Annotated in this window: 40 protein-coding genes and 1 pseudogene; 16 read left to right on the top strand and 25 right to left on the bottom strand. The window is 45.3% G+C overall.

What is annotated here, in order from left to right:
- The first annotated feature begins 154 nt into the window (after positions 1-154).
- The gene (locus AACQ17_RS14565) at positions 155-334 is read left to right on the top strand and encodes a hypothetical protein (RefSeq protein ID WP_013856153.1); all 180 of its coding nucleotides are present in this window, start codon (positions 155-157) and stop codon (positions 332-334) included.
- 114 nt (positions 335-448) lie between these two features.
- Here AACQ17_RS14565 and recD read toward each other — a convergent pair whose 3' ends face one another.
- The 4 genes from recD to AACQ17_RS14585 form a co-directional block, all read right to left on the bottom strand.
- Positions 449-2,575: an exodeoxyribonuclease V subunit alpha gene (gene recD, locus AACQ17_RS14570; RefSeq protein ID WP_094147726.1), complete on the bottom strand. Its 2,127-nt coding sequence runs from the start codon at positions 2,573-2,575 to the stop codon at positions 449-451.
- Complete coding sequence (recB, locus tag AACQ17_RS14575) at positions 2,572-6,189, bottom strand: exodeoxyribonuclease V subunit beta (RefSeq protein ID WP_094147727.1); 3,618 nt, start codon at positions 6,187-6,189, stop codon at positions 2,572-2,574. The genes recD and recB overlap by 4 nt, the downstream gene beginning before the upstream one ends.
- A 273-nt stretch (positions 6,190-6,462) precedes the next feature.
- A complete protein-coding gene (gene recC / locus AACQ17_RS14580) occupies positions 6,463-9,906 on the bottom strand; it encodes an exodeoxyribonuclease V subunit gamma (RefSeq protein WP_094147728.1) in 3,444 nt (1,147 codons plus the stop codon).
- 98 nt (positions 9,907-10,004) lie between these two features.
- Positions 10,005-11,021: a TDT family transporter gene (locus AACQ17_RS14585; protein ID WP_013856149.1), complete on the bottom strand. Its 1,017-nt coding sequence runs from the start codon at positions 11,019-11,021 to the stop codon at positions 10,005-10,007.
- A gap of 117 nt (positions 11,022-11,138) precedes the next feature.
- On the opposite strand from AACQ17_RS14585, the gene AACQ17_RS14590 reads away from it, so the two are divergent.
- The 3 genes from AACQ17_RS14590 to dapD all read left to right on the top strand — a co-directional run bounded on the left by AACQ17_RS14590 (position 11,139) and on the right by dapD (position 13,704).
- Positions 11,139-12,032, top strand: coding sequence for a LysR family transcriptional regulator (locus tag AACQ17_RS14590; protein ID WP_013856148.1), 894 nt, complete (start codon positions 11,139-11,141; stop codon positions 12,030-12,032).
- A gap of 97 nt (positions 12,033-12,129) precedes the next feature.
- On the top strand, positions 12,130-12,429 hold the full coding sequence (locus AACQ17_RS14595) for a YebG family protein (RefSeq protein ID WP_010318120.1): 300 nt from the start codon (positions 12,130-12,132) through the stop codon (positions 12,427-12,429).
- Between the two features lie 243 nt (positions 12,430-12,672).
- The gene (gene dapD / locus AACQ17_RS14600; RefSeq protein ID WP_094147729.1) at positions 12,673-13,704 is read left to right on the top strand and encodes a 2,3,4,5-tetrahydropyridine-2,6-dicarboxylate N-succinyltransferase; all 1,032 of its coding nucleotides are present in this window, start codon (positions 12,673-12,675) and stop codon (positions 13,702-13,704) included.
- A gap of 119 nt (positions 13,705-13,823) precedes the next feature.
- Here the strand turns inward: dapD and AACQ17_RS14605 are convergent, their stop codons facing one another.
- On the bottom strand, positions 13,824-15,008 hold the full coding sequence (locus AACQ17_RS14605; protein WP_094147730.1) for an NnrS family protein: 1,185 nt from the start codon (positions 15,006-15,008) through the stop codon (positions 13,824-13,826).
- A gap of 179 nt (positions 15,009-15,187) precedes the next feature.
- Positions 15,188-16,321 carry a GNAT family N-acetyltransferase/peptidase C39 family protein gene (locus AACQ17_RS14610; RefSeq protein WP_094147731.1) on the bottom strand — a complete coding sequence of 378 codons (1,134 nt, stop codon included), beginning with the start codon at positions 16,319-16,321 and terminating at the stop codon, positions 15,188-15,190.
- A gap of 70 nt (positions 16,322-16,391) precedes the next feature.
- Between AACQ17_RS14610 and AACQ17_RS14615 the strand changes: the two genes are divergently transcribed.
- The 4 genes from AACQ17_RS14615 to AACQ17_RS14630 all read left to right on the top strand — a co-directional run bounded on the left by AACQ17_RS14615 (position 16,392) and on the right by AACQ17_RS14630 (position 20,568).
- Positions 16,392-17,843 carry a RimK family protein gene (locus AACQ17_RS14615; RefSeq protein ID WP_017046561.1) on the top strand — a complete coding sequence of 484 codons (1,452 nt, stop codon included), beginning with the start codon at positions 16,392-16,394 and terminating at the stop codon, positions 17,841-17,843.
- 66 nt (positions 17,844-17,909) lie between these two features.
- A complete protein-coding gene (locus tag AACQ17_RS14620) occupies positions 17,910-18,851 on the top strand; it encodes a zinc transporter ZntB (RefSeq protein WP_094147732.1) in 942 nt (313 codons plus the stop codon).
- Positions 18,852-18,861: 10 nt separating this feature from the next.
- Positions 18,862-19,413 carry a gamma-glutamylcyclotransferase family protein gene (locus tag AACQ17_RS14625; RefSeq protein WP_026028691.1) on the top strand — a complete coding sequence of 184 codons (552 nt, stop codon included), beginning with the start codon at positions 18,862-18,864 and terminating at the stop codon, positions 19,411-19,413.
- Between the two features lie 156 nt (positions 19,414-19,569).
- Positions 19,570-20,568, top strand: coding sequence for a substrate-binding domain-containing protein (locus tag AACQ17_RS14630; RefSeq protein ID WP_026027964.1), 999 nt, complete (start codon positions 19,570-19,572; stop codon positions 20,566-20,568).
- Between the two features lie 69 nt (positions 20,569-20,637).
- On the opposite strand, the gene galM is transcribed toward AACQ17_RS14630, so the two are convergent.
- The 4 genes and pseudogenes from galM to galE all read right to left on the bottom strand — a co-directional run bounded on the left by galM (position 20,638) and on the right by galE (position 25,163).
- Positions 20,638-21,672 carry a galactose-1-epimerase gene (galM, locus tag AACQ17_RS14635; protein WP_232472867.1) on the bottom strand — a complete coding sequence of 345 codons (1,035 nt, stop codon included), beginning with the start codon at positions 21,670-21,672 and terminating at the stop codon, positions 20,638-20,640.
- 30 nt (positions 21,673-21,702) lie between these two features.
- A pseudogene (gene galK / locus AACQ17_RS14640) lies at positions 21,703-22,854 on the bottom strand (galactokinase); the annotation flags it as partial.
- Between the two features lie 189 nt (positions 22,855-23,043).
- Complete coding sequence (locus AACQ17_RS14645; protein ID WP_094147733.1) at positions 23,044-24,096, bottom strand: UDP-glucose--hexose-1-phosphate uridylyltransferase; 1,053 nt, start codon at positions 24,094-24,096, stop codon at positions 23,044-23,046.
- Between the two features lie 53 nt (positions 24,097-24,149).
- Positions 24,150-25,163: a UDP-glucose 4-epimerase GalE gene (galE, locus tag AACQ17_RS14650; RefSeq protein ID WP_094147734.1), complete on the bottom strand. Its 1,014-nt coding sequence runs from the start codon at positions 25,161-25,163 to the stop codon at positions 24,150-24,152.
- A 259-nt stretch (positions 25,164-25,422) separates the two neighbouring features.
- On the opposite strand from galE, the gene AACQ17_RS14655 reads away from it, so the two are divergent.
- The 5 genes from AACQ17_RS14655 (at position 25,423) to AACQ17_RS14675 (ending at position 31,639) form a co-directional block, all read left to right on the top strand.
- Positions 25,423-26,766 (top strand): MATE family efflux transporter, encoded by a 1,344-nt coding sequence (locus AACQ17_RS14655; protein ID WP_373568410.1) that lies wholly within the window; start codon positions 25,423-25,425, stop codon positions 26,764-26,766.
- Between the two features lie 114 nt (positions 26,767-26,880).
- A complete protein-coding gene (gene chrA, locus AACQ17_RS14660) occupies positions 26,881-28,029 on the top strand; it encodes a chromate efflux transporter (RefSeq protein WP_094147735.1) in 1,149 nt (382 codons plus the stop codon).
- 229 nt (positions 28,030-28,258) lie between these two features.
- Positions 28,259-29,407: an HD-GYP domain-containing protein gene (locus AACQ17_RS14665; RefSeq protein ID WP_088721265.1), complete on the top strand. Its 1,149-nt coding sequence runs from the start codon at positions 28,259-28,261 to the stop codon at positions 29,405-29,407.
- Positions 29,408-29,583: 176 nt separating this feature from the next.
- Positions 29,584-31,272 (top strand): AMP-binding protein, encoded by a 1,689-nt coding sequence (locus AACQ17_RS14670; protein ID WP_017047484.1) that lies wholly within the window; start codon positions 29,584-29,586, stop codon positions 31,270-31,272.
- 154 nt (positions 31,273-31,426) lie between these two features.
- The gene (locus AACQ17_RS14675) at positions 31,427-31,639 is read left to right on the top strand and encodes a VF530 family protein (RefSeq protein ID WP_017046551.1); all 213 of its coding nucleotides are present in this window, start codon (positions 31,427-31,429) and stop codon (positions 31,637-31,639) included.
- Positions 31,640-31,807: 168 nt separating this feature from the next.
- Here the strand turns inward: AACQ17_RS14675 and fusA are convergent, their stop codons facing one another.
- Together fusA and radA are read right to left on the bottom strand one after the other, a co-directional pair.
- Entirely contained in the window at positions 31,808-33,901 is a 2,094-nt protein-coding gene (fusA, locus tag AACQ17_RS14680) for an elongation factor G (RefSeq protein ID WP_017043055.1), read from the bottom strand.
- Between the two features lie 162 nt (positions 33,902-34,063).
- Positions 34,064-35,443, bottom strand: coding sequence for a DNA repair protein RadA (gene radA, locus AACQ17_RS14685; protein WP_013856131.1), 1,380 nt, complete (start codon positions 35,441-35,443; stop codon positions 34,064-34,066).
- Positions 35,444-35,634: 191 nt separating this feature from the next.
- Between radA and AACQ17_RS14690 the strand changes: the two genes are divergently transcribed.
- On the top strand, positions 35,635-37,980 hold the full coding sequence (locus AACQ17_RS14690; RefSeq protein WP_019282345.1) for a PilZ domain-containing protein: 2,346 nt from the start codon (positions 35,635-35,637) through the stop codon (positions 37,978-37,980).
- Between the two features lie 68 nt (positions 37,981-38,048).
- On the opposite strand, the gene serB is transcribed toward AACQ17_RS14690, so the two are convergent.
- Entirely contained in the window at positions 38,049-39,029 is a 981-nt protein-coding gene (gene serB, locus AACQ17_RS14695; RefSeq protein WP_026027962.1) for a phosphoserine phosphatase, read from the bottom strand.
- A gap of 186 nt (positions 39,030-39,215) precedes the next feature.
- Here serB and AACQ17_RS14700 point away from each other — a divergent pair, with 186 nt between their 5' ends.
- The gene (locus tag AACQ17_RS14700; RefSeq protein WP_026027378.1) at positions 39,216-39,833 is read left to right on the top strand and encodes a YtjB family periplasmic protein; all 618 of its coding nucleotides are present in this window, start codon (positions 39,216-39,218) and stop codon (positions 39,831-39,833) included.
- A gap of 59 nt (positions 39,834-39,892) precedes the next feature.
- On the opposite strand, the gene deoD is transcribed toward AACQ17_RS14700, so the two are convergent.
- From deoD to AACQ17_RS14745, 9 genes are all read right to left on the bottom strand, one after another.
- Positions 39,893-40,612 (bottom strand): purine-nucleoside phosphorylase, encoded by a 720-nt coding sequence (gene deoD / locus AACQ17_RS14705; RefSeq protein ID WP_013856127.1) that lies wholly within the window; start codon positions 40,610-40,612, stop codon positions 39,893-39,895.
- Between the two features lie 79 nt (positions 40,613-40,691).
- Entirely contained in the window at positions 40,692-41,915 is a 1,224-nt protein-coding gene (locus AACQ17_RS14710) for a phosphopentomutase (RefSeq protein ID WP_026027379.1), read from the bottom strand.
- Positions 41,916-41,936: 21 nt separating this feature from the next.
- Complete coding sequence (deoA, locus tag AACQ17_RS14715; protein ID WP_017046546.1) at positions 41,937-43,298, bottom strand: thymidine phosphorylase; 1,362 nt, start codon at positions 43,296-43,298, stop codon at positions 41,937-41,939.
- A gap of 95 nt (positions 43,299-43,393) precedes the next feature.
- Entirely contained in the window at positions 43,394-44,170 is a 777-nt protein-coding gene (deoC, locus tag AACQ17_RS14720) for a deoxyribose-phosphate aldolase (RefSeq protein WP_094147773.1), read from the bottom strand.
- A 646-nt stretch (positions 44,171-44,816) separates the two neighbouring features.
- A complete protein-coding gene (locus AACQ17_RS14725; protein ID WP_013856123.1) occupies positions 44,817-46,076 on the bottom strand; it encodes a NupC/NupG family nucleoside CNT transporter in 1,260 nt (419 codons plus the stop codon).
- A gap of 208 nt (positions 46,077-46,284) precedes the next feature.
- Positions 46,285-47,073, bottom strand: coding sequence for a TatD family hydrolase (locus AACQ17_RS14730; protein WP_094147774.1), 789 nt, complete (start codon positions 47,071-47,073; stop codon positions 46,285-46,287).
- The gene (locus AACQ17_RS14735) at positions 47,060-47,197 is read right to left on the bottom strand and encodes a DUF5363 family protein (RefSeq protein WP_013856121.1); all 138 of its coding nucleotides are present in this window, start codon (positions 47,195-47,197) and stop codon (positions 47,060-47,062) included. Before AACQ17_RS14735 ends, AACQ17_RS14730 begins: the two co-directional genes overlap by 14 nt.
- Positions 47,198-47,213: 16 nt before the next feature.
- On the bottom strand, positions 47,214-47,987 hold the full coding sequence (gene yaaA, locus AACQ17_RS14740) for a peroxide stress protein YaaA (RefSeq protein WP_064625852.1): 774 nt from the start codon (positions 47,985-47,987) through the stop codon (positions 47,214-47,216).
- Positions 47,988-48,096: 109 nt separating this feature from the next.
- Positions 48,097-49,521 carry an alanine/glycine:cation symporter family protein gene (locus AACQ17_RS14745; protein WP_013856119.1) on the bottom strand — a complete coding sequence of 475 codons (1,425 nt, stop codon included), beginning with the start codon at positions 49,519-49,521 and terminating at the stop codon, positions 48,097-48,099.
- A 710-nt stretch (positions 49,522-50,231) separates the two neighbouring features.
- On the opposite strand from AACQ17_RS14745, the gene AACQ17_RS14750 reads away from it, so the two are divergent.
- Positions 50,232-50,411 (top strand): DUF3545 family protein, encoded by a 180-nt coding sequence (locus AACQ17_RS14750; protein ID WP_010318284.1) that lies wholly within the window; start codon positions 50,232-50,234, stop codon positions 50,409-50,411.
- A 50-nt stretch (positions 50,412-50,461) separates the two neighbouring features.
- On the opposite strand, the gene AACQ17_RS14755 is transcribed toward AACQ17_RS14750, so the two are convergent.
- From AACQ17_RS14755 to AACQ17_RS14765, 3 genes are all read right to left on the bottom strand, one after another.
- The gene (locus AACQ17_RS14755) at positions 50,462-51,013 is read right to left on the bottom strand and encodes a hemerythrin domain-containing protein (RefSeq protein ID WP_019282350.1); all 552 of its coding nucleotides are present in this window, start codon (positions 51,011-51,013) and stop codon (positions 50,462-50,464) included.
- An 87-nt stretch (positions 51,014-51,100) separates the two neighbouring features.
- Positions 51,101-51,781 carry a uracil-DNA glycosylase gene (gene ung / locus AACQ17_RS14760; RefSeq protein WP_026027958.1) on the bottom strand — a complete coding sequence of 227 codons (681 nt, stop codon included), beginning with the start codon at positions 51,779-51,781 and terminating at the stop codon, positions 51,101-51,103.
- Between the two features lie 89 nt (positions 51,782-51,870).
- The coding region (locus tag AACQ17_RS14765) for an ATP-binding protein (protein WP_141201482.1) at positions 51,871-54,101 on the bottom strand (2,231 nt) is incomplete at its 5' end.

Here is a 54,101-nt window from a genome sequence, read left to right on the forward strand (position 1 = left end):
ACTTAATATTATGTGTAGAATCCGCCGACATCATTAATGATGTACATTTAATGAACAACACAGGAACTTGGCTTTATACCGATTGGTCAGATACCAGTAGGTCGGCTTGCACGGATTGCTTTTACTACGACACGTACTTAAGAGCAAAAATTCTATGAAAACTGTTATTTGTAACTCACTTCAAAGCTTTTGGGATATGGCTGATAACCAATTCCTTGAAGGCCAACATGTGCATTGCGTATTTCCCGTTAACGACAAGCTACGAGTCTTTATACTCAGCTCGCAAGATCGTTATAAAATCAGAAACATCTCTTTTACTCATGCTTTCGCATAGCAACACACCAAATCATTAATTGAGCTTCCCCCAAACAACGGAATGAATTCAACATACCCTGTAAACTTCAAACTGTGTGGGGACTGCTCAAACTCGTTTATTCCAGTTGCTGATTTACACTAGTCTCTTGTCTAATCTCGTAACTAAGCCGCTGGCTCGCTGCGTTTTTATCTTGAGCCCTCGTTTCATCGTTCCCATGTCAGCAAAAAGCATCAACTGCTTCTTGGCGCGCGTAATACCAGTATAGATAAGCTCTCTGGTCAATATCGGGCTAAAATCAGGCGGTAAAATCATCAGTGTTAGATCAAACTCACTGCCTTGTGATTTATGGATGGTCATCGCATAGGCTGTTTCGTGCTCTGGTACGCGGCTTGGTAAAATAGCTTTCACACTACCATCTGGCAGCTCAAAATACACTTTCAAACGCGGTTCTTGCTCGCTCGTATCAAGCATGCATATGCCGATATCACCATTATACAAACCCAGCCCATGATCGTTACGCGCCACCATCACGGGTCGGCCGTGATACCAAATCTCATCTTGAGTCTTGATCAACTTACGTGCGACCAGCGCACGTTCAATACGTTGATTCAAACCACTTACCCCAAAATCCCCTTCACGAATAGCACAAAGCAAACGGCATTGATTAAAGCAATCCAATACGGCTTTGGCTTTTTGGGCTTGAGTTTCCAAAGCGTCAGCACCAGAACTCTCGATGCGCGTGAGATAACGACCATACTCCTTGACTAAGGTTTTCAGCATTAGGTTATAGCTTTCACTACTGAGTGAGTGGTGCGTAATATCAGCATAATTACGTTTTAATACCTCATCCACCATAGCCACTTGCCCAGCATTAATCGCTTTCGCTAATTGACCAATGCCTGATCGGACATCAAAGCGGTAGCTTTTTTGCAGCATGCATAAGCTGTCTGAAATCGGGGTTGTGTTAGGGTGTGAATGAGCAATCAGTGTTTGATAGCCTGTTAACTTAGCTAGGTACTCGCTGTGCGCTCGGCTGTAGCCTAAGGTTAAAAATGAACAAATGTCCCCCAGCACAGCGCCCGCTTCGACTGACGCGAGTTGGTCTTTATCACCTAATAAAATCAAGCGTGCGTGTTTGGGTAATGCCTCGATTAACTTGACCATCATCGGTAAATCGACCATCGATGCTTCATCAACCACCAATATATCTAAATGCAGCGGGTTACGCTGATGGTGACGAAACTCAACACTATTAGGTATGACGCCCAATAAACGGTGAAGTGTGCTCGACTCGGTGGGAATCGCCTCTTTCAACGCCGGCTCAACCGCCAGTTCAGCCACCGCTTTACCGATCGATTCCGTTAAACGTGCCGCAGCTTTACCCGTTGGTGCGACCAATTTAATGGTGGGCGTCTCACCTTGCTGTTGGGCTTGGGTAATCAAAGCGGCTAGTAATTTGGTAACCGTGGTGGTTTTACCGGTTCCCGGCCCGCCAGAAATCACGGCAAAGCGGCGTGTCAGTGCCACTGCCGCTGCGACTTTTTGCCAGTTGATGCAAACGCTTTGCGGGATCAGCGTCTCTAATGCTTCGAGTTCTTTCGCCGTACGTGCTTGGCTAATGACTTGATCAATCTCATTCCAATCAAGTTCATCGGCGTTGACCACATCCAGAAAATCACACACTTGTTGCTGGCGTGCTGATGCATTGGCTGTCTCTGGAAATTGGCGAAGCGCATGGAGCAGAAAGTGGTATTGACGCGCAAACAGCGTATCAAGCAGCAACTTTAGCTTTTGGACATCAGTAGGCTTTAGGCTCATAGGTGTCCCAAAGCTGATTAAACGCTGTGCTAAGGTAACTTCATAATGCCAATAACGGTGTAGGTATAAACGTTGCCCATCAAACATTAAAGGCACCGCTTCCCCTTGTTGTCCGACTAAGTCGGAACGGTTGAGTAGCCAAGGCCAATCAATCGCCAATAGGTGCTGATTGACCGCCAATGCAGCCTCACCAAACAAGCCTAACTTAGCCGTGAGATCAACACCCTGCGCCGTTGAAGCATCCACTAAAGGTAAGCAGATATGTCCCTTGGCCAATTCAGCACTGACCACCGCGGCAATAAATCCGAGCGCTTGGCTATGTTCAGCGCCAAGTTGCTGCTGGCTTTTTTGTTCGATAAAACGCGCGAATTGGTAATCTAACTGACGCATAGCGCCTTTTTCCGCTAACTGCTTAAGCGTTGTCATTAGCGTACTGCTCATAAATCTAACTCCATTTGCCCTGCATCGGTCGCGCGAGTATCTACGGTTTCTCCATCAATCAATCTGTCCATCTCATCAAGCAGTTCAAAGCTCGGTTTGGTTGAGAAAATCCCGTGCTCAGACTCGCCATCCATGCCGCGCAAAAAGAGATAATAGACTCCGCCAAAATGGCGATGGTAGTCATAGTTTGCTAGACGGCTGCGTAAGAATCGATGCAGCGCCAATGCGTAGAGTTGATATTGTAAATCATAGCGATGCTCTGCCATCGCCGCTTTCAAACGCTCGCCATGATAGGCGCTCACATCATCCCCCAAATGATTCGACTTCCAGTCCAGCACGTAGTACTTTCCTTGATGCTCAAACAGCAAATCAATAAAGCCCTTCAGCATGCCTTGCACAGTGTAAAAACCAAGATCTCCAGCTTTGGCCGACAGTGGATCATGGCGTTGAATGACACGGTTCAATGCAGGAGCGCTCAGTACTTCTATCGGTAATAGAAATTCCATTTCAACCAAGCGCTGAGTGGCGGTTTTTTGGTTCAAACGCAACGTTTTGCCATCTAAAGGTGTCTGTAACACGGTATCGACCAGCGTTTGTAACACTGGTAACCATTCAATATCGATTTGTTCTCGCACCAGTAAATCCAGTATCACTTTTTGGTTAGCATCGCTGCTAGCAGGCTCAGTAAACTCTACCTCTTCAAAGAGAGAGTGCAAAAAAGTACCGGGCGTTGCACCGCGTGGAAAAGTGAAAATGGAACGTTCTGGCTCAACCAGTAAAGCTTCAGCTTGCTCATCAGCAGAGTCGATATCAAAGCCTGAGACTTCTAAACTCGCGTCGTGGCTAGTGTGTTTCACACCTTGTTTTACCAACCCAGAATAGCTGGTCATTCGCCAAAAACGGTCAATCTGCGCTTGCAGTGTTTTGGCACTCAATACCGGCGTCTCGACGCTCAACGCTTTAAACGGCTCTGGTTGCTCGGCTGGTGGCTCAGAAACACGAATGTATTGATTAGATTGAGCGTGCAACGCAGCGTTAAGATCAGCAATGCCTGCGGCTTGACCATTTTGCAGCAGATAGCCAATGGCACTTAAATGCACACCGGTTGGCTCTTTGGTGGAGCGGCCATTACGCAGCGGCGCAATGCCGATAAAACAGCCATACACAGCACGAGTCAGCGCTACATAAATCAAGCGCAGATCTTCCGCAAGCCGCTCTTTATCTGCTTGCTTGAGAGAAGCTTCACTGGCGGTAATATCCAGTACAGTTTCCTCATTCACGGCATCATGATATTTGCCTTCACTTGCCTCACGATAGCTGACCACAAACGGCAGAAACACTAAGTCGTATTCCAAACCTTTCGATTTGTGAATAGTGACGATCTGCACTAGGTTGCGTTCGGATTCCAAACGTTGAATTTGATCATCACGGCCCCCTAGGCCATGCTCGGCGTCACTGATAGCTTGTGCCAGCCAACGCAGTAAACCGTGATCGCTATCAATCTCTTGTCGCGCTTGCTGTAGTAGCTCACCGATGTGCATAAAATCGGTCAGTGAGCGCTCACCTTGCGGCTCTTCCAACCAACGTTCAGCGACGTGACGTTTACTCATCACACTGCGCAACATAGGAAGCACGCCGCGCTCAAGCCACAATTGGCGATATTGTTTAAATTCGTTAACCGCGTTTTCCCATACCGATTCGTCGTTGTTTAAATCATCCAAGCTGGCAGCATCTAACGCGAAAAGTGGTGAGGCCAAACAGGCCCGCAAGGCGCGATCATGTTCAGGAGTCAGTACCGCTTGCAATAGACGCTGTACATCTTGTGCTACCTCGCTGCTAAAAACACTATCGCGGTTCGAGAGATAAACACTGGCAATGCCTTGCGTGGCGAGCGCCTCTTTCACCATACGACCTTCATTCCCCGTCCGCACTAAGACCGCGATGTCACCTGCTTGCACGCTCTTTTGCCCTTTAGCAGTATCAAAGTACGCTTGTTGATGCTGCGCGGCGCACAAAATTGTCTGAATTTGGCTAGCGCACGCTTTGGCCATGCATTGCAGGTATTCGCCTTTTGGCAACGGGCTGTCTTGCGTTTCTTGCAGCCAATAGGTGAGCGCTGGTTGCACGGTTCCGTTAAGCCACCATTGACGCTGCTGCGCATTTGGACTGGCTTCAACGGGTAAAAAGGGAATGTCTTGGTCGTAGATAAAAGCACTATCAGGCGTACTAAAAATCTGATTGACGGCATTGACCATATTCGCGCTAGAACGCCAGTTGGTCCCCAAGGTGTAGTGTGCGCTCACCTGTTTACGCGCTTTGATGTAGGTAAAAATGTCTGCACCACGAAACGCGTAAATCGCTTGTTTGGGGTCGCCAATCATAAACAAACCGCATTCAGCCTTAGGCAGATAAATACGGCTAAAAATACTGTATTGCAGTGGATCGGTATCTTGGAATTCATCGATCATCGCAACGGGGTAAAGGCTGCGAATCCGCTCAGTCAGTATGCCCAGCTCATCATTATCTATCGCGGCAGAAAGCTGAGTGAGCAAATCATCAAACGATAACCACTGCTTTTGTGCTTTCGCTTTGGCAAGCATGGCTCGGCAATGAGTAATAGCGTGCGCCAGCAGCGGCGCTTCTAAGCTGATGGGTTGTTGCAAAAAGAGCTCAATGGTCGTGAACAGCGCATGTTGCGGGGGCTGACCTTTTTTCGACTTAGCCTCCAACGCGCTTTGTGCAAACTCTTGTAATTCACTCGGTAGGTTCAATTCATGCTGCGGGTTGCTCGCCCACAACGCTAACCCTTCTAGCCGTTTCAGTAACGCTTTCTTGGTTGCTGCATGCAAATCTGAAGCTTCAATACACGGCGGTAAATCATCGCATGAATCAAGCCACTGCTTTTTTAACGACTCTATGCGTGACAAGCACGATTGATAAAGCGCGCTTAAATCGCCACTCATCGCTTCAACAGAGAGCGTTAGCGCCGAGCCAGTTAAATAGCCACTGATTTTTTCAAGCAGCGCCGCTGGTGATGACCATAAACGGCGCACCTCCGCAGCAAGCTGAATCGACAACGGATAGAACTGACGACGCCAATAATCCGCGACCACTTGCGCTTTTAGATGGCTTTCATCGGTCACAAATTCGTTATTAAAACGGCTGCCCGATTCAAACGCATTTTGGGTGAGCATACGCTGGCAAAAGCCGTGAATGGTATAGACTGCCGCTTCATCCATCTGCCGTTCCGCTTGCAGTAATATTTGCGCCGCTTGCTTGTGATGACTGGTTTGCTCAAGTAGCGGTTTGATAACAGGGTCATCACTGAAACCGCGCGAAAAAGCGATACGCGCCTCATGAATGCGCCGCCGAATACGGTCGCGAAGCTCAGCAGTGGCAGCTTCAGTAAAGGTAACCACTAGAATTTGATCGACCGTCAGTGGCACTTGATGACGTGACTTTGCATCACCATGCCCAAGTAACAGGCGCAAATACAAACCTGCAATGGTGAAGGTTTTACCTGTGCCCGCCGACGCTTCGATAAGCCTTGCACCGTGCAGCGGGAACGTAAGGGTATTTAATGGTGTTGTGACCGTAGCCGGGGTCATACTCATAAACAGTTAGCCTTTGAATACGCAAGCGAATGTGATCGCGCTTGAATAATGGTATGAATAATCAAAATAAGTTTATAAATTAAGACGTTGTGAGATCTTTCTCACGGTTCGCCAAACGGGCAGCCTTTACTATCCGCGCCACGTGTTTCGTAAATCTCACGATGATGCGAACCAACCAAATCATGGTCCCTCTGACCTGTGGCCGTACAGAAAACGCCCTACACAATAATGATTGACTGGCGGCCACTCTACTTTCCAAGCAGTTATCCATCGCTAAACATCCTGCGCCACTTGCACCCACAGTCGTGGCCCTTGCATCACCAACGTGGCCAATAAACGCACCTGCTCAGCTAAGGCTTCATTCCACAGTGGCCAGATCCGCGCGATGTAAACATTGCTTCCTTCACCGTGGCTCATGTAACTTTCATTAAAGCTATCGGCCATTTTCTTGAGCGATTTATCGCGATCATCAACCCATTGACCACGGCTGAAGCCAGCTTCCACACAGGCTAACGCGGTTTTTGGAAAGTAAGCGAGCGGCGCTGTCATACCTTGATAAAACAAACCCACCAGTTCTGCGAGCAACGCTTTGGCTTGTTCGGTATCGGGCATGGGCGGATAAATAAAATGCTGCACACCTTCTTTACGATCGTAGCCCATCAAATGAGTAGGTTGACTTTCGCCCATCGCCGCTAGTGAGAGATGATCAATCCACGCGGCTAAATAGTCCTGCGCGCGAATCGAACCACTGCGGTAGCGCACTAAACCGGATTGATAGCGCTTAGTCAGCCACCCCGTCAGTTGTACGTTTTTGCCTTCACCAAACAATTCAAATCGCAGATCGATCTCTTGGTCATCAAGTGGCGAATGGCATAAGAAAGCGATTCTTTGCGCCAATTCTTGTGCTTGCACGCGATTAGTTTCAAATTCCAAGGATCCAAAAGCACCAATCGGTAACCTTCCTTGCGCGCGCTGCTGGTCGATGAATCTCTCAAGGGCATGCGGTGAATTGGGTTGTTCAAGCAGCAACTCTAGCAGTTCATCGCGTAGCTGGTAGCTCTCCAAGCCATTTAATGCAAAGGGTTCATCATCTTCCATTACTGGTAACGGAGGCTCAAACGTCACTTTAAGGCGACGGTTAAAGAAATATTGCACAGGCAAACGCCAAAACCGTTGCAGCTCAACCAGATCTAAACTGACAGGAAAGCTCGCCCCTTGTAAATAATCGCTCAGGGCGAGATTAAACTCACCACTGGCTCGCCCTTGCCGACTGGCGGCAGGTAGCCACTCTTTGGCATAGCTACCAGTTTTACTCAAAAAAGCATTAGGGCTAAAAGGCACCATGGCGTGAGTGGTCGTTAAAGCACAGGCTAAATTTTTGGCCGATTGATCACTGCCAAGCGCTTCATCCCCGACCAAACAGTAGTTTTGTTGGCAATACTCTAAAAGCTCAGAGACCAACACTGAAGGAACGCGTTCGGTATTATCTTGAATTGAGCGTCCGACGTAGCTGATGTACAAGGTTTGCTGCGCCGAGAGCATCGCTTCTAAGAACAAATAGCGGTCATCGTCACGCCGCGAGCGATCGCCAGCGCGGGTGCGACCGTTCATCAAATCAAACCCTTCGGCTGGCATAGTGCGCGGATAAACGCCATCGTTCATTCCTAGTAAACAAACGGTTTTAAAAGGGATGGAACGCATTGGCATTAAAGTACAGAAATTGACTTGTCCCGCCAGAAAACGCTGGCTGATGCGCGTACCTGACAATTTGTTTTGCAAATATTGAGTAATAATACTTGGCGCAAGTGCTTGCTCATAACCGGCCTCGGCCAGTTGATCTTTTAACTGCGACAAGGTGTCGCGAATCGACTTGAGTGCGAGCTCCCCTTCCAGCTCAACCTTGAAAAAAGCGCCAAGCATCTCACCGAGCAAGCGACGCCACTCGTCCACGCTTTGGGTTTGTGCTAACTGCTCGCGGTAATGGCTCACTTGCTGAATAAAGTGCGCTAATTTACCCGCCAATTCAGCGTTCATGCCTTGCACTTCATTATAAGGCGCGAGCGTCACTTCGCCTTGCGTAAATAAACCCGCTGAGGCAGGCATGGCATAACCAAGTAACATGCGCTCAATCCCGAATTGCCAAGTATTTTGCTCGGTCTGCGGCAACTCAAATTGTTGCGCGGTGCTAGCATTAAGCCCCCAGCGAATGCCTGACTCTTCTACCCACAATTTGGCTTGCGCAAAGTCTTGCTCATTAAGCTCAAACTTTGCCATCATCGCAGGAGTTTCAAGCAGCTCTAATAACTCTGATGCTAGGCAGCGAGAATCGGGCAAATGCACTAATTGCATAAATGCCGCTAAGATCGGGCTCTCTTGATCTGCCGTACGGTCTGAAATGGAGTAAGGAATAAAGCGCTCACCCGGCGCGTTACCAAATACTGCCGCAATGGCTGGGCTGTAGGCATTGATGTCCGCCACCATCACAATAATATCGCGCGGTTTCAGTTCAGGGTCAGCATCAAACATTGCCAACAATTGATCGTGCAACACTTCCACTTCTCGCATCGGGCTATGGCAAGCATGAAGAGTGAGCGATGGATCATCCAAAGCAATCACTTGTTTGTGGTCGCTACTGTCCAGTTGACTATCATCTCGATGCTCTTGCAAATGTAAAATGTCGGCCTGCAACTGATGCAATAAGTTATCGCGTGGCAGATCAATAAAAAATTCGTGCTCTTCATTTTCCGTTTGGGAGAGTAAAAAAAGATTATCGCGCCCAAGTTTTCCCATCGAGGCTAATAACTCATTGCCAACCGCAGCTTCGGTATGCAATTCATCCACGAGGTTAGCTTCAATGTCACCTTTAAGCGGCGAGCGTTGCCCTTCAAACTGAATCTCATCACCTTGTAAGGCGAACGTTTTACGTTGCTGACTGTGCAGTCTGGCGAGCGTTTTTCTATCTCGAAGATCGCCCCAATAATGCTGACAAGGGTTGGTAAACATCAAGTGAACATCAATCTGATCGCCCAACGCTTTGAGTGCATCCATATAACGAGGCGGCAGTGACGAAATACCGAAAATAAACAAACGTTTAGGCAGTTTGGTTAAATCAACCGAGCCACGCGCAAGCTGATCAATAAAGCTTTGATAGAGATTGGCACGATGGTAGTGCGACTGGCCTTGATCTAGCGTGTATTGATATAAGGCTTGCCATAATATCGGCTGCCATGGGTGCTCATCACCAATCTCGCTCACGTCATCGCCCGACTCCCACTTGGCAATCCAGTCGGGGCGGTAGACTAAATAACCATCAAAAATATCGGCAATTTTCTCGGCCAACTGATAGAGCTTGGAATGGTCATCATCCTGTTCAAGATAACGCTGCAAAGGGGCAAAGGGGTCGAGCGTGAGCAAGGTTGGCAACAGATGCATCAGTTTCCACGTCATCGCTTCTTTGTTAAAAGCGCTGCGCTTAGGCACATCAGGTAGCACTTTAGTGAACATGTCCCAGATAAAGGTCGCCGGTAGAGGAAACTCAAGGTTCGCCGCCACACCGAGCTCTTTCGCTAAGGCCATTTTGAGCCATTGCGACATCCCCGGGCTTTGCACCAAGATCTGCTCTTTCTCAAAGGGGTTGGCTAACGGTGCACTTTTGATCAAATGCACGAGTAGGATCTTTAAGGTATCGACTTTATTGGAATGGTAGACAGTAAACAAAATGCACTCACGCTTTTCTTGTCACAATAAGGACTGAGATTAGCATAAGTGCATTCTATACTTGAGAATTTTATGTTTTGAATTGCCTAAACTGCAGGCTATTTCATTTCACAGTTCAATGCGTGTTCATCTTGCTCTTCTAGCTCATTCATGCTGCTGAGTAGCACGCGATGAGGTTGATAGAAATTTAAGTAACGAATAGCAACATAACCCACCACAATAGTTGCCACAATCAACTCTAACCCAGCTAACCAATGCACTTGCTGTACATACTCAGCACTCACCCCAACGGTTTCCATCCAATGTGTGAGTTTAAATAGCGCCGTTGCACCAATCACCATTGGGAAGGTAAACGCTGCGTAGCCTGGGCTAAAAGGCAAGCGTAATAATTTAAAGAAAGCTAAGTAGATAATCGTTGTCATTAACACGGCAATACCAAATAAAATGCCGATAATCACTGGCGATGGGTTAGCCGTGACAGTTAAGTAACCAGCCAATGAGAGGCTCGCTGGCGCCGCCAAAATAGCCATAGTTGGTTTTGCTGCATCTGGAACTTCATGTGTGAACATGAAACGGTAAATCATCATCGGCAGCATCACCGCATAAGCGACTAAACCGAACATCATGGTTGCATTTGCGATTGGTGCAAGTGCTGGGTTTCCAGAAAATGCCACATCGGCCACAATAATACCCACAGGTGGAACGAACCAACTTGGCACCATGTGGTGAAGTTCAAAAGACTGCGCGCGATGGTACAAAAAACTGACCAAGAAGATGATGTGTAAACCCACAGCAAATAGCCATAACGCATCACCAGCCATTGGGTAAAAATGGCCTAATGAATTGGAAACCACCATTGTGCCCATCGCAAAAGTAGGCACAACACTGCCCACAACCGGATGAGCGAGATCTTGGCGTAATAAGTGACCATGAAAGAGAAATTTAAACGCAAGAACCACCAGCAACACGCTGGCAATAACGGCCCCACTTAATTGTCCATAACCTTGTAATGGTGCAAAGTTTTCCCAACTCCAACCCAAGCTTGCGATGCCTAGAGCTAAACCCGCCATAGGGGTTGGCGCACCCATAACTTTCGCTTTTGCTGCTCGAATCATATTGACCTCTCATCAGAACTAACAAAGTAGTTGTTCAATGTCGCTATCATACGCTTGCCTTTTGTTCTGATATATCTAAATATATAGAACACACGTTCAGATTAATTAAACAAATTTATGGCTGCCAATATTTCTCTTAAGCAATTGAAAGTATTCACTTCGATTACGCAACATAAAACCTTGACCCAAGCCGCAGAGGCGCTGTTTTTGTCAAAAGCGGCCGTGAGCATGTCACTGTCTGAACTGGAAAAACAGCTTGGGCATGCGCTGTTCGATAGGGTCAATAACCGTTTAATCCTCAATCAAGAGGGACAAAAACTGTTGCCGCTCGCCGATGAACTGCTAAGCCGTGCGAGCAACATCAACCAACTGTTTGACAGTGAGCAAACCCTCGCAGGCCAATTGCGCATTGGTACCAGTGATACGATTGGCAACCATGTTGCGCCTTATCTACTCAGTCAATTTCGCCAGCAAACCCAACACATCTCGCAAAGTTTGTTTATTTCCAACTCGGCGCTGATTTGCCAAAAGTTGGTCGATTACGAACTGGATCTTGCTTTGATTGAAGGAAAAACACTGCACCCAGAGCTGATTTCAACGCCTTTTTCACACGATGAAATGTGTATTATTTGCGCACCCGAACATCCACTTACAATGATAAATCAGCTCACCCTCAATGATTTCGAACAGAGCCAATGGGTATTGCGCGAAGCGGGTTCTGGCTCACGAGAGTTTTTCTTACGGGCTATCGCACCACGACTTGAGCAGTGGCATGAAGCCTTTGAATTGAATACTACTGAAGCCTTAATCAACAGTGTTTCGGCAGGGTTAGGTTTGGGTTGTTTATCCACCCTTGCTGCGCATTCAGCACTGCAAGATGGCCGAGTTAAAAGACTCGATGTTCCGCTGGACATGAAACGCCGTTTTTGGCTATTGGTGCATAAAGAAAAATACCAAAGCCCACTGCTCAAACACTTTATTGAATTTTGTTATCAATGGAACAAAGAGTAGCCATCCACCTCTCACTTTTTCCTGCTCACCTAGACTTCATGGTTTAAAAACTGTATAAACAGCCAGTAGAATTAATGACTAAGTTAGAGGATTAACCATGGCTGTAATCGTCAAGTACGTGGTGGAACGCAACGGAGAAGAAAAGATGACTTTTACCTCTAAAGCAGACGCTGACGCTTATGACAAAATGCTCGATATGGCAGATGAGCTTTTCGAACTGTTAGGGAAAAGTGAGTTGCTAGAAGATGAAGCCAAGCAAGAAGCTTTGGCGATGTTCTTAGCGCAAAACAAAGAAGAAGTGCTTTACGCACTTGGCGCAAAGCGCAAGCCTGCACCGGCTAAGCCTAAAAAAGCCAAAGCGGTAAAAGACGAAGCACCAGAAGAAGATGCAGCTTAAGGCGATTAAACGCTTAAGATGATAGAACGTGAAAAGACCGCTGCTTCGTCAGCGGTTTTGTATTTCTGTCTAAAGAAATACATCGCTAAAAAGACAAAAGGTATCGTTTTACGGACTTTCTCCCCTTTTGCCCTTTCCTACCCCTGCCTCACTCTTTATGATGCTTGATAAATCGAGTGCGCCGCAATGATGCTCAACCTACGCTGGCGAGCGCATCAATAGTGACAACATGGAGATATCAAGATGGCTTACTTTGCACTTGCCTTTGGCACGGCAACCAAAAACCGTGATGGAAAAATTATTGAAGCGTTTTTTCCAGCGCCAATTCTCAACCCAAGTGACGCGCTAGTGAGCGAGCTTGCTCAAGTCTCTGGTTATGACGAAGGCAACCAGTATATCGACATCTCAACCGAGCAAAGCGCCCAACTCGCCGCGATATTTGCTCAACATGATCAGGCTAACAATGCCAGTTTTGCCGATAAAGCCGCTAACGCCTCACAACCACTGGTGCTGGTTATTTTAGCTTCCGACCAACAGCCTCAATCAGTCGCTGAAGGCTTTTTGAAGCTACAACTGATTTCACACCGTTTAGTGAAACCACACGGTACTGTGCTTGATGGTATTTTTGGCCTGCTGCACAACATCGCATGGACCAATGAAGGTCCTATCGACCTACCTGAACTAGCAGATCGTCAAATTGAAGCTCGCCTTGCAGGCCGAGCTTTAACGGTAGATTGTGTCGATAAATTCCCGAAAATGGTTGATTACATTGTCCCAGCGGGCATCCGTATTGCGGATACCTCGCGCGTTCGCCTTGGCGCGCACGTGGGCGAAGGTACCACTGTGATGCATGAAGGTTTTATCAACTTCAACGCTGGTACAACAGGCGTGAGCATGGTTGAAGGGCGTATTTCTGCTGGTGTGGTTGTTGGTAATGGATCGGACATCGGCGGTGGCGCTTCTATCATGGGTACGCTTTCTGGCGGCGGTAAGGTCGTGGTCTCTATCGGTGAAAACTCACTGCTTGGCGCAAATGCAGGCTTAGGTTTCCCACTCGGCGATCGCTGCACGATAGAATCAGGTTTGTATGTAACTGCTGGCACTAAAGTGCGTATGCTCGATAACCAAGGCCAAGAAGTGGAAATCGTCAAAGCACGTGATTTAGCTGGTGTATCGGATCTACTTTTCCGTCGCAACTCGATCACAGGTCAAATTGAGTGTTTAGCCAATAAATCAGCCGTTGAACTGAACAGCATGCTGCACAGCCATAACTGATCCTGTTTTTCTGATAAAAAGGCTTGGCGATGTGCCAAGCCTTTTTCTTTTGCGCGCTTTCTACTGCTAGGCTACTTTCTACTTTTTATTTTGCTACTTCCACGTTACGAGCCAAACCGTTATCCCGGGTGGCCATCGACTCTCGGCGTAAGTAACATCGTGCCGAATTTCCACACAAACAGAGTAAAAGCCAATATCCAGAGTGCGGCACTGATATTCACCATCAAAAATAGTTGTGCTGGAAAAAACGCCACACCGAGGCTGCGTACCAATGCCGACATCATCAAAGCCGCAAACGCAATACTCATTTTAGGCCCTTGATAAATCGCCCTGCCAGTATGCCCCATGGTCACGCGTGCAATCATCGACAAAATCAAGCCTGAGATGGCTCCAATAGCAAAGAGATGGATCAGGTTATGAGTGACATATACATCATCAATTAACCCGCGCAGTAATAAGCTCAAAGGAATGCAGGCATACGCAGCGTGTAGCGACCAAACCAGAGGCTCACTCAGTGTTAGCCATGGTTTCCAACGCATCCAACGTACCCACTGCGCTAACCCAGCCAGTAACATGATAGGCTGACCAATCTGCACCATCGTCAGCGGGAAGAAACTCAAAATAAACAAGGCCGCAATGGGTGCATTGGCTAACCAATCGAGCCATACCCATGGCTGTGCTTTTTCAAAGTTAAAACGCCTTGCGCTGAAGAAAGGGATCACGCGTGCTCCCATGACTGATAGCAACAATGTGAACCACCACAACATCGCCTGCCATACCGCCGCTGAGCTAAAGGGCGGCATTCCTTTAATGGTGGCATAACTCGCAAAGTTCGCGCCGATCGCTAAAATAAACAGCGGCACAAAAAAGAGATTTTTCCAGCCTTTCGCTTGCACTACTCGGCGGCCAATTTCATAGGCCGAAGCCGCCAAAAAAAGCGCTTCGGCAGAAGAGATGACCCACAAAGGTGTCGGCGTCCACAATAAGATTCGAGGCGCTAGCCACAAGGCGACTAACACGGCTAAGCGATAATGTTTCGTGCCATTAATGCCAGTCCAGTTCTGTACGGCAGTCAATAGAAAACCGACCACAATTGCCATAGCAAAACCAAACAGCATTTCATGTACATGCCACCACAGCGCAGGAACTTGCAATGCCGATGGCTGACCGGTTTGAAACATCCAGACCCATAACGTCACCGCTAAAACGGCATATGCGCTACCGAGTAGGAAAAAGGGACGAAAACCAAGGCGCAACCAAGCGGGTATGCGTTGTTCTACTTTTATATCGGTAATATTGAGCACTGTGACCTCTTACGACGGTGGTGGATATCATGACAGACGACCAACACCACAAGCACAATTCAAGCCAACAAAAATACCCAATAAAAACAATAAAATAAAAAATATCACTCAAAAAAAGAGTCATAACAACTCAATGAAAAACAGTCATTATGACTCAAGGAACTCACTTAAACTCTATCCTAACCAGTGGTTACACCAATAGCAGTGGTTACACGCATAGCACTGCTGTTCGGGCTAATCACCACACAAGCCGTCTGTTTTTGTTTACCAAAACCGATGATTTGTGACAGCGCTTTTTTGCCGACCGGAATGAAGGCAGAAGCCATCGCATCCGCTTCTGTTTCTGCATGTGGATCGTGAATGAAGAAGAATTTATCGCTCATACCACTGAGTACGATCCAATGCGGCTCTTTCTTACCATCGAAACGATAAGTGCTGATGAGTAGCAGCACACATGCTCCTTCCGTCACCCACGCTTCCAGTTGCTCTTGACTCGGTGGTGCATCAATCATCGCCACATCTTGATGAGTAAGCTGCTCACAAAAATCAAGATGAACCAATTCGATAACTTGTTTTTTATTGGCATCTCGCACGCTATCAATAAAAGGCGTGCTTTTGGATTGGCTCCACAGCTCCACATGATAACCGCGTCGACTAGCAGCCAATGCCAACCCTTGCCCGCTGCACCCACCGTGCCCTGCCGCCATAAAAATCGTTGTTGCTTCTCGCCACAGTTGCAGCTCAGCGGTGCGACTCGGCTCAAACGATTTAGACAAGCAAGAAAAGCTCATCAGCAAGCATGCCGCACCGCAAGTAAATGGCGTAGTCTGAACATAAAGTGGCATCGGTAATTGCACCTTAGGCCCTTGTGGCGACAAGCGTTTTTGCATCCGGCGTCCATTACACAAATCATCGTAATAATGGATAAGAAATTTCAGGGTTTTATAGCCCATTTTTTCATATAAATTTATCGCTGCCGTATTGTCTTCACGCACTTCTAATCGTAATGTAGTGGCACCTTGATCAAGAGCAGCACGCTCGCATTGCTCGACCAAATTTTGAGCAATCCTCCGGCCTCTGAAATCAGGTTTTACGGCAATCGAATACAACCTTGATAGCTGTGTACCTTGATGAAATAGTAGCAATGCATATCCAGCCAGCTCTGTGCCGGCATCGGCCACAAACAACACCGCTTGGTTGGAATGTAAAAAACGCTTCATTTGACGTGGAGAGATTTTATCTCCGTCAAACAGCTGTTGTTCTAACGCATTAAGAGCAGTGAGATCAGCACTTTTCGCAAGACGAAAGTCCATACGACGTCCTTAAGTGGTTGGCAAGATTGCGGCTCAATATTATTCCTATTAATTAAGGAAAAGAATAGCAATGGCAAACCTTTTGATCGTGACCGACCAGTCCAGTGACTGGCAACAATATTTCCCCTCAGAGCAAGTGGTAAGTGTAGACCAATACCTCAACAGTAATGGCACCCATACTCATCGCAGCCTGCAAGTGGTCAACCTGTGTCGCGATTATGGCTACATGAGCAGCGGCTATTACTGCTCGCTGATGGCAGAGGCACGCGGCCACCGCGTTATCCCTCGAGTGATGGCAATCAACGACATCAATCAACCCTTTTTACTCTCTTCTGGCTTATTGAAACTCAATAAACTGTGCGCCCAAACCGATTTTATACAGTGCAAAATTTATTTTGGCCGCACCGCAGAAAAAGGCTTGGATAAACTGGCTCGTCGCCTGTTTGAACAGTTTATGGTGCCCGTTATTGAGTTGGAAATGAACCGCGTTCAAGGGCAGTGGCAAATCAGCAAAATTGGCCCTTTCCCATTCCAAGATTTGAACGACCAAGAACAAGATTTCTTCGTCGAATCATTAGAGCTGTTTTCAACCAAAGTTTGGCGTAAACCGAAGCAAGAGAAAAAGTACCGTTACGATATTGCCATGCTGGTGGACGAAGAAGAGAAAATGCCTCCTTCTGATCCCTCAGCATTAAAACGTTTTCGCCGCGCCGCAAACCGTTTAGGGGTTAACCTAGAAACCATTTCACCGGATGACTTATCGCGTTTGGGTGAATTTGATGGCTTGTTTATTCGCGCCACCACCAACATCAGTAATTACACTTACCGCTTTGCAAAAACGGCTGAGAAAATGGGCTTGGTGGTGATGGATGATTCTGAATCGATCATGAAATGCACCAATAAAGTGTTCTTAACTGAGTTGTTGCAACGCAACAAAGTGCCTGCGCCAAAAGGCGTGATTTTGCAAAGTTTTGATGAGCAATGGAAAAGCAATGTCATGCAGGAGTTGAGCTTTCCCATGGTATTAAAAATTCCAGATGGCGCATTTTCACGTGGCGTGGTCAAAGTACGCGACGAGCAAGAGCTGGAACGCGAAGCCGGCGCACTGTTTGAAAAAAGTGCTCTGATTTTGGCACAAGCCTTCATGCCAACTGACTTTGACTGGCGCATCGGTGTAATGAACCGCCAAGCCATCTTCGCCTGCAAATACATGATGAGCCGCGGCCACTGGCAAATTTATCAACACCACAACAGTGGCCGAGTCTCTTCTGGCGGCTTTGAAACCTTGGATTTAAAACAAGTACCTAAAAACGTGGTTGATGTTGCCTTAAAAGCGTCAAACCTTATCGGCAGTGGCCTGTACGGCGTTGACTTGAAAGAGATTGATGGCCAAGTTTACGTAATCGAAGTGAACGATAACCCTAGTATTGATCACCAAGTTGAGGATGCGTTTTTAGGCGATCTTCTTTACGATAGGATCATGACTGAGTTTCTACGCCGTATTCAAATGCGCGGCTTCTGATCTCAATTGGTATAATCTACTGCTCCTCAATGCAGAGTCATTGAGGAGCAAGTGATAAGGATATTCATGGAATTTTTGATCGACCAGTGGCATTTTTCTGCATCCGCTCCGCAGCAAAAACTCAATAGTGCTTCACTGATTGAAGCAGGGAATTGGTATCACTGCCAACGCGATATTCCCGGTTTAAAAGAGTGGTTGCTGCAGTATCAGATCCCCACTTCAATTGTCGACAGCCTCTTAGCAGAGGACACTCGCCCACTGTTTGAGCAATACGATGATGAGAACTTTTTACTGATTTTGCGTGGCGTCAACATGAACGACAACGCCAACCCAGAAGATATGTTGAGCGTTCGCATTCTCTATTTCAATGGCGCGCTGTTTTCAACCCGCAAAATTCCGTCAAAAGCCGTCAATGTAATCCGTGACCTACTGCAGGCCGGGCAAGGCCCGCAAACTCTTTCAGATGTACTCGTGCAGATCATTGATGGTTTAAACAAAAACATCGATAACTACTTAAACAGCATTGAAGCGAAAATCACCCAATACGATAACGAGATTGAACTCAGTGACGAGCTGATGCAGACGCATAAAGCGCTGCTCAAAATCAAACGTTTTATCAAACCTCAGCAATACGCCATCGATGATTTCAGTGATTCCAAAGTCTCGCTGGCAAATGATAAAAACTTGCGTCTGCGCCACAGCGTTAACACCATCACGCGCATTAATGAAACCCTCGATTTTTACCTTGGTGAGCTCGAACTGATCAAAGGGGAATTACGTCAATATCATGCAGAGAAGATGAACCAAAACACCTATTTATTCTCGGTGATTGCGGCGATCTTTCTACCAACAAGCTTTTTAACTGGCTTACTTGGGGTTAATGTCGGCGGTATTCCCGGCACTGAATCCCCCGTTGCTTTTGCTCTCTTTTGCGTCGCACTGGTTGGTATTTTTGGTTTAGAGTTTTGGATTTTGCATCGGTTACGTTTTTTCAACAAGGAGTCGTAATTCACTGATGATGTATATTTTTGGTTATGGCAGCTTGATCAACTCCGCTTCTCGCCAGTTAACAGGGCAAACAGGAAGAGCGATTCCCGTGGTCGCGCATGGTTTAGTTCGTTACTGGGGAAAAATTGATGAGAGCTACATATTGTCACCTTTGGTGGTGAATGAAGGACAAGGGCAAGTCAACGGCGTACTGCTGGAGATCGATGAAACCGCTTTGGCAGAATTTGACCGTCGAGAACGTGGTTATGAGCGAGTGCCCCTCAACGCTAATCAAATCGAGAGTAATGACGCTTTTAACCTTCAATGGCCGATTTGGGTTTATGTCAAAGAGGCACCAGAGCCTCCCTGCGAGCGAAGCCCTATCGTACAAACCTATGTCGATACCGTGCTGGCTGGTTGTTTAGAGTTTTCAGAAACCTTTGCGCGCCATTTTGTTGAGCACACGGTTGGCTGGCAACATCCGCTGATTAACGATCGCCTCGCGCCGAAATACGGTAATTTAGCAGGGGTAGAACCCTGTCATCATGCGATCATTGATGAGCTGATTGCTACGGTCCGTTAGCGCATTAGCTTTTATTCCAATTTTAAACGTTTACATTAATTAGAAGCCTTGATTTACCTATATAGAAAGTCGTAATTATCACATTGATTGCATTGTTCGTTTGCCTTATTTACACCACCATTGTTAAATACAGCGAGCAATAGCAAGAGGTGTAATATGGCTACCATAAAAGATGTAGCTCGCGAAGCCGGTGTGTCAGTGGCAACGGTTTCACGAGTCATCAATAAATCCCCTAAAGCGAGTAAAACATCGATTGAAGCGGTCACCGCCGCAATGAGTTTACTTGGCTATCGGCCTAACGCCGCCGCACGAGCTTTAGTCAGCCAAAGTACCGACACCATAGGCGTGCTAGTCAGTGACGTTTCCGATCCTTTTTTTGGCATGCTCGTGAAAGCGGTCGATAATGTGGCTCATGACAATGGCAAGCATCTGTTGATTGGCAATGGTTATCACCGTGCTGAAGAAGAGCGCCAAGCGATTGAACTGTTGATCAACAGCCGTTGTGACGCTTTGGTGATTCACTCGAAAGGTTTATCGGATCAAGAATTGATCGACTACGCCGCCGAAGTGAAATCGATGGTATTGATCAACCGTCATATCCCGCAACTGGCTAACCGCTGCATCTCATTGGATAACTACAAAGGTGCTTATTTGGCGACTGAGTTTTTGATCCGCCACGGTCATAAAAAAATCGCTTGTATTGGCTCTTCTCATTCGATTGAAGACGCTACAGATCGCGTAGCTGGTTATCAAGCCGCGTTGAAAGATCACGGTATTGAGATCGCTCCTAATTACATCGAGTTGGCCGAACCACACAGCGAAGGTGGCGAGCAAGCGATGACTCACTTGCTGATCCGTTCGATCGACATGACTGCCGTGGTCGCCTACAACGATAATATGGCAGCGGGCGCGTTAAATGTGCTTGAGGAGAATGGTGTAAAAAGCCCTGAGCAAATTTCAGTGATCGGCTTTGATGATGCGTTGATCGCACGCTACATTCGCCCAAGGCTGACCACCATCCGCTACCCAATCGAGATGATGGCTGAAAAAGCCGCTAAACTGGCACTCCAATTAGCCCGTGGCGAAACGATAGAAAAAGAACCGATGATTTTCTCACCGACTTTGGTGCGTCGAGATTCGGTAGAAAAAATCTGACGCACTCAGGTTACACTTTCACTCGCCACTTTGGGCATCAATACTCAACATCTAAGCGACGCACCCACCTTAAACGTCAAATTGGTAAATGGTGGTATGAGTATATTCTTGCCCTGGTAGAGTAATACAGCTGGGTTGCTGCCATTCGGCATGATTGGGAGCATCCGGCAAGTATTGAGTTTCTAATGCGACCCCCGCATAGCCTTGATAAACCCCACCGCGCCGATTGGGCGTCCCCGATAGCCAGTTTCCACTATAAAGTTGTATGGCTGGCTTAGTCGTAAATACGCTCATGGTTACCTTTGCATCTGGTGATTTCAGTTGCGCGGCGCACACGGTTAAATCAGCTTTATCAGGCAATAAATAACTGTGGTCATACCCTTTGCTTGCTTGTTGCTGCTCATCTTTGAGTAAGTCACGACCTATTGATTTTGCAACGCGAAAATCAAAGCCCGTGTCGATGACAGATTTTGGCCCTGACAATGGGATTCCATGTGGATCTGTGGGTAAAAATTGATCGGCTTTTATAAAGAGTGACTGATCTAAAATCGTATGATCACTCTCTGCGCCTAGCAAATTAAAATAGGCGTGGTTGGTTAAATTAAGCGGCGTTGGTTTATCTGTGGTCGCTAAATAGCGGAGGATCAATTGATTCTGATCGTTCAGTTCATAGCTCACGGCAATGTCAACATTACCGGGAAAACCTTGGTCACCATCCGATGAATGGATTGAAAACGTCACTTGTTGAGCACTTTTGTGAGCAATAGTCCAACGACGCTGATCTAACCCTTCAAGACCACCATGCAAACTATTTCCAGCTTGGTTGGTCGTCACTTGATAGCGTTGATCATTTAATTCAAATTGGCCTTTAGCGATCCGGTTGGCATAACGTCCCACAGTGACGCCCATATAGCTTTGTTGTTTCTGGAAGTCGCTCATGGTGGAAACACCCAGCAGAACTTCTCTGCGTTCCCCATCCTTAAGCGCCAACTCACAACTGAGCCATGTTGCACCAATATCCATTAATACTACGCGGCTACCAATGCGGTTAGTCAAACTGACAAGTTGTGCCGGGCGGCCATCATAGGCTACTTGCTGAGTCATAGTGTGAACAAGTGAAGATGTGCAGCAAGCCTCCACTAGACCAGCGCCCTCTTTTGCTTGGCAGACGTAAATCGACGCTTTGAGGCCAGTCGCCACTTCATATTTCTCATCGACAGCCGCTTTCACTGCATCAACCAATGTCGGTGGGACAAGTGCCACAATACAGCCACCAAAGCCGCCCCCAGTCATACGCACACCGCCTTGGTCACCAATCACCTCTTTGATGATATCAACCAAGGTATCAATCTCTTTGACCGTAATTTCAAAATCATCACGCATCGATGCGTGCGATTGAGCCATCAGCTCGCCCATACGCTTCATGTCGTGGGCGCGCAACGCTTGGGCCGCTTCAACAGTACGGTCATTTTCAGTAATGATGTGACGAGCACGTTTAGCCACCAACTCATCAAGCTCAGAAACTTTTTGGTTAAACTGTTCAATGCTTACATCACGCAGCGCTTTGACGCCAAAAATACGCGCAGCCTCTTCACACTGCTGACGGCGGGTGTTGTATTCGCTATCTACCAAGCCACGTTTTTTATTGGAGTTGACGATCACGACGGCCATCTCTTCTGGCATTGAAACCGCTTGTGTTTCTAGGCTACGGCAATCTAAAAGTAGCGCGTGGTTTTCACGACCTTGCGCCGAAATCATTTGATCCATAATACCGCAATTACAGCCGACAAATTCGTTCTCGGCCTGTTGACCATTTAGTGCAATTTCCGCTTGAGAAATATCCAGTTGATAAAGTTCTTTAAAGGTTTGACCGATCACGACCTCAAGCGCAGCCGAAGAGCTAAGCCCCGCTCCCTGTGGAACATTACCGCTGACAGTAATATCCGCCCCAGTAAACGAGTACCCACGCGCAAGCAAACATTTCACCACGCCGCGAATGTAGTTCGCCCACATTTTGTCTTGTTGGAAAGTAATCTCTTGGGTGAGGTCAAACTCATCAAGTGCATTGCCATAATCAACAGATACGATGCGGACTAAATTATCTTCACGCTTGGCAGCCGCTACCACGGTTTGATAGTTAATTGCGCAGGGGAGCACAAAACCGTCGTTATAGTCGGTGTGCTCACCAATCAAATTTACACGGCCTGGCGCTTGGATGATATGACTAGGCGCGTAGCCCAACACTTGCTCAAAAGACGCTCTCACATTTTGGATTAAATCAAACATTTGCATTCCTAAACTCATAAACTGGTTTTCATTTCTCATTAACCACTTAGCGCTATGAAAAAAACTTTGTTAAGCCCAAGTCGTTGGAGGTGCAGCGAGGTGATAAGTAAATTCAGCCAATGAACATAGATTACCTATGTTCTTAGGGTGCGTTTACGCAGCAACAAAGCTACAACTTCACAGATGACGTTACTGCTCTTTGTAGTGAACATCACTTAGCTCGCGCAGACGCTGCGCCGCTTGTTCTGCGGTTAAATCTCGTTGGCTTTCAGCCAACATTTCATAACCCACCATAAACTTACGAATCGAGGCACTGCGCAGCAGTGGTGGGTAGAACAGTGCATGCAGTTGCCAATGGTCAATGTTCGTACCCTCTTCAAAGAAAGGCGCGTAATGCCAGCCCATAGAATAAGGGAAAGAACATTGGAACAGGTTGTCGTAACGGCTGGTCAGTTTTTTAATCGCAACGGCGAGATCGTCACGTTGCGCATCACTCAACTCTCTCATGCGACGGATATGCGTTTTTGGCAGCAACATGGTTTCAAATGGCCATGCAGCCCAGTAAGGCACAACAGCCACCCAATGCTCTGTTTCCAGCACAATGCGTGAGCCATCTTTCAGCTCAGCTTGCACATAATCCACCAGCAGGTTACTACCCTGTTGTTGGTAATACGCTTTTAGGTTGTGCTCCTTGCGTTCAATTTCATTGGGTAAGAAGCTATTAGCCCAGATTTGGCCGTGTGGGTGAGGTTGGGAACAACCCATGGTTTCGCCTTTGTTCTCAAATGCTTGTACCCAAACGTACTCTTTACCTAACTCTTCGATTTGATCGTTCCACGTATCAATCACGCTGCGAATGTTGCCCACGGGTAACTCTGGCAGAGTTTTGCTGTGATCTGGAGAGAAACAAATCACTCGGCTCAAACCACGCACACCTTGAGTTTTGAATAGAGGGCTATCGGACTCCGGTGCATCTGGTGAATCTACCATCAGTGCTGCGAAGTCGTTGTTGAATACGTATGTACTTTGGTAGTCTGGGTTGACATCACCAGAGATACGCTCGTTTGTCGGACAAAGAAAACACTTCTCATCATAACTTGGCAGTTCATCTACCGCTGGCTTTTCATCAGCCCCGCTCCAAGGGCGTTTAGCGCGATGTGGTGAGACTAAAATCCACTGCCCCGAGAGTGGGTTGTAGCGACGATGTGGATGATCCACTGGGTTAAATTCAACATTCGACATATTGCTTACTCAATTATGCTATTTGATAGTCCGACGCGTCACGCCGGATAAAACTAGTACCCTTGCGGGTTATTGGATTGCCAATACCATGTATCAGCAGCCATTTCATTGATACTGCGCGTCGCCTTCCAAGCCAGATCTCGCTCCGCTTTTGTGGTACTAGCCCAACACTCGGCAATATCACCCGGGCGTCGTGGGCAAATCTCATAAGCAATAGGAACACCACTTGCTTGAGCAAAGGCTGAAACTATCTCTAACACACTCGATCCGTTACCCGATCCAAGGTTGTAAATATGCCTTCCCGCTTTCATCGTAACCGTATTTAAAGCGGCCAAATGGCCATCGGCTAGATCCATCACATGAATGTAATCACGCACACCCGTACCATCCGGTGTGGGGTAGTCGCTACCAAATATGGATAACTTCTCGCGGCGACCTACCGCAACTTGGGCAATAAACGGCATCAGATTATTCGGCACACCTTGCGGGTCTTCGCCCATAGTGCCCGAAGGGTGAGCCCCCACAGGGTTGAAGTAACGCAGTAAGGTCACACTCCAATCTGGCTCAGCAACCACTAAATCCGATAGGCACTGCTCAATCATATATTTGCTACGACCGTAAGGATTGGTGGTTGATCCGGTTGGAGAATCTTCAGTTATCGGCACGATTTCAGGATCGCCATACACTGTCGCCGATGAACTGAATACAATACTTTTCACTCCAGCTTTACGCATACTGCGCGCTAGCACCAACGAACCATTGACGTTATTGTCATAATATTCGAGCGGTTTTATCACGGATTCACCGACGGCTTTTAAACCTGCGAAATGAATCACAGCATCAATATTATGTTCAGAAAATACCTTATCGAGAAAGGCCTCATCACGGATATCACCATGATAAAACACGGGCGTTTTATCTGTCAGTGCATGGATACGGCTTAATACTTCAATCTTCGCGTTAGATAAGTTGTCAACGATAATGGGGTCGATACCCGCTTGTATCATTTGTACACAGGTATGACTTCCGATATAGCCCATACCGCCCGTCACTAATACTTTCACCATACTCTCCTATTGGGATACCGATAGAGGTTGATTCTCGCTCTTGAAAAAGTCTAACAGCCTTACTCGCTTTCAATCTGTGATCAAAACACCACAATGTAAACGTTTCCACGAAAACTCTAAAACAATTCCCTTCACTTAACTGATTTTATTTAAATTACGTATACAATACGCACAGGTAGGCTCTAGTGAGATATTTTGCAGCCCACCACCTTGCACCATCATCTTCTCTAGTTCGACTTACCTTGCTGAGTTTTAGCCCATGCCCCAAAGCCGTGTAGAACTGAATAACCGAATGAATATCGTCACTTTGACTTGGCCGATCTTTATTGAGATTTTATTACGGACGGCGATTAACACCAGTGATGTATTTATGCTGAGTAGTTATTCAGACAAGGCTGTATCAGCGGTTGGGGTTATCACTCAAATCAATTTTTTCTTGCTGATTGTCTCAATGATGGTCAGCAGTGGTACAGGGATCCTAATTGGGCAATACAATGGCTCTGGCCGCCAAAGTGAATCGGCACATGTTGGGGTGGCCAGTTTACTGCTTGGATTAATCATTGGCTCATCGCTCAGTTTAGCCGCTTATTTGAGCGCTAATTCAGTCATGAATGCCTACGGCTTAGAAGCGCAGGTCGCACAATATGGCTATGAATATCTGGTTATCAGTGGCAGCTTTACAGTAAACGTTACCATCGGCATTGTACTGGCGACGATTTTGCGCAGTAACGGCTACTCCAAAGCGCCGATGTTCATTAATTTATTTGCCGGATTATTGAATATCATCGGTAACTATATTGCTATTTTTCAACCCTTTGGACTGCCCGTCTACGGTGTACAAGGGGTTGCGATATCAACAGTATTCAGCCAAATTGTCAGCACTATTTTGCTGTACTACACCGTTAAGTACTACCACATATCACTACCGGTGAAAGAGTGGAAAATCATCCCGAAGCCGCTATACCAGAAGATCATCAAGATCGGTATGATGAATGCGGGAGAGATTCTTTCCTATAACATGATGCAACTGACGGTGATTTTTTTCGTTGTAAAAATGGGCACGGCTTCATTGGCCGCGTTTACTTATGCGCAAAATATTGCCCGTCTCGCCTTTGCATTCTCAGTAGCTCTTGGGCAAGCCGGGCAAATTCAAACTAGCTACTACATTGGTAAAGGTTGGGTGGATGAGATTCTGACTAAAGTACAACAATATTTTGTGGTTGGCTTTCTCGTCTCCAGTACATTGACGATCTCAATTTATCTACTGCGCGCTGACATCATCGCCCTCTTCACTTCTGATCCTGAGATAACGGCCTTGGTCGCAGGGTTAATTGCTGGCTCCATTGCAATGGAAGCCGGGCGCACGTTTAACCTAATTTTTATTGCCGCACTCAAAGGCGCAGGAGACATTCGCTTTCCAGTGCAGATGGGCATATTAAGCATGTGGACTTTTGGCGCAGGTTTAACTTACTTATTTGGCCTACATTGGGGATGGGGAGTTATGGGTGCATGGGTGGCCATTTCGGTGGATGAATGGTTCAGAGGCATCATCATGTTTAGGCGTTGGCGATCTAAGGTTTGGACTAAGTTTAAACTCAGTTAACCCATGCCAATCTGTCTATCATTTTCCTGCGGTTTACAAATGGTTAATGATTAAATTTGAATCTGCTCAAACATCCTTTTAAAGTAGCAAAACAACGTCTATTTAAGAGTGCTTATGCACATGTTTACTATTTTCAAAACTTTTTTTCTGCTTGGATGGATAAGCTTTGGCGGGCCAGCCGCTCACATTGGTTATTTCCGCAATACATTCGTTGAAAAATTAAAATGGATTGAAGATAAAGAATACGCACAGATCGTTGCCTTAAGTCAGTTTTTGCCAGGGCCAGGTTCAAGCCAAGTTGGGTTTGCACTAGGATACCATCGTGGTGGCTTATTGGGTGGATGCGCCGCTTTTGCTGGTTTTACACTCCCTTCGGTTTTGATCATGGTTGCCCTTGCCATCGCCAGCAGCCAATTACTACAAACCCCCTTATTTCAAAACGTGATTCACGGCTTAAAACTGCTAGCCGTTGTGGTTGTCGCGGATGCCACATGGGGAATGTCTAAAAACTTCTGTAAGAATCGCTTAACTGTTGGGTTGTGTGTGGCCACCGCTGTGATGCTGATTGTTGCACCCAGTATTGGAACGCAAATCGGAGTTCTCATTGCGGCAGCGCTGATCGGAGTGAAATGGCTCCCTAGTCAAGATTTAGCCACTGAACGTTCATTTGTCCCCGCTTTCGTCCCTTTCGCTCTCTTTATTGGCTTACTGGTCGGTTTACCTTTTGCCGCCCACTTGATGCCTGAAATCGCTCTATTTAACCACTTTTATCAAGCGGGTAGCTTAGTGTTTGGCGGTGGGCATGTCGTACTTCCATTGCTGCAAAATTTGGTTGGCGACGCGCTTGACCCGGATCTATTTTTAACAGGATATGCCGCAGCACAAGCGGTTCCTGGTCCAATGTTTACCTTCGCCACTTACATTGGTTACGCTCTACTACCACAAGCGCCAATCTTAGGCGCAACGCTGGCGACCATTGCCGTCTTTTTGCCGGGTTTTTTGTTACTGCTAGGCGTGCTTAAAAATTGGCAAGCCTTAGCAAACTATCGATCAGTATCAGGAGCAATCAACGGTGTTAACGCCGCCGTCGTTGGTTTGCTGCTCTCAGCCTTATATCACCCTGTATTTACAAGCTCGGTCAGAAATCATCTAGATATGGCGATCGTTCTGACCGGTTTTTACCTAATAAAACAGCTCAAATTGCCTATTGTCTGGCTGGTTATATTCTTTATGCTCAGTGGTATTGCACTTGGATTAAACTGAAACTGGCCATACGCCTTGTGACTAAAAATGGCGTCAAGTCAAATAGCCGTATTTATCTAGTGACCCTGCGTCATCCAACGGCTTTCCAGTACCACCTCATATTGCTTGGTTATATAACCCATTTTTTATTTAAATTTCACGCACGCATCGCTTATCTGTTCTAAACTTATCAATTAGAAGAGCTTCTCCATTTCAACCTTGGAGACCCTGTAGCGCAGAGGAACACGCGATGGATACGCATAGCAAAGGTTGCGAGCACGCCTATTTTCCACATGTTGGTCCACTCAATAAGCAACTGGCTAACATACACCAGCGAATGCAAGTCAAAGTCCCAGAGATTGACCGGATCTCTTTTGCGCTATACGACCATCATCATGATAATTTGAAAACCTACGCCGACAGCACCTTTCACGGGGGCGAGCTTATACATTACGAGTTTCCACTTGCTGAGCTTCCAGTCCTTAAGCAATGCGCACAAAACGGCCAGAGTCGTAGCGTTGAAAATATCCCAATCCAATTGAAGCCAGACTATCCTCATACTCGCTGGCTAATTGAACAAGGTTATTGTTCATCACTGGCAATTCCGACTTACCATCAACAAGCATTTATTGGCTTTATTTTCCTCAACTCGTGTCAAAGCCATTTGTTTACCGAACAGGTAAGGCAGAATGTAGAACCTTTTATTGAGATGATTCGCTTTGCAGTTTGCTCTGAATACGACCTAGTCCACACTATTTTAGAGACTGTAAATTTGACTCAAGCACGCTCCCCAGAGCATCAACTGGAATCGAAAGAGCATAAAGAACGTATTAGCTGTTATGCCAAAGTCATCGCTACGGAAGTTGCTGACATTTATCAACTGGATGATGAAACCATTGATAACATCATCCAGTTTTCGCGCTATCACGACATAGGCAAACTTGCCCTACCGACAAGCTTATTACTTAACCCAAATACATTAGATAAACCAGAGCGTGCTCAACTGTATAGCCACATAGAAAAAGGGATTGAAATCATTAATCAAATTATTGATGACATAGGTACACCTGATCACCCTTGCATATCCATATTAAAAGAGATCGTCGCTTATCATCATGAGTTTTTGGATGGCAGTGGCTATCCTTACGGCCTAATGCAAGACAATATCCCGATATCGGCACGCATTATTGCTGTTGCCAACGTCTTTGATGCCTTAACAAGCCATCGTCCATACAAACAAGCTTGGTCTGTTCCTTTTGCCCTTCTCGAACTGGAAAAAATGGTCGTGAGCGGCAAGCTTGATAAACACTGTGTCAATGCCCTTCGCTATCATCAAGATTACTTAAAACATGTGATTGATATTCACCCAGAAATCGACCCGAAGGATAGATTCAACTGAACAGAAATAAACGTCACGCTGAGTTAATAGTGTCAAAATAAGAAAGTGAATCCAGCGCTCAACTTTAACGTTTAGTAACTACAATCTTCTTTTACCTAACCATTCCACCATGCTAAAGTTAACAAAACATTAACATAAGAATAATAATATTTTTGCCAATAACATGGAGTTAGAGAATGATTCAGCCTAACGAGTTAAGCAAAGCAACTTGTGCTCTCCCACCACCGAATGAAATGATCTTGAAATGGGCAGCGGAACGCCCCAACCAAGTTTATTTAAGACAAATTATTAACCGAAAATTTGTTGAATACACCTATGCTGAAGTGGCCGACAAAGCACTCAGGCTCGCCTCGGCGCTACAAGCGCTAGGGGCAAAACCCCAAGATAAAATTGCACTCATTTCCAAAAACTGCGCTGAATGGTTTGTGTGTGATCTCGCAATGATGCTCGGCGACTTTGTCAGTGTTCCCATTTTTCCAACGGCTGGCGCCGATACCATCGAATACTGCCTCACCCATAGCGAAACAAAAATAGTCATTGTGGGTAAACTCGATAACGGCCAAGCCACCCAACAAGTATTGAGCCATTTGCCAGATATCATCAGTATTGCGCTACCCTATGATTCAGCTCCCATTTGCGATCACCTGTTTACAAAATTGATTGAGCACTATCCGCCAAGCACAGAACGCCCTGTACATTATGACAATAAGTTGATGTCTTTAGTCTATACATCGGGTACGTCAGGCTTGCCGAAAGGGGCTATGCTAACCTACGGTGCATTTAGCTGGTCAGCTCAACAGCTTATAAACCACATTGGCATTCAAGAAAACGACCGTTTATTTTCCTACCTCCCTTTAGCTCATATTACTGAACGTGTTTATATTTTTGGCTCTTCCATCATGGGTGGGGTACAAACGGCTTTCCCTGAATCATTAGACACCTTTATTGAAGATGTCAAAATGCAGCGCCCGACGCTCTTTATCTCAGTACCAAGGTTATGGACTCTATTTCAGCAACGCATTCAAGACAAATTACCGCAGAAAAAGCTCAATTTTCTGCTAAAGATCCCTTTTGTAAGCACGCTGATTAAGAAGAAACTTGCTGATGGCTTAGGGCTTGATCAAGCACGTGTGCTTGGTTGTGGCTCGGCTCCCGTATCACCGGCGTTATTAGAGTGGTATCACCAAATTGGGCTAAACATTACCGAAGCTTGGGGCATGACAGAATCTTTTGCTTATAGCACCCTGAACTACCCGTTTAGAGCCGACAAATTGGGGTCGGTTGGACGAGCAGGCCCAGGAATCGAACTTAAAATCGCTAATAATGATCATGAGATTATGGTGCGTGGCCAAGGACTATTTTCTGGCTATTATAAAAATGACATTGCAACTCAAGAGTCATTTGATAAAGAAGGATGGCTACATACTGGCGATATCGGTTTTATTGATGCTGAAGGTTATCTCACCATTCAAGGGCGCAAAAAGGATACCTTTAAAACAGCCAAAGGCAAGTTTGTAGCTCCCGTACCTATCGAAAATAAACTGTTCGAATACACTCGAGTCGAGATGATGTGTCTGATTGGCTTAGGGCTTCCCGCCCCTATTTTGCTGGTTGTTCCACATAATTTCCCTCATTTTGATCGCGTTCGTTATGAGCGTACTACTCAAAAAGTCATTAAGCGGATGAATGAGGAATTGGAATCGCATGAGCAAATCAAAGGCGTGCTAATGATAAAGGAGCCATGGTCAATCGAAAATGGCGTGCTCACTCCTACCTTAAAAATCAAGCGGCATGTATTAGAGCAGAAATATCATGAAATGGGGCACAATTGGCCAAAAGGACAACTGGTTGTTTGGGAAGAGTAATCCATTCTAATTGAGCAGGTTGGACTTAACCTCTAACCTGCCAATACACCAAGTTTTCACACTGACAACCTCCTATATTGCCTAATATTTTGTCCTAATTTAACTCCTATGCCTGCTATACTTAGCTTAAATAACGCCATTGAATAATTGGATCATGACACAAGATAATAACCCGCTGCATGGGGTCACTTTAGAAAAACTACTCACGGAGCTCGTTGAATACTATGGCTGGGAAGAGCTCAGCTATATGGTCAATATTAACTGCTTTAAAAAGGATCCGAGTATTAAATCAAGCTTGAAGTTTTTACGTAAAACTGAATGGGCACGTATTAAAGTTGAAGAAATCTATATCAATCTTAAGGGCTAACTAAACGATATAAATTGAGTGGCATAAGCTACCTTCGCCCGGCAGTTTCCACTTTTATCGGTTCTGCTTTTATCGGTTTTTATGCCCTTTTCTATTTCGTTGTTACGTAAAAAAGCCCCACCAGCTTTCACTGGTAGGGCTTTTTACGTTCAGCTTAGCTTTTAAGAATTACTTCTTATCTGCTTCTTTACGTGCTTTAACGTCAGCAATAACTTGCTCTGCAACGTTTGCAGGACATGCAGCGTAGTGTGAGAACTCCATAGAGAACTGACCACGACCAGATGTCATTGTACGTAGGTGACCGATATAACCAAACATTTCAGATAGAGGAACGTTCGCTTTAATACGTACACCTGTTACGCCAGCTTCTTGATCTTTAATCATGCCACGACGACGGTTAAGGTCACCGATAACATCACCAACATGATCTTCTGGAGTAAACACGTCAACGTGCATAATTGGCTCTAGAAGTTGAGCGCCAGCTTTAGGCATAGATTGACGGAATGCACCTTTCGCTGCGATTTCAAATGCGATTGCAGATGAGTCAACTGCGTGGAAGCCACCGTCGAACAGTTCAACTTCAACGTCTAGTACAGGGAACCCAGCAAGAACACCTTGGTCCATCATAGACTTAAAGCCTTTCTCTACCGCAGGCCAGAATTCTTTAGGTACGTTACCACCAACAACTACTGATTTGAACGTGAAACCTGAATTTGGCTCACCTGGTTTGATACGGTAGTCGATCTTACCGAACTGACCAGAACCGCCAGACTGTTTCTTATGCGTATAGCTGTCTTCAATTGCTTTGGTGATAGTTTCACGGTAAGCAACTTGAGGAGCACCAACGATAAGATCAATGCCGTGTGTACGCTTAAGGATATCAACTTTGATATCTAGGTGAAGTTCACCCATACCTTTTAGGATGGTTTCGCCAGTTTCTTCATCAGACTCAACTTGGAATGATGGATCTTCTGAAACCATTTTACCTAGCGCAATACCTAACTTCTCAGAACCGCCTTTGTCTTTAGGAGCAACAGCGATAGAGATTACAGGCGTTGGGAAAATCATTGGCTCAAGAGTACATTCGTGTTTAGGATCACATAGAGTGTGACCAGTTTTTACGTTTTTCATACCAACGATAGCGATGATATCACCCGCTTGAGCGGAATCAAGTTCGTTACGATCGTTCGCGTGCATCTCAACCATACGGCCAATACGCTCAGTCTTACCAGTAGCACTGTTAAGAATGGTGTCACCTTTCTTCAGTTTACCAGAATAAATACGGATAAACGTTAGGGCACCAAAACGGTCATCCATGATCTTGAATGCAAGTGCGCGGAATGGTTCGTCAACAGAAACTGTTGCAACTTTACCAGTAGGCTCACCTGTTTCAGGATCAGTCAGATCTTGAGGTACAACTTCAGCTGGAGCTGGAAGATAATCAACAACGGCATCTAGTAGAAGTTGCATGCCTTTGTTTTTGAATGCTGAACCACAGAATGTAGGGAAGAACGCTAATTCACGAGTACCCTTACGGATACAAGCTTTTAGTTGCTCAATAGTTGGCTCTTCGCCTTCCATATAAGCCATCATTAGCTCGTCGTCTTGCTCTACTGCAGTTTCGATTAGCATTTCACGGTATTCTTCAACTTGCTCTACCATGTCTGCTGGAATTTCTTTGATTTCGTAGTTTTCTGGCTGACCTGAATCATCCCAAACGTAAGCTTGACGGTTTAATACGTCAACAACGCCAACGAATTCGTCTTCACGACCAATTGGAAGAGTCATAACAAGTGGGTTTGCGCCAAGAACTTTCTTCACTTGTCCTACAACGCGGAAGAAGTCTGCACCCATACGGTCTAGTTTGTTTACGAAGATCAGACGAGCTACTTCTGAATCGTTCGCGTAACGCCAGTTAGTTTCTGACTGAGGTTCAACACCGCCAGAACCACAGAATACACCAACACCGCCATCAAGAACTTTCAGAGAACGGTAAACTTCAACTGTGAAGTCAACGTGCCCAGGAGTATCGATAACGTTAAAACGGTGATCTTTCCAGAAACAAGTCGTCGCTGCTGATTGAATTGTGATACCGCGTTCAGCTTCTTGATCCATGAAATCCATGGTAGAAGCGCCATCGTGTACTTCACCTGTACGGTGGATTTTACCAGTAAGCTTAAGAATACGCTCAGTGGTAGTGGTTTTACCGGCATCAACGTGCGCGAAAATACCAATGTTTCTGTATTTTGATAAATCTGCCATTGTCTTACTCTGTTAATAAGGTATAAAGTGCGCGCAGAGTATATCACAATCTGTCAAGACTGATACCCTTGCATACGCTTGCTTGAAAAAAAATATAGTACGGTTACGAACTGTCGGTGAAATATAGGTCATAACCGTAAAAGAGGCGAGTTTAATTAAGATTTATAACTCATCAAATGCTTCAATTGCTTCAGATAATTTCTTCACACCGTGCAATTGCATGCCCGGTATTCCACCTTTAGGCATATTCGCCATCGGAATAATTGCTTTCTTAAAACCATGTTTAAATGCTTCATTTAATCGCTCTTGACCACTAGGTACTGGGCGAATTTCTCCGGCCAAACCGACTTCGCCAAACACCACAACATCTTTAGCAAGTGGTTTATCTCTGAAGCTTGAAAGCAGTGCCATGAGAAGTGCTAAATCAGCGCTTGTTTCCGTCACTTTAACGCCACCAACCACATTAACAAACACATCTTGATCGGACATTTGTAAGCCACCGTGCTTGTGAAGCACAGCCAATAATAAAGATAAGCGATTTTGCTCAAGCCCAACGGCGACTCGCCTTGGGTTTGCTAATTGTGAATAGTCAACCAGTGCTTGGATCTCCACTAGCAGTGGACGCGTTCCTTCCCATACGACCATCACCGAACTGCCCGAAGTATCTTCTTCGCCTCGCGAAAGGAAAATGGCAGAAGGATTACTCACTTCACGCAAGCCCTGTCCCGTCATGGCAAAAACGCCGAGTTCATTGACCGCACCAAATCGGTTCTTGTGACTGCGCAATGTACGAAAACGACTATCAGTCCCTCCGTCGAGCAATACCGAGCAGTCAATAATATGCTCTAGCACTTTTGGACCAGCCAAAGAACCGTCTTTAGTAACGTGTCCGACTAAAAATACGGCAACGTTGTTTTGCTTAGCATAGCGTGTGAGCGTTGTCGCAGACTCGCGCACTTGTGCCACCGTACCGGGAGAGGATTGGACGTCAGCCACATGCATCACTTGAATTGAGTCTATGACCATGATGCGGGGCTGCTCTTTTTCAGCGATTTGGCAAATTCGATCTACATTGGTTTCCGACAGCATTTTAAGCTTATCTTTAGGTAAACCAAGACGAGAGGCTCGCATCGCGACTTGCTGAAGCGATTCTTCACCCGTGACATACAAAGCAGGCATTGACGCCGCGAGCTGACACATGGTTTGCAGCAATAAAGTCGATTTCCCAGCGCCAGGGTTACCACCGATTAAAATCGCCGCGCCGGGTACGACACCACCACCCAATACACGGTCCAACTCTTTAAAGCCGCTAGAAAACCGTGGGACTTCCTGCAGATTAATATCCGACAGTACTTGGACTTGTGATTCCGTTACCGCCCCAGCGTAACCACCTAGTCGCTCATTACGTGCAACCTGCGGCGATGCTGCCAAGCGTACTTCGGTGATAGTATTCCATGCACCACAAGCACTACATTGACCTTGCCAACGCGGAAAATCTGCGCCGCAATCATTACATACATAGGCGCGTTTTGCTTTTGCCATGCTTCCTCAACAATTCCTGTTTCTTGTTGGTAACCTATACTTTTCAAGCTTAAAGATTAAACTGTTAAGTAATCATGAAGTGATATAGGTTGATTTACGTTTAAATAAAGGTTGAACCTTCGCAACAGATAACTAAAGATTATGATAACGATGCCGATTAATCTTTAAGACGGACACTCTAACAGAAAAGTATGCAGCAATCTGAAATTCTATCAATCGCAGAGCGTTTGATCCCAGCTTACCGTTTACCTGATTTTGAATACCTTCTTTCACAAATGACAGAAGATGAATCACCGTCGGCAAAATTACTGGTCAAAATGGAGCTCAATCGCATCATGGCTCCTTGTGTTAAAAGTATTGACTTGCGAGGTCGGGTACAAGGGGAATGCCGAGAATATGAATTAGATGGCCGCAAACATTGGTTCGACGATGTGGCCTTTAACGCCTATCACAAAGGGGTCAAAAAATTTGGTGCGTACACGGAAGGCGTATGGGAAGCATTAAACAATACGCCAAACAACTTCCGTGTGATGCAACAACGTGGTGCCCAAAACCCACAAAAAGACGGTGGTGGCAGTACGTTTTTTGAGGCTGAGCCAATTAAGCTTGGTTATGATCTCAAGCGTCAAGAAAATCGCTTAAAAGTCACCTCACAAGTTGAGATTCACCTACCTAGTAAACAGCTGGTCAATGGCCTCAGTGTTGATCTATCCGTTTCGGGTGCAAAATTTAAAGTTCCCGCCGCTTTTAACTACAAGCTCGGTGAGGTGATCAAAGTCTATTTTTCCGAACTCAACAAAACGTCAGAAGTGGTTGGACTGCACCACGCCATTGAATATCGTATTTTAGGTATTGATGAGTCTTACGATAACGATGCCGTGAAATTTCTGCGTACGCTAAAACTTTCCGACACTAACATCATCGAAAAAGTGATTACTGAATCGCTGCAAAATAACACTCAAAAAGCGCGCCACGATAACCAAGATAAACTCATCCGAGCTCGAACCCGTGGTTACGAGCACACCTATTTAAAACACACCTGTAACTTACCAGTGTTTTTTAGTGGCAGTGAATTGAAGTTGGTGCTGCTGACTGAAAATAACCAACCGATCTGGCAATACTGGCACGACGAGCGTAATCAACAAGCACTCGGTTCGTTATTCAATAAAGAGCGGATGGAACAGTTAACCAAGCCGGGGATGCGGGGTAGCAATAATGTGCTTTATGCTTTCAAGCATGAACATCAGGAAAAAACGCTCTTTTTTTCAATGATGATGCCAGAGGCTAACCGTGAACAAAGAAAAATGTTTTGGCATGTTGGCGCTCGTCGACAAAGTTGGAAAGCGTTTCGCTTATTTGTCTTTGAACTCTCGGATGAAGAGCGTCAAGAACTTGCGGTTCATGCCCATGAATTGTCAGATCGCTCAAGCCACTTAACGCACTGTGGCGTTTTACAAGAAATTGGCGATGAGGATTCGGCAAAAGATTACCTATTGACTGACAAACCCAATTTACCCAATAGCGAACTCAATAAATTTCGTCATCCAAGGCAGATCATTGGTCAACCTACAGGCATTTATTTTGATGCTCGCTCGCGTAGAAAAGAGCCTCGTTACCAATTCAAGACACCGCTGACTATCACTTCAGGATCTGGGGTAAATGCAACTGGCCACACGATTGATTTATCCAAACGTGGTTTAAGTATTATTGTGGATACACCACTACCCGTGAAAGCAGGCGATAACGTCACCATCAATTACCACGAATTACAGCTTTACGACAAAAAGCTGCCACTGCATAGCCTTCCCTATAATGTCATTCGAATTGGGCCCGAAGGTCGGCGTCTACAATTGGTGATAGAAGAAAATATACATACCATCAAAACAATCGCTTTTTTCAATAGCATTATTGAAAACAATCAAGATAAGTTGTTACAGAAAGAAGAAGTACTACCAAGTCATAACTTGCTGGAAGGGTTGCACAACATCTTGCTTGATAAGATGATAAGTTCGCCGATTTTCGTTGATAAACACGGTGCAAATTTACGCCCTAAAGTGATTGGCGTGAATTATCCCTTGCCGCCTCATCTTGTGTTACTGGCTAAATTAGGCCAAGAAAATCGCATCACGTTAGAGCCAATATTCAAAGGTCACACCAATACGCTACTGGCTAAACCGATGCGGCGCATTGAAGGAGCGATACCGCAATATCACGACGTTTATATTGCGGCAATCAAATTTGGCACGCGTATTCAATCAATCCAATCGAAATTATTAAGTGATTTTGAAAACACTAAAGAGCGTATTGATTTCATTCAAAAAGCGCAGCACATGGGTGAAATTTACATCTTGAGGATTTGCAGTGCACCCGTCTTTGACCCAATCACTACGCTGCTGCGCAGTGATCTCAATGAGTTGGCACAAATTAGTCTTCATCACGCTCGCACGCTAGAAAAAGAGATCACCTCAATCATTGGTTATGGAGAGGTGATCGATATTACAGAAGAAGTATTGATTCGCTTAGAGCTGACCTTGTAAAAGCGACTGACTTTTGTAAAAGAGAGAGTGGGCATCGCTCACTCTTATCTCTTGCTGTTGAGCTTTACTTAAGGCTTCACTTTCCAACTGAGTTTTTGCTGCTTCACCAATGAGGCAGAGAGAATACAGAGCACGCCACCAAGGCCTGCAAAACGGACCGCCGCTTGTGCTTTTTCTTCAACTTTAGGTTTAGCATGATAAGCAACGCCTAACCCCGCGGCAGCCATCATAACTAAATCATTCGCCCCATCGCCAACCGCGACAGTATTGTGCAATTCAATCTCATAACGTTGTGCTAACTCAACCAAAATATCGGCTTTGGTTTGTGCCGAAACGACATCACCTAGCACTTGACCAGTAAGCTTGCCATCAACAATTTCCAACGTATTGGATTGCGCATGATCAAGTTGCAGTTCGCTTTTTAAATAATCTGAAAAATAGGTAAAGCCACCGGATGCAATCGCCGTTTTCCACCCCAATGCATGCAGTGTCGCCACCAGTTCACGTAAATCGGGCATCATGGGTAATGTAGAGCGAACCGCTTCAAGAATCGACTCATCGGCACCAGCAAGCTTTCCAACTCGCTGACGCAAGCTTTGCTCAAAATCCAATTCACCTTGCATCGCTCGCTCAGTGACTTCGGCTACCTCCTCTCCGACACCCGCTAACTTAGCTATCTCATCAATGCATTCAATTTGAATCGCCGTGGAGTCCATATCCATCACAATCAAACCCGGTTTAGAAAGGTCTGGTACTTCACACAAACGGGCATAATCAATTTCGAGCCCTTGTAAAATTTTCTCGTGCTCTGTCGTCAGCTCACCTGACATCAGCGCCACTTCATAATGCCCCACTTTCCACATATCGAGGACAGCGTTGTAGTAACCGGTAAAAAAGTCAATATCATCAAAATGTTGAGTGGAGAGATAAGGTGCAAAAACAATCCAACTTGCTTTTGCTTTGTCAAATTGTGAAGAGAAACGAGTTTCAGGCAAGCGGTTGAGCAGCGTTGTGTGCCTTTTGATCGGCAATGTTTTGAGGGCATCCATGTTTATCATTCCTTAATCAATCCTTTCCTTCAGCCTGCTTAAACGCACAACAAGCAAAATGGGATCAACTCGATTCAATGCTCGAGTATCAATAAATGGGTGTATGCCCCTGACGTTACCCTATTGCAATTTAAAAACGCAAGTCTCAATATGAGTAAAGTTTTTATTTATCCAATCAGGTGGGTTATGGACGGCTCTTTATTTTCATTTCGCGTCGCAATTCGTGTGCTTACCGTCATTTTATTAGCAGGCATGTTCTTCTTTACCGTAAAAAACAGCGTTGTGATCAGTAAAGGTAACGAACGAATTCAGGCCAACCAACTAGAAACATTAACTAAGGTTTTGATTTCACAGGCATCATTATCTGCGGGCAGCATGATATCAGAGCAAGATCAAGAGCGCCTGCTAGCCCTTACCAACCAGTTAGCTCAAGATAAACTGGTGTTTGATGCCACCATTTATGATTCCGAAGGGGTCAAATTAGCCGCCAGCGATAACGCGTTAAGCGTACGCGAAGTATTAGGATTGGATACACCACTGCGCACGGCCAGCATTGGCCGTCAGCAACTGGTTGAGCCTGTCTATCATGAAAGCAGTATCATTGGTTTTATCCGCATTACTTTTGAAACTGGCCGCGTCACCGCAATTTCAGATCACCACTATCGTAAAAGTGATCGCTACATGTATCTCATGCTGCTAACCAGCTTTGTCAGCGGTGTATTGCTCACACTGCTACTGCTGCGCCGAAAGCCAAAGAGTGGTGGAGAGAACCTGCTGCTACAGAATGTGGATGATATGACCTAGCAGGCTTTGTAAATAAAAAAACCTCAGTTGCGACACTGAGGTTTTTTTATAAAAGAAGATTATTGAGCGTCGCCAATCAATACTGAATCTAACGCAATTTCAATCATTTCATTGAAAGTATTTTGACGCTCTTCTGACGTCGTTTGCTCGCCAGTTTTGATGTGATCAGAGACAGTGCAAATCGTCAGTGCTTTTGCGCCATATTCCGCCGCTACGCCGTAGATTCCCGCCGCTTCCATTTCTACACCAACAATGCCGTATTTATCCATCACATCGAACATCTCTGGATCTGGCGTGTAGAAAAGCTCTGCAGAGAACAAGTTACCCACTTTCACGTTAATACCACGCGCCGTAGCCGCCTCTTCTGCGGCTTTAACCATTTTGTAATCGGCAATCGCAGCAAAATCATGGTCTTTAAAACGGATGCGGTTAACTTTGGAATCGGTACAAGCCCCCATACCAATAACAACATCACGCACTTTGATATCGTCGCTGACCGCACCACAGCTTCCAACACGGATCACTTTTTTTACGCCAAAATCTTTGATAAGTTCCGTCACGTAAATTGAGCATGAAGGGATCCCCATGCCATGGCCCATTACCGAAATTTTACGACCTTTGTACGTCCCTGTATAACCAAACATGTTACGGACATCACACACTTGAACCACATCATCAAGGAAAGTTTCTGCGATGTATTTTGCGCGAAGTGGGTCACCCGGCATTAAAACGACGTCTGCAAATGCACCCATTTCAGCATTAATATGTGGAGTTGCCATTAAAAGTATCCTTTATCTAAATTGACCAAAGAATAGAGAGTGATCTCTCTATTCATCCTCAAAAAATGAATCGCTACGCTTACTGTAAGAAATTGGTGCCGTAATCCATCGCAGACGTACCGAAATAGTGCGCCAGTGACTGACCAATATCAGCAAACGTCTCACGGCGGCCCAATGAACCGGGGGCCACTTTATGCCCATAAATCAAGACTGGAATATGCTCGCGCGTATGATCCGTACCCGGCCAAGTTGGATCACAACCATGGTCCGCTGTAAGAATAAGCACATCGTCCTCTTCCATTAACTCAAGCACTTGTGGCAGACGCTTGTCAAAGTACTCCAGTGCCGCAGCGTAGCCCGCTACATCACGGCGATGACCATAAGCGGAATCAAAATCAACGAAGTTAGTGAAGACGATAGTGTTATCTTTCGCTTGTTTGATTTGTTCTAGTGTTGCATCAAATAAAGCCGGGATGCCTGTCGCTTTGACTTTATGAGTGATGCCGCAGTAGGCGTAAATATCGGCAATTTTACCAATAGAAACCACGTTACCTTGCTTCTCATCAACCAATTTTTGCAGCACGGTCGCCGCTGGCGGCTCAACGGATAAATCGCGACGGTTGCCAGTACGAGCAAATTCTCCCGCTTTCGGGCCAATGAACGGGCGCGCAATCACACGGCCAATGTTGTAATCCGCCAATTCTTCACGTGCGATCTGGCAAAGTTCTAACAAACGATCAAGACCAAACGTCTCTTCGTGACAAGCTATTTGGAACACTGAGTCAGCTGAGGTATAGAAAATCGGTTTACCCGTTTTCATGTGCTCTTCACCCAAATCATCTAAAACCTGAGTGCCTGATGCATGGCAGTTACCAAGAAAACCATCCAAACCTGCGCGTTCAATAATGCGATCTGTCAGCTCTTTCGGGAAACTATTTTGCTTATCGCTGAAATAACCCCATTCAAACAGCACAGGAACACCAGCAATTTCCCAGTGACCCGAAGGAGTATCTTTACCTGATGAAAGCTCGGCTGCGTGGCCGTACGCACCGATAATATCAGCGTTGGCATCAAGCCCCGGAGCAAAACGCCCCGTTGACTCTTTATGCGCCATGGCAAGCCCCAGTTTCGATAAGTTTGGCAGCGTCAATGGGCCCTGGCGATCCGCGTTATTCGCTTCGCCTTTAGCACATTGGTCTGCGATGTGGCCCAAAGTGTCAGCGCCAACATCACCAAATTGTGGTGCATCAGCGGTTTCGCCGATACCAAATGAATCTAATACTAAAATAAATGCTCTTTTCATTGCTCTCTCCAACCGATATTTTTATACGTCTTCTGCGCGAATTTGGCCGTAGACATCGGGTGTTGGTGTGTATTCTCCGCCAATTTGAATGGCGCTTTGTAATGCTTTGGCCGCTTGTTGCCATTGCGCTTCATTACGCGCATGGATCACCGCCAACGGCTTGCTGCTATCGGCAACTTCACCTAGGCGAATAAATTGGTCAAACCCAACCGCGTAATCAATAGTGTCAGTTGCGACGCGGCGTCCACCGCCCATCTCCACCACGGCCATGCCAATCGCGCGAGTATCCATTGCCGATACGACGCCACTTTCTAGAGCGTAAACGGGCTTAACCAGCTCGGTTTTTTCAAGATAGTGATCGTAATTTTCAACAAAATCAGCGGGGCCGCCTAACCCTTTGACCATTTTGCCAAAGCATTCAGCCGCTTTTCCGTTATTAAGAACGGACATCAGTTTCGCACGAGCATCATTGCTGTCTTTTGCTAAATTGCCTAACAACAACATCTCAACGCAAGAGGCCAAGGTAATTTCCAGTAAGCGAGGGTTGCGATATTCACCAGTTAAAAAGCGTACCGCTTCACGCACTTCAAGGGCATTACCTGCCGAAGAGGCCAGCACTTGGTTCATATCCGTCAAAATAGCCGTGGTTTTCGTACCTGCGCCGTTAGCCACTGCGACGATAGATTTAGCCAACTCTTCAGAAGCTTCGTAAGTCGGCATAAATGCGCCAGAACCGACTTTGACATCCATCACCAAGGAATCTAACCCAGCGGCTAATTTTTTAGAAAGAATCGAGGCGGTGATGAGTGAAATGTTGTCGACCGTTGCGGTAATGTCACGTGTGGCGTATACGCGTTTATCCGCTGGCGCGAGATCACCTGTTTGGCCGATGATAGCAACGCCCGCTTCTTTGGTTACTTGACCAAATACGTCATTACTTGGCGTGATGTTATAACCGGGAATCGACTCCAATTTATCCAGCGTGCCGCCCGTATGACCAAGGCCGCGCCCTGAAATCATAGGAACAAAACCACCGCAGGCTGCAACCATGGGGCCAAGCATCAGCGAAGTAACATCGCCCACGCCGCCAGTTGAGTGTTTATCAACGATAGGACCACCGAAGTTCATCGCATCCCAGTTGATCACCATCCCAGAATCACGCATGGCGCACGTCAGTGCAATGCGCTCTGGCATAGTCATTTCATTGAAGAAAATCGTCATGGCAAAGGCCGCAATTTGGCCTTCAGAGACGGTATTATTCGCCACACCTTGAATAAAAAAGTTAATTTCTTCGGTGGTGAGGATCTCGCCGTCACGCTTTTTACGAATGATTTCTTGAGGTAAAAAAGTTTGAGTTGAATACATTAGTTGCCTCCCAAGCATGATGCTTTGGTCAGTAAGGTAAAGAGGTAATCGGGAGCTGATGGCTCAGCTCCACGAGTCAGACTTATTATTATCAGTCCTACTTCAGCGCATAATTAATACGCAGCTGGATCGGCTTTTTGGTCTGTTACTTCTAATGTATTCAAAAGATTGGTTAGCAGGCTTGAGGCCCCAAAACGGTAGTGCATGCTGTCAGCCCAATCTGCGCCAAGTAGCTCATCAGCCATCGCGAGATACAATGCAGCATCTTGCGCTGTGCGTACACCGCCCGCAGGTTTAAAGCCTACAGTTTTGGCAACGCCCATATCGCGAATCACTTCTAGCATCATGCGTGCGTATTCTGGTGTTGCATTCACAGGGACTTTGCCCGTTGAGGTTTTGATGAAATCAGCGCCCGCTTCAATACAGATTTGAGACGCTTTCTTGATTAATGCTTCTTCTTTTAGCTCACCTGTTTCGATGATAACTTTAAGCAGAATGTCACCACACGCGGCTTTACATTGCTTAACAAGATCAAAACCGACTTGCTCATTACCGGCGATTAATGCGCGGTAAGGGAACACAACGTCGACTTCATCAGCACCATACGCAACGGCGGCTTTAGTTTCCGCAATGGCAATCTCAATATCATCATTACCGTGTGGGAAGTTGGTAACGGTTGCGATGCGAATCTCTGGCGTGCCTTGCTCGCGAAGTGTCTTCTTCGCAATAGGAATAAAGCGAGGGTAAATACAAATTGCAGCGGTATTACCTACAGCCGTTTTGGCATCATGACAAAGGGCAATCACTTTCGCATCCGTGTCATCATCGTTTAGCGTAGTCAAATCCATCAATTTCAGTGCACGTAGTGCGGCTGCTTTTAAATCGCTCATTTCTATCTCCGATCAATATATTCAAATAGTTCACTAGTAAACCACGCTCAGTGTTGAGAGCGAGATGGCTTGCTAGCCACAAATGAACGGACTTGGTTCCTTGAAGACTCGAAATGCACTTGCATTTCAATTGCTATCCCTGTCACCGCACAGTACCAATTTGGCCTATGGCACAACCATGATATGCCGCTTATTTGCACTCATCGCCGTGTCTAACGTATATCCGTGTGTAACTTATACCCGTATCTAATTTATATCAAAGCAACACGACATGATAAAACGGGCTGCCTTTGCGTCAAATCATACTCCATGTATTGATTGGCGCTAGCTGATATCTTCACTCTTCTATTGAAAATGAATCTCACTGATACAGTATAGATTTTCACTACAAAACTGTAGCGTCATTCATAGAGCAAACGGTTTGTATCTCAAAAAAGATCAGCGTCAACGATAATCTCGTTTACCGATAAACTCTGATCTATCCATTAAAAGCTAACTTATAAAAGAGAGCTTGAGGTGATAAACACTGACCACCCGACTAAAGAGTGAATCAAAGTATTCCTTTCGCCAAAACAAAAAAGCCCCGCAGCAATCTCTTGCTACGGGGCGATGTTAAACGGCGTCTATATCTCTTTCTCTTATTTAATTAGAAAGAAAGGAAGAAGCCAGCAATGGTTGCTGCCATTAAGTTAGACAGTGTACCAGCACAAACGGCTTTTACACCCATCTTCGCGATATCGTGACGACGGTTAGGAGCAAGACCACCTAAACCACCGAGTAGAATCGCAACAGAAGAAAGGTTGGCGAAGCCACACAGTGCAAATGAGATGATAGCTTGAGTTTTCTCAGACATCACCGCACCAGTAGCAGCAACGATCTGTGCGTTCTCACCCACGTAAGGTACGAAGTTTAGATAAGCAACAAATTCGTTTACAACCAGTTTTTGACCGATGAAAGAGCCCGCTAGCGTTGCTTCTTCCCATGGCACACCAATTAGGAATGCTAATGGAGAGAAAAGCCAACCAAGCAGTAGTTCTAGAGTCAGTTCAGGCATACCGAACCAACCACCCACACCACCAAGCATACCGTTAACTAAGGCGATTAGACCAACGAAGGCAAGTAGCATTGCACCTACGTTTAACGCAAGTTGCAGACCAACAGAAGCACCACCTGCAGCAGCATCGATTACGTTGGCAGGTTTATCATTGCCATCCATATCGCTACCCAGTTCTTCATCTGGAGTATCGGTTTCTGGTTTGATGATTTTTGCAAACAGTAGACCACCCGGTGCAGCCATGAAAGAGGCCGCAACAAGGTACTCTAGCGGTACACCCATCGATGCGTAACCAGCAAGTACACCACCCGCAACTGAAGCCAAACCACCACACATTACTGCAAACAGCTCAGATTGAGTCATTTTAGGTACAAACGGACGAACCACGAGTGGCGCTTCTGTTTGACCTACGAAAATGTTGGCTGCAGCAGACATCGATTCCGCACGAGAGGTACCGAGTGCTTTTTGTAAACCACCACCTAGAATCTTAATTACCCATTGCATAACGCCAATGTAGTAAAGCACAGAGATAAGTGCCGAGAAGAAGATTAGAGTAGGTAGAACTTGGAAAGCAAAGATGAAGCCAATACCGTCAACTGAAAAGTTAACTAGGCTGCCGAATAGAAAACCAGTACCGTCTTTACCGAAGTCTATGACGTTTTGAACACCCGCAGAGAAACCTGCAAGGAGATCACGACCCCATGGTACGTAAAGAACGAAACCACCGATAATAAATTGGATAGCAAAAGCGCCACCCACTGTTCTTAGATTGATAGCTTTGCGGTTATCAGACAGTAGAACTGCAAGTCCTAGCAGAACTGCCATACCGACTAGGCTCATAAACAGGCTCATAGTTTATGATTTCCTTATTAGGTTATTGTTGGCGTGTTATAAAATGGAGCTCATGAAGCGGGGTGATTATACTCATCACCACTAAGATAAAGTAATGCCAGCCTCACACTTTCTTATAAGATTCACTGCCCATTCACTCATTTATGTGAGCACGTTCAATATTTACTGATACTAGAATCATTAAACCTACATTTCATTTCGAATTTATTCACACCGGAAAGAACAGAGAATGGCTGTTTTTCCACAAAACATCAGCAACCGTTTGCTCTGATTGGTTCTTCAGCAACGCAAGCGTTTGCAGGATAATCGGCAGTTTTTGTGGGTGATTCGCTTGCCCTTGAAAACCATTGAGTGGCATATCAGGAGCATCTGTTTCTAGCACTAAACTTTCGATGGGGAGTGCCGCAATAGTAAGGCGGGTTTTGTTGGCTCTTGGATAGGTAATAACACCACTCACGCCAATCTTAAAACCCAGTTCAATAAACTGGTTTGCCTGTTGAACGCTGCCAGAAAAAGCATGCAGCACTCCACCTTGGCTAAATTGATGTTTTTTTAACAGTTGTATAAGGCGGTTGTGCGCTTTGCGGCTGTGTAATATCAATGGAAGTCTGGCTCGTTTCGCAAGCTCTAGTTGCATTTCAAACATTGTTTCTTGCAAAGCGGGAGCAATATCCGTCGTAAAATCTAAGCCACACTCCCCCAGAGCCACGCATTGAGCTGGTTTTTGAAGTAACTTTTGCTCAAGCTCGTCGATATCCGCAGGGGAAGAGGTTGATAAAAAACAGGGATGGAAACCGAGAGCAAAATAGAGTTCAGGATAACCGTTAGCAAGCTCGGCCACTCGTTGCCAGTTACTTGGACCAACGGCGGGAATCACTATTTTCTCAACCCCCTGCTGGCGAGCTAAATGTAAATGGTGTTCAAACTCACGCTCAAAGATAGAAAAATCGAGATGGCAATGCGTATCAAATAAACGCAGCTTCTTATTCTCGCTCACGTTCTTTACTCTGAACAGGATCTTGACGATAAGGAACACAGCTACGTTTTTTATCTGGTGTTAAACCCATGTTCTCACACCAGCGATCATAACGCGCAACCTGCTTTTTCAACCACTGCCACATAACCGCCTCTCTTACATCACTGCTCTTCGCGTTTAAAGACCAACTCAGTTGCTGATGACTCCTGTTCTACAAAATAGTAGCCAGCACTGTCAAACTGAGCCAATTGCTCTACAGAAGAGATTTGTTTATCGATAATGTAGCGCGCCATCATGCCACGAGCCTTCTTAGCATAGAAGCTAATGACTTTGTATTGCCCTTTCTTACAATCCTTAAATACCGGAGTAATGATGCTCCCCTTAAGCTTTTTCGGATTAACCGCTTTAAAATACTCGTTGGAAGCGAGATTAATCAACACATCATCGCCTTGCTCTTTCAGAGCTTGATTGAGTTTATCGGTAATGATATCCCCCCAAAACTGGTACAGGTTAGTCCCCCTCGGGTTACCCAATCTCGTGCCCATCTCTAAACGGTATGGTTGCATCAGATCCAGTGGTTTCAATACACCATACAAGCCAGAGAGCATTCTTAAATGCTGTTGTGCATATTCAAATCCGGCATCCGATAATGTTTCTGCTTCAAATCCTGTATAAACATCCCCTTTAAACGCCAAAATGGCAGGACGTGCATTATCCAACGTGAAGGTTGGGCTCCACTGCGCAAAGCGAGCCACGTTGAGCCCAGCGATTTTATCGCTCACTTTCATCAACGCTGAGATGTCGGCAGGAGTCAATTGACGGCAAACATCGATCAACTGAGCTGAATGGTCAATAAGCTCCGGCTGAGTATATTTGCTTGTCACCAACGGGGATTCGTAATCTAACGTCTTGGCTGGGGAAACAACGATGAGCATAATTTTCCTTCCTTTCTATTCTTATTTTATGGCTCACAGAGTACAAAAAAAACCATGCGGTGTCTGCATGGCTTTTTCAATCTATTTAATCGTCAGTAACGATAACAGGCTATTTGTTGTTGTACCAAATGCCATCTTCCAACTGAGATTTTAACTCAGGGTAATCATTAGCATCGAAGGTGGGAACCTTACCTGCGGCTAGCTGACGGTTATAATCTTTCGCAAGCTTAATCACAATGCCAGAGAGCAGAATGATCGCCACCAAGTTAACAATCGCCATTAACCCCATCGAGACATCCGCCATTGCCCATACGGTAGGCAAGGTCGCCAATGAGCCAAACATCACCATGGCAAGGAAAACAATACGGAACAACGTTAACCCTTTCTTATTGTTGTGCTCTAAGAAAATCAGGTTCGTTTCGGCATAAGAGTAGTTGGCAATAATTGAAGTAAAGGCGAAGAAGAAAATCGCAAAAGCAACAAAAATCCCACCCCAACTGCCCACTTGTGAGCTTAATGCGCGCTGAGTCAGCTCGATACCGGTAATTTCACCGTGCGGTACATATTCACCCGACATCAAAATAATGGCGACGGTTGCTGAACAGATCACAATCGTATCAATAAAAACACCCAACATTTGCACGTAACCTTGAGAAGCAGGATGCGGCGGATAAGGCGTTGCAGAAGCCGCTGCATTAGGTGCTGAACCCATACCAGCTTCATTGGAAAACAGACCGCGTTTGATGCCGTTAATCATGGCTTGAGCAATCGCGTAACCTAAACCGCCTGCGGCCGCTTCTTGAAGGCCAAATGCACTTTTGAAAATAAGGCTTAATACGGCTGGTAGCTTTTCTATATTAGTGACCATGACAAACATCGCAATCGCTAAGTAAGCTAATGCCATGAAAGGTACAATCAACTCAGCGGTACGCGCAATTTTACGGATACCACCAAAAATGACGAAAGCCGAAATTGCAACGATGAAGATACCGACATACAGCGGATCAAATCCAAAAGCATTTTTCATAGCTCCTGCAATTGAATTAGCTTGAACGGCATTGAATACTAGGCCAAAAGCAATAATCAGGAAGATGGAAAACAGCACACCCATCCAACGCATACCAAGGCCTTTTTCCATATAGTACGCAGGGCCACCGCGGTAGTTACCATCTTTGTCACGGGTTTTGTATAGCTGAGCCAACGTGCTTTCAGCAAATGAAGTCGCCATACCAAGCATAGCAATCAACCACATCCAGAAAATCGCGCCTGGACCACCCGCCGTTAAAGCAACGGCTACACCGGCCATGTTTCCCGTACCAACACGCGCAGCAAGGCTAGTACAAAGTGCTTGGAAAGAAGAAATACCGGCTTTATCTGCTTTGCGGCTGTTTTTCAACACACTAAACATGTGGCCGAAATGGCGAAATTGAATGAATCCTAGGCGAACGGTGAAGTACACACCAACACCGACTAAAAGATAAACAAGGATGGATCCCCAAAGTAAATCATTCATTAAATTGATTAAGTCTGTCACAAGAACCTCTCATAGAGTGATAGCGCTGACCTAAGCGAAAAGCTTCACGAAAAAATGCACATGCTGCGAGTCAACGTTCTAACCAGCATGTTTTTATCGATATTATGCAATGCATTTTATTCGTCCAAAAAGTGAGGAGTCTCAACTTTTGAAGGGGCAACGTATTTTTGACGGGCGGATAATGCAACCTGAAAGAACAAAAATCAATATGCAACAAGTTTAGTTAAAATGTTATTTTTCACTATAAAATCACCTTTGATTAACATTTAACAAACCAATACAGCAACATCTTGACAACCAAAAAAACCCAAACTGGAAACATTGAAAGATAAAAAACAACCATAAAAACCCAGTTGCACTCACTTAATCTCACCCCTTGAGAATAAAGGGCTAATCAGTTTCACCACTAAATCTTGCATAAATTTATGATAATTTTTTATTGAATGGTCATAAAACAACCAACTAGGCAATTGTAAATTTTCAAAACAACATTTATTTAACATTTCAAAATGCAAATAAAATCGTTTGCGTCGCTTAACCGCTCCCTTTTTGTACTAAAGAATCCCACTGAAACTGTGAAATTCTGGTCAAAATCCAATAAAAGCTTCATCAAAAGGAAACAAATGAGAAACAAATCATAGCTAGGCTAGCGAAAACTGTGCTATCTAGAGAGCACGACATGGCGTAATAACAACAACAAGAGGTTGCTTATGGAAAGCTTGCAATTTGACGAAATGTTGGAAATGGAAATCACAAAACTCCGCTCTAGTCGCACTAAACCAGTAAAAAGAATGTGGCGAGAAATTGAAGCGATTCAGGATCAAAAACGGTTACAAAGAGAATTGATGGAGATGGATGTCTGCTTCGAGGCTGATCAAATAAAACTCTGAGTAAAAAGGCACTTCAACAGTGCCTTTTTGTTTAACTGAATCAGCAGAGATTACTGGCACTCTTGTGCGGTTTGTCGAACTCGGTGAGCTAATTGTTGGTACTGCTCCGCAATTGTCTCACCAAATACTGGGTCATCTTCGGATTGTTGCCAGCTCGCCTCCACCGCTTGCCAATCAGTCACATTAAAGGTGCGGCTGATCAAAGGTAAAACCGATTGTTCTTCTAACTCCAGATGACGCTTCTGGGAAGAAATAAATGCATCAAGCTGCTCGATGAACACGTGCTGTGGTACAACGGCATCTTGCAAAATCATATCGACAATCTCTAGAAAAGCATGAGTTTTCTCAGAAAGTTCTACATGTTCTCTCGCTAAATTTTTAATATCATTATGTTGACCATAATGATCAATATAATAGTGATAGAGAATATCTTCTTTGGGGTGGTGTACTGACTCTGAATGTGTCGCCAAGTAGTCAATAATCTCTCTCACTAAAGAGTAGTTGATACTTTGTTCATTACTCAATTGCCGTTGTTTATCTCGCAAAATGGCAAGCAAACGCGCCATATACCCGTGTTCTCTACGGATCCTTTCAATCATCATTGTGCTTCTCCATTACACTTATTTTAGATAAGTGTATAAAAGCTTCAGCGTGCTTGTTTTGACCCTGCTCGAAAAAACATCAATTAATCACTTATCCAATACGGGTTGCCAATTCACAGGCGCTTTCCCCTGCTCAATAAGTAATTGATTAGTCTTTGAAAAATGTTTACAGCCCAAAAAGCCTCGATGCGCAGAAAGAGGAGAAGGATGCGGTGCTACTAATACATGATGTTTACTGCGATCAATCATGCTGCCTTTCTTCTGCGCGTGTGAACCCCACAACAGGAAAACAACACCTTCACGCTGCTGATTTACCGCCTCAATCACCCGGTCGGTAAAGGTTTCCCAACCAGTATTAGCGTGCGAATGCGCCATACCTTGTTCAACAGTCAATACGGTATTGAGCAATAGCACCCCTTGCTCGGCCCAACTTTTTAGGTAACCGTGCTGAGGAGTAACAAAACCGGGGATATCTTGCACCAGCTCTTTGTAGATATTCACCAGTGAAGGTGGGGTTTTAACGCCGGGTAACACCGAAAAACATAACCCATGAGCTTGATTTGGCCCGTGATAAGGATCTTGCCCTAAAATCACAACCTTAACATCGCCAAATTCGGTAAAACGAAACGCATTAAACACGTCAGCAGCAGGTGGATAAATCACTTTCCCCGCAAGCCTTTCCTTTTCAACAAACGCTATCGTCTGTTGAAAATACTCCTGCTGTTTTTCATGGCCGATAACATCGTGCCAAGTCAATGATTGAGTCATAACAACGCTCTGCAAATTAACTAATTACAGCATTGTAACCATAAAAAGCCACCACTGCATGAGTCAATGTCACAGAGCTTTTGCGATGATTAGTCAGTCTCTATATCCGGCAATTCTTGAATAAGCATATTCATGGCGCACTCGAGTTGCTTCATTGCTATGTAGAGTTTTGATCTAAAATCCCAAAAACCTCGCTCAGCTCTTGAACTACGTAATTGCACTTCGATACACCAGCCATATTCTGCCAGTTCAGTAAATCCTAAAATGGCGATTGTACCTGCTTGCCGATGAACCCAATCCGCTCTCTCACTACTGGTAACTGGCATAGCTAAAGCATCACATAAACTACTTACCGATGCCTGAAGAAAAGAGAATAAAGCACTTCTATTACCAAATGTATTAATTAGAGTATCCATTTTTAACCCATCACGGCTGATAATACCCCAATCCTCGAACATGCTGATTATATCATTGAGACGGATAGGTTTACCTAGTAAATCGTTCATGCCTGCATCTAAACAACGTTGTTTTTGATCATTTAGTATGTCAGCTGTCATCGCAATAATTGGTATATCTCGGTAGGTTTTATCCCATGCCCGAATATGTTTAGCCAATTCATACCCATCCATATAGGGCATATGGCAATCACACAACACTAAAGCATAATCGTTACGGCCTAAGTATGAGAGCGCATCTTGCCCATTACTCGCAACATCAAATACCAAACCAATCTGATCCAATTGCTGCGCTATTAGCATTCGATTAATTTCATTGTCGTCAACCACTAACACTTTAACTGGTAAGCTGCACTGACTACCTAGCGTTTTAGACTGATCTTGTTTAATACTTAATACTTCATAACAGACCAGTTGAACACTTCGATTGGTAATAGGGTGTGAATTAAGAAGCCACCCCCAACTTTCTCGGCGTACTCCCAACACACCCGGCAGCGGACAGAGCTGAACATCCCCTTCTTTGGCATTATCACTAAACACTATCGCTGCATTGGTTTTACTCAGCTCTATACCCAGAGCCAAAAGGTGTGTGCTTAATGTAACATTTAATGTTGGATCACTTATATTAACGCTAGCAGAGTAACCACAGAGGAGAGGATCAATATGAGTATGAGCACTGATTCTAAGAGGAATTTTGAAACCGATCCAACTTCCCCCCCCCTTTTGACTATTTATTAACATCTCGCCTTCCATCAACTCAACCAGTTGCTGGCAGATCGATAATCCTAAACCCGTACCACCGAAACGGCGGCTTGTTGAGCCTTCAGCTTGCTCAAAAGGCTGAAAAATTCGCGCAATCTCCTCTGCGTTCATTCCTATACCAGTGTCTTGTACGCCCACTTTCAATATCTGTTCATCATTCAATTCTGATAATACTTGTAGAGTGATCGTAATATTGCCTTGTTCGGTAAATTTTACGGCATTATTTACTAAGTTAATCAGGATTTGTCGTAAGCGTAATTCATCACCTATATAAGCGGCCGCTAATTGTGGTTCAATCGAAAGCCCTAGTGATAAACTCTTTTTCTGTGCTTCAAAACTACTAACAAGAAGTACTTTATCAATCACTTCACGTAAAAGAAAAGACGCTGATTCAAGCTTTAGTTTTCCAGCCTCTATTTTAGAAAAGTCTAACACTTCACTTACAATGCTGTGCAAACCAGAAGCGGAAGTAGAAACTACATCCAGCATCTGTTGTTGTTCAAAATCCATATTACTCATAGATAATTGTTCTAACATACCAATAATTCCGTTCATTGGTGTACGAATTTCATGGCTCATCGTCGCTAGAAACTCTGCTTTCTCATGCGAATTTTTTTCTGCCTGTTCTTTTGCTGTCGCCAAAGCCGTCTCAACTCTTTCTTTTTCAATTAACAGCCGTCGCAATCGCCAATAAGCAATACTACCAATAAAAGAAAGTACTAACGCGATAAACAAAAACGGAGTCAGTTTTTTTAATACACTTAGCCAGTCAATCCCTACTGGGTAATTAATCGCAAGCCAACGATTCATACTTTTTTCATATTCATCTTGGCTAATGCTATCAATGGCACGATCTAACAATGGAATTAAAGGTGCATAACGTTTATTGACCGCTAAAACTAAGTCATCGACAAATGGAGTTTTCCCTGTAATCTGTAAATTTAACTCTGGGTGATTACGCAAATAGGTTGCAATCACGGCTAAATCACCAATATAAGCATTACCACGACCAGAAGCTACTTTTTGTAAACCAGTAGCAACATCCCTCACAACCTCATCTCTTACAGATGGGATACTGTTTTTTAATTCAACTAATAATTTAT

Origin of the sequence: Vibrio sp. V10_P2A27P122, from assembly GCF_963874335.1 — a bacterium.
GTDB classification, from domain to species: Bacteria; Pseudomonadota; Gammaproteobacteria; order Enterobacterales; family Vibrionaceae; genus Vibrio; species Vibrio anguillarum.

What these genes read in the sequence shown, in the direction of transcription:
- AACQ17_RS14565 (WP_013856153.1), top strand. Translation starts at nt 155, where the DNA reads ATGAAAACTGTTATTTGTAACTCACTTCAAAGCTTTTGGGATATGGCT.
- recD (WP_094147726.1), bottom strand. Translation starts at nt 2,575, where the DNA reads ATGAGCAGTACGCTAATGACAACGCTTAAGCAGTTAGCGGAAAAAGGC.
- recB (WP_094147727.1), bottom strand. Translation starts at nt 6,189, where the DNA reads ATGAGTATGACCCCGGCTACGGTCACAACACCATTAAATACCCTTACG.
- AACQ17_RS14585 (WP_013856149.1), bottom strand. Translation starts at nt 11,021, where the DNA reads ATGATTCGAGCAGCAAAAGCGAAAGTTATGGGTGCGCCAACCCCTATG.
- AACQ17_RS14590 (WP_013856148.1), top strand. Translation starts at nt 11,139, where the DNA reads ATGGCTGCCAATATTTCTCTTAAGCAATTGAAAGTATTCACTTCGATT.
- AACQ17_RS14595 (WP_010318120.1), top strand. Translation starts at nt 12,130, where the DNA reads ATGGCTGTAATCGTCAAGTACGTGGTGGAACGCAACGGAGAAGAAAAG.
- dapD (WP_094147729.1), top strand. Translation starts at nt 12,673, where the DNA reads ATGGCTTACTTTGCACTTGCCTTTGGCACGGCAACCAAAAACCGTGAT.
- AACQ17_RS14610 (WP_094147731.1), bottom strand. Translation starts at nt 16,321, where the DNA reads ATGGACTTTCGTCTTGCGAAAAGTGCTGATCTCACTGCTCTTAATGCG.
- AACQ17_RS14615 (WP_017046561.1), top strand. Translation starts at nt 16,392, where the DNA reads ATGGCAAACCTTTTGATCGTGACCGACCAGTCCAGTGACTGGCAACAA.
- AACQ17_RS14620 (WP_094147732.1), top strand. Translation starts at nt 17,910, where the DNA reads ATGGAATTTTTGATCGACCAGTGGCATTTTTCTGCATCCGCTCCGCAG.
- AACQ17_RS14625 (WP_026028691.1), top strand. Translation starts at nt 18,862, where the DNA reads ATGTATATTTTTGGTTATGGCAGCTTGATCAACTCCGCTTCTCGCCAG.
- AACQ17_RS14630 (WP_026027964.1), top strand. Translation starts at nt 19,570, where the DNA reads ATGGCTACCATAAAAGATGTAGCTCGCGAAGCCGGTGTGTCAGTGGCA.
- galM (WP_232472867.1), bottom strand. Translation starts at nt 21,672, where the DNA reads ATGACTCAGCAAGTAGCCTATGATGGCCGCCCGGCACAACTTGTCAGT.
- AACQ17_RS14645 (WP_094147733.1), bottom strand. Translation starts at nt 24,096, where the DNA reads ATGTCGAATGTTGAATTTAACCCAGTGGATCATCCACATCGTCGCTAC.
- galE (WP_094147734.1), bottom strand. Translation starts at nt 25,163, where the DNA reads ATGGTGAAAGTATTAGTGACGGGCGGTATGGGCTATATCGGAAGTCAT.
- AACQ17_RS14655 (WP_373568410.1), top strand. Translation starts at nt 25,423, where the DNA reads ATGCCCCAAAGCCGTGTAGAACTGAATAACCGAATGAATATCGTCACT.
- chrA (WP_094147735.1), top strand. Translation starts at nt 26,881, where the DNA reads ATGCACATGTTTACTATTTTCAAAACTTTTTTTCTGCTTGGATGGATA.
- AACQ17_RS14665 (WP_088721265.1), top strand. Translation starts at nt 28,259, where the DNA reads ATGGATACGCATAGCAAAGGTTGCGAGCACGCCTATTTTCCACATGTT.
- AACQ17_RS14670 (WP_017047484.1), top strand. Translation starts at nt 29,584, where the DNA reads ATGATTCAGCCTAACGAGTTAAGCAAAGCAACTTGTGCTCTCCCACCA.
- AACQ17_RS14675 (WP_017046551.1), top strand. Translation starts at nt 31,427, where the DNA reads ATGACACAAGATAATAACCCGCTGCATGGGGTCACTTTAGAAAAACTA.
- fusA (WP_017043055.1), bottom strand. Translation starts at nt 33,901, where the DNA reads ATGGCAGATTTATCAAAATACAGAAACATTGGTATTTTCGCGCACGTT.
- radA (WP_013856131.1), bottom strand. Translation starts at nt 35,443, where the DNA reads ATGGCAAAAGCAAAACGCGCCTATGTATGTAATGATTGCGGCGCAGAT.
- AACQ17_RS14690 (WP_019282345.1), top strand. Translation starts at nt 35,635, where the DNA reads ATGCAGCAATCTGAAATTCTATCAATCGCAGAGCGTTTGATCCCAGCT.
- serB (WP_026027962.1), bottom strand. Translation starts at nt 39,029, where the DNA reads ATGGATGCCCTCAAAACATTGCCGATCAAAAGGCACACAACGCTGCTC.
- AACQ17_RS14700 (WP_026027378.1), top strand. Translation starts at nt 39,216, where the DNA reads ATGGACGGCTCTTTATTTTCATTTCGCGTCGCAATTCGTGTGCTTACC.
- deoD (WP_013856127.1), bottom strand. Translation starts at nt 40,612, where the DNA reads ATGGCAACTCCACATATTAATGCTGAAATGGGTGCATTTGCAGACGTC.
- AACQ17_RS14710 (WP_026027379.1), bottom strand. Translation starts at nt 41,915, where the DNA reads ATGAAAAGAGCATTTATTTTAGTATTAGATTCATTTGGTATCGGCGAA.
- deoA (WP_017046546.1), bottom strand. Translation starts at nt 43,298, where the DNA reads ATGCTTGGGAGGCAACTAATGTATTCAACTCAAACTTTTTTACCTCAA.
- deoC (WP_094147773.1), bottom strand. Translation starts at nt 44,170, where the DNA reads ATGAGCGATTTAAAAGCAGCCGCACTACGTGCACTGAAATTGATGGAT.
- AACQ17_RS14725 (WP_013856123.1), bottom strand. Translation starts at nt 46,076, where the DNA reads ATGAGCCTGTTTATGAGCCTAGTCGGTATGGCAGTTCTGCTAGGACTT.
- AACQ17_RS14735 (WP_013856121.1), bottom strand. Translation starts at nt 47,197, where the DNA reads ATGTGGCAGTGGTTGAAAAAGCAGGTTGCGCGTTATGATCGCTGGTGT.
- yaaA (WP_064625852.1), bottom strand. Translation starts at nt 47,987, where the DNA reads ATGCTCATCGTTGTTTCCCCAGCCAAGACGTTAGATTACGAATCCCCG.
- AACQ17_RS14750 (WP_010318284.1), top strand. Translation starts at nt 50,232, where the DNA reads ATGGAAAGCTTGCAATTTGACGAAATGTTGGAAATGGAAATCACAAAA.
- AACQ17_RS14755 (WP_019282350.1), bottom strand. Translation starts at nt 51,013, where the DNA reads ATGATGATTGAAAGGATCCGTAGAGAACACGGGTATATGGCGCGTTTG.
- ung (WP_026027958.1), bottom strand. Translation starts at nt 51,781, where the DNA reads ATGACTCAATCATTGACTTGGCACGATGTTATCGGCCATGAAAAACAG.